General features: G+C 44.0%; 48 protein-coding genes and 1 riboswitch (2 of these 49 only partly in view). Of the genes, 13 read left to right on the forward strand and 35 right to left on the reverse strand.

Features of this window, described 5'->3' with window-relative positions; genetic code table 11:
- Window positions 1-262, forward strand: the 3' portion of a protein-coding gene (locus ACFWMP_RS09750) for a GrpB family protein (protein ID WP_339248433.1). Its footprint begins 134 nt before the window's first position; only the last 262 of its 396 coding nucleotides appear in the window; its start codon lies beyond the left edge, outside the window; it ends in the stop codon at window positions 260-262.
- Between the two features lie 96 nt (window positions 263-358).
- On the opposite strand, the gene ACFWMP_RS09755 is transcribed toward ACFWMP_RS09750, so the two are convergent.
- Complete coding sequence (locus ACFWMP_RS09755; protein WP_379423297.1) at window positions 359-5,155, reverse strand: glycosyl hydrolase; 4,797 nt, start codon at window positions 5,153-5,155, stop codon at window positions 359-361.
- A gap of 318 nt (window positions 5,156-5,473) precedes the next feature.
- Window positions 5,474-6,883, reverse strand: coding sequence for a deoxyguanosinetriphosphate triphosphohydrolase family protein (locus ACFWMP_RS09760; protein ID WP_379423299.1), 1,410 nt, complete (start codon window positions 6,881-6,883; stop codon window positions 5,474-5,476).
- A gap of 188 nt (window positions 6,884-7,071) precedes the next feature.
- On the opposite strand from ACFWMP_RS09760, the gene ACFWMP_RS09765 reads away from it, so the two are divergent.
- The 4 genes from ACFWMP_RS09765 to ACFWMP_RS09780 all read left to right on the forward strand — a co-directional run bounded on the left by ACFWMP_RS09765 (window position 7,072) and on the right by ACFWMP_RS09780 (window position 9,883).
- Window positions 7,072-7,377, forward strand: coding sequence for a hypothetical protein (locus ACFWMP_RS09765; RefSeq protein WP_052404166.1), 306 nt, complete (start codon window positions 7,072-7,074; stop codon window positions 7,375-7,377).
- Window positions 7,378-7,419: 42 nt separating this feature from the next.
- Entirely contained in the window at window positions 7,420-8,043 is a 624-nt protein-coding gene (locus ACFWMP_RS09770) for a class F sortase (protein ID WP_379423301.1), read from the forward strand.
- 166 nt (window positions 8,044-8,209) lie between these two features.
- Window positions 8,210-8,845, forward strand: a complete 636-nt coding sequence (locus tag ACFWMP_RS09775; RefSeq protein ID WP_231573388.1) for a polysaccharide deacetylase family protein — start codon at window positions 8,210-8,212, stop codon at window positions 8,843-8,845.
- A 66-nt stretch (window positions 8,846-8,911) separates the two neighbouring features.
- Window positions 8,912-9,883, forward strand: a complete 972-nt coding sequence (locus tag ACFWMP_RS09780) for a substrate-binding domain-containing protein (RefSeq protein WP_379423304.1) — start codon at window positions 8,912-8,914, stop codon at window positions 9,881-9,883.
- Window positions 9,884-10,057: 174 nt separating this feature from the next.
- Here the strand turns inward: ACFWMP_RS09780 and modB are convergent, their stop codons facing one another.
- The 5 genes from modB to ACFWMP_RS09805 all read right to left on the reverse strand — a co-directional run bounded on the left by modB (window position 10,058) and on the right by ACFWMP_RS09805 (window position 14,511).
- Window positions 10,058-10,720 (reverse strand): molybdate ABC transporter permease subunit, encoded by a 663-nt coding sequence (gene modB / locus ACFWMP_RS09785; protein WP_042185211.1) that lies wholly within the window; start codon window positions 10,718-10,720, stop codon window positions 10,058-10,060.
- Between the two features lie 35 nt (window positions 10,721-10,755).
- Window positions 10,756-11,544, reverse strand: coding sequence for a molybdate ABC transporter substrate-binding protein (gene modA / locus ACFWMP_RS09790; protein ID WP_339245165.1), 789 nt, complete (start codon window positions 11,542-11,544; stop codon window positions 10,756-10,758).
- A 237-nt stretch (window positions 11,545-11,781) separates the two neighbouring features.
- On the reverse strand, window positions 11,782-12,747 hold the full coding sequence (locus ACFWMP_RS09795) for a helix-turn-helix transcriptional regulator (RefSeq protein ID WP_042185208.1): 966 nt from the start codon (window positions 12,745-12,747) through the stop codon (window positions 11,782-11,784).
- 199 nt (window positions 12,748-12,946) lie between these two features.
- Window positions 12,947-13,633: a hypothetical protein gene (locus ACFWMP_RS09800; protein WP_379423307.1), complete on the reverse strand. Its 687-nt coding sequence runs from the start codon at window positions 13,631-13,633 to the stop codon at window positions 12,947-12,949.
- A gap of 191 nt (window positions 13,634-13,824) precedes the next feature.
- Window positions 13,825-14,511, reverse strand: a complete 687-nt coding sequence (locus ACFWMP_RS09805; RefSeq protein WP_076283905.1) for a M50 family metallopeptidase — start codon at window positions 14,509-14,511, stop codon at window positions 13,825-13,827.
- A gap of 226 nt (window positions 14,512-14,737) precedes the next feature.
- Between ACFWMP_RS09805 and ACFWMP_RS09810 the strand changes: the two genes are divergently transcribed.
- Window positions 14,738-15,205 (forward strand): DUF3450 domain-containing protein, encoded by a 468-nt coding sequence (locus tag ACFWMP_RS09810; protein WP_042185202.1) that lies wholly within the window; start codon window positions 14,738-14,740, stop codon window positions 15,203-15,205.
- Between the two features lie 49 nt (window positions 15,206-15,254).
- Entirely contained in the window at window positions 15,255-15,959 is a 705-nt protein-coding gene (locus ACFWMP_RS09815; RefSeq protein ID WP_042185200.1) for an AIM24 family protein, read from the forward strand.
- Between the two features lie 80 nt (window positions 15,960-16,039).
- Here the strand turns inward: ACFWMP_RS09815 and ACFWMP_RS09820 are convergent, their stop codons facing one another.
- Window positions 16,040-16,495: a Dps family protein gene (locus ACFWMP_RS09820; RefSeq protein WP_042185198.1), complete on the reverse strand. Its 456-nt coding sequence runs from the start codon at window positions 16,493-16,495 to the stop codon at window positions 16,040-16,042.
- 185 nt (window positions 16,496-16,680) lie between these two features.
- Window positions 16,681-18,159 carry a potassium/proton antiporter gene (locus ACFWMP_RS09825; protein WP_379423311.1) on the reverse strand — a complete coding sequence of 493 codons (1,479 nt, stop codon included), beginning with the start codon at window positions 18,157-18,159 and terminating at the stop codon, window positions 16,681-16,683.
- A gap of 194 nt (window positions 18,160-18,353) precedes the next feature.
- On the opposite strand from ACFWMP_RS09825, the gene ACFWMP_RS09830 reads away from it, so the two are divergent.
- Window positions 18,354-19,400: a GNAT family N-acetyltransferase gene (locus ACFWMP_RS09830; RefSeq protein WP_379423313.1), complete on the forward strand. Its 1,047-nt coding sequence runs from the start codon at window positions 18,354-18,356 to the stop codon at window positions 19,398-19,400.
- A 434-nt stretch (window positions 19,401-19,834) separates the two neighbouring features.
- Here the strand turns inward: ACFWMP_RS09830 and ACFWMP_RS09835 are convergent, their stop codons facing one another.
- From ACFWMP_RS09835 to ACFWMP_RS09935, 21 genes are all read right to left on the reverse strand, one after another.
- Complete coding sequence (locus ACFWMP_RS09835) at window positions 19,835-22,540, reverse strand: discoidin domain-containing protein (RefSeq protein WP_081951040.1); 2,706 nt, start codon at window positions 22,538-22,540, stop codon at window positions 19,835-19,837.
- A 51-nt stretch (window positions 22,541-22,591) separates the two neighbouring features.
- Window positions 22,592-24,112 carry a glycosyl hydrolase gene (locus tag ACFWMP_RS09840; protein ID WP_379423316.1) on the reverse strand — a complete coding sequence of 507 codons (1,521 nt, stop codon included), beginning with the start codon at window positions 24,110-24,112 and terminating at the stop codon, window positions 22,592-22,594.
- Between the two features lie 153 nt (window positions 24,113-24,265).
- Window positions 24,266-25,816 carry a glycosyl hydrolase gene (locus ACFWMP_RS09845; RefSeq protein ID WP_379423318.1) on the reverse strand — a complete coding sequence of 517 codons (1,551 nt, stop codon included), beginning with the start codon at window positions 25,814-25,816 and terminating at the stop codon, window positions 24,266-24,268.
- A gap of 12 nt (window positions 25,817-25,828) precedes the next feature.
- Window positions 25,829-25,908, reverse strand: a riboswitch (cyclic di-GMP riboswitch).
- A 136-nt stretch (window positions 25,909-26,044) separates the two neighbouring features.
- Window positions 26,045-27,418 (reverse strand): sugar phosphate nucleotidyltransferase, encoded by a 1,374-nt coding sequence (locus ACFWMP_RS09850; RefSeq protein ID WP_036676586.1) that lies wholly within the window; start codon window positions 27,416-27,418, stop codon window positions 26,045-26,047.
- Window positions 27,419-28,125: 707 nt separating this feature from the next.
- Window positions 28,126-29,466 carry a UDP-glucose dehydrogenase family protein gene (locus ACFWMP_RS09855; protein ID WP_339245147.1) on the reverse strand — a complete coding sequence of 447 codons (1,341 nt, stop codon included), beginning with the start codon at window positions 29,464-29,466 and terminating at the stop codon, window positions 28,126-28,128.
- 4 nt (window positions 29,467-29,470) lie between these two features.
- On the reverse strand, window positions 29,471-30,571 hold the full coding sequence (locus tag ACFWMP_RS09860) for a glycosyltransferase (protein WP_036676592.1): 1,101 nt from the start codon (window positions 30,569-30,571) through the stop codon (window positions 29,471-29,473).
- A gap of 61 nt (window positions 30,572-30,632) precedes the next feature.
- The gene (locus tag ACFWMP_RS09865; protein ID WP_339245145.1) at window positions 30,633-31,772 is read right to left on the reverse strand and encodes a glycosyltransferase family 4 protein; all 1,140 of its coding nucleotides are present in this window, start codon (window positions 31,770-31,772) and stop codon (window positions 30,633-30,635) included.
- Window positions 31,772-32,959 (reverse strand): glycosyltransferase family 4 protein, encoded by a 1,188-nt coding sequence (locus ACFWMP_RS09870; RefSeq protein WP_379423321.1) that lies wholly within the window; start codon window positions 32,957-32,959, stop codon window positions 31,772-31,774. The genes ACFWMP_RS09865 and ACFWMP_RS09870 overlap by 1 nt, the downstream gene beginning before the upstream one ends.
- Window positions 32,946-33,803 carry a glycosyltransferase family 2 protein gene (locus ACFWMP_RS09875; RefSeq protein ID WP_339245139.1) on the reverse strand — a complete coding sequence of 286 codons (858 nt, stop codon included), beginning with the start codon at window positions 33,801-33,803 and terminating at the stop codon, window positions 32,946-32,948. The genes ACFWMP_RS09870 and ACFWMP_RS09875 overlap by 14 nt, the downstream gene beginning before the upstream one ends.
- 26 nt (window positions 33,804-33,829) lie before the next feature.
- Complete coding sequence (locus ACFWMP_RS09880) at window positions 33,830-35,215, reverse strand: oligosaccharide flippase family protein (RefSeq protein ID WP_379423324.1); 1,386 nt, start codon at window positions 35,213-35,215, stop codon at window positions 33,830-33,832.
- Window positions 35,181-36,659, reverse strand: coding sequence for an O-antigen ligase family protein (locus ACFWMP_RS09885; protein WP_379423326.1), 1,479 nt, complete (start codon window positions 36,657-36,659; stop codon window positions 35,181-35,183). Before ACFWMP_RS09885 ends, ACFWMP_RS09880 begins: the two co-directional genes overlap by 35 nt.
- Window positions 36,656-37,429 carry a WecB/TagA/CpsF family glycosyltransferase gene (locus ACFWMP_RS09890; RefSeq protein ID WP_036676606.1) on the reverse strand — a complete coding sequence of 258 codons (774 nt, stop codon included), beginning with the start codon at window positions 37,427-37,429 and terminating at the stop codon, window positions 36,656-36,658. The genes ACFWMP_RS09885 and ACFWMP_RS09890 overlap by 4 nt, the downstream gene beginning before the upstream one ends.
- A complete protein-coding gene (locus ACFWMP_RS09895; protein ID WP_036676609.1) occupies window positions 37,426-38,772 on the reverse strand; it encodes an O-antigen ligase family protein in 1,347 nt (448 codons plus the stop codon). Before ACFWMP_RS09895 ends, ACFWMP_RS09890 begins: the two co-directional genes overlap by 4 nt.
- Before the next feature lie 9 nt (window positions 38,773-38,781).
- Window positions 38,782-39,717: a glycosyltransferase gene (locus ACFWMP_RS09900; protein WP_036676610.1), complete on the reverse strand. Its 936-nt coding sequence runs from the start codon at window positions 39,715-39,717 to the stop codon at window positions 38,782-38,784.
- A 25-nt stretch (window positions 39,718-39,742) separates the two neighbouring features.
- Entirely contained in the window at window positions 39,743-40,435 is a 693-nt protein-coding gene (locus tag ACFWMP_RS09905; protein ID WP_042124430.1) for a sugar transferase, read from the reverse strand.
- 30 nt (window positions 40,436-40,465) lie between these two features.
- Entirely contained in the window at window positions 40,466-41,356 is an 891-nt protein-coding gene (gene galU / locus ACFWMP_RS09910; RefSeq protein ID WP_042185171.1) for a UTP--glucose-1-phosphate uridylyltransferase GalU, read from the reverse strand.
- Window positions 41,357-41,505: 149 nt separating this feature from the next.
- Complete coding sequence (locus ACFWMP_RS09915; protein ID WP_379423330.1) at window positions 41,506-42,147, reverse strand: CpsD/CapB family tyrosine-protein kinase; 642 nt, start codon at window positions 42,145-42,147, stop codon at window positions 41,506-41,508.
- The gene (locus ACFWMP_RS09920) at window positions 42,131-42,871 is read right to left on the reverse strand and encodes a YveK family protein (RefSeq protein WP_076283895.1); all 741 of its coding nucleotides are present in this window, start codon (window positions 42,869-42,871) and stop codon (window positions 42,131-42,133) included. The genes ACFWMP_RS09915 and ACFWMP_RS09920 overlap by 17 nt, the downstream gene beginning before the upstream one ends.
- A gap of 265 nt (window positions 42,872-43,136) precedes the next feature.
- Window positions 43,137-43,772: a response regulator gene (locus ACFWMP_RS09925; protein WP_042185164.1), complete on the reverse strand. Its 636-nt coding sequence runs from the start codon at window positions 43,770-43,772 to the stop codon at window positions 43,137-43,139.
- A gap of 25 nt (window positions 43,773-43,797) precedes the next feature.
- The gene (locus ACFWMP_RS09930) at window positions 43,798-45,222 is read right to left on the reverse strand and encodes a sensor histidine kinase (protein ID WP_262495660.1); all 1,425 of its coding nucleotides are present in this window, start codon (window positions 45,220-45,222) and stop codon (window positions 43,798-43,800) included.
- A 538-nt stretch (window positions 45,223-45,760) separates the two neighbouring features.
- Window positions 45,761-46,615: an AraC family transcriptional regulator gene (locus ACFWMP_RS09935; RefSeq protein WP_379423333.1), complete on the reverse strand. Its 855-nt coding sequence runs from the start codon at window positions 46,613-46,615 to the stop codon at window positions 45,761-45,763.
- Window positions 46,616-46,699: 84 nt separating this feature from the next.
- Between ACFWMP_RS09935 and ACFWMP_RS09940 the strand changes: the two genes are divergently transcribed.
- Window positions 46,700-48,610, forward strand: a complete 1,911-nt coding sequence (locus ACFWMP_RS09940) for a family 20 glycosylhydrolase (RefSeq protein WP_339245123.1) — start codon at window positions 46,700-46,702, stop codon at window positions 48,608-48,610.
- A 41-nt stretch (window positions 48,611-48,651) separates the two neighbouring features.
- Here ACFWMP_RS09940 and ACFWMP_RS09945 read toward each other — a convergent pair whose 3' ends face one another.
- Complete coding sequence (locus ACFWMP_RS09945; protein ID WP_379423335.1) at window positions 48,652-48,945, reverse strand: hypothetical protein; 294 nt, start codon at window positions 48,943-48,945, stop codon at window positions 48,652-48,654.
- A 103-nt stretch (window positions 48,946-49,048) separates the two neighbouring features.
- Here ACFWMP_RS09945 and ACFWMP_RS09950 point away from each other — a divergent pair, with 103 nt between their 5' ends.
- Window positions 49,049-49,984: a hypothetical protein gene (locus ACFWMP_RS09950; protein WP_379423337.1), complete on the forward strand. Its 936-nt coding sequence runs from the start codon at window positions 49,049-49,051 to the stop codon at window positions 49,982-49,984.
- Between the two features lie 94 nt (window positions 49,985-50,078).
- Window positions 50,079-50,318, forward strand: a complete 240-nt coding sequence (locus ACFWMP_RS09955; RefSeq protein ID WP_170880314.1) for an NHLP leader peptide family RiPP precursor — start codon at window positions 50,079-50,081, stop codon at window positions 50,316-50,318.
- A gap of 16 nt (window positions 50,319-50,334) precedes the next feature.
- Here the strand turns inward: ACFWMP_RS09955 and ACFWMP_RS09960 are convergent, their stop codons facing one another.
- Window positions 50,335-52,245, reverse strand: coding sequence for an ATP-binding protein (locus ACFWMP_RS09960; protein WP_379423587.1), 1,911 nt, complete (start codon window positions 52,243-52,245; stop codon window positions 50,335-50,337).
- A 114-nt stretch (window positions 52,246-52,359) separates the two neighbouring features.
- On the reverse strand, window positions 52,360-54,258 hold the full coding sequence (locus ACFWMP_RS09965) for an ATP-binding protein (protein WP_379423340.1): 1,899 nt from the start codon (window positions 54,256-54,258) through the stop codon (window positions 52,360-52,362).
- Between the two features lie 223 nt (window positions 54,259-54,481).
- On the opposite strand from ACFWMP_RS09965, the gene ACFWMP_RS09970 reads away from it, so the two are divergent.
- Window positions 54,482-54,880, forward strand: coding sequence for a hypothetical protein (locus tag ACFWMP_RS09970; protein WP_076283888.1), 399 nt, complete (start codon window positions 54,482-54,484; stop codon window positions 54,878-54,880).
- Window positions 54,881-54,972: 92 nt separating this feature from the next.
- Here ACFWMP_RS09970 and ACFWMP_RS09975 read toward each other — a convergent pair whose 3' ends face one another.
- Window positions 54,973-56,178, reverse strand: a complete 1,206-nt coding sequence (locus tag ACFWMP_RS09975; RefSeq protein ID WP_379423342.1) for an MFS transporter — start codon at window positions 56,176-56,178, stop codon at window positions 54,973-54,975.
- Between the two features lie 204 nt (window positions 56,179-56,382).
- Here ACFWMP_RS09975 and ACFWMP_RS09980 point away from each other — a divergent pair, with 204 nt between their 5' ends.
- Window positions 56,383-57,066, forward strand: coding sequence for a peptidylprolyl isomerase (locus ACFWMP_RS09980; protein ID WP_042193340.1), 684 nt, complete (start codon window positions 56,383-56,385; stop codon window positions 57,064-57,066).
- An 82-nt stretch (window positions 57,067-57,148) separates the two neighbouring features.
- Here ACFWMP_RS09980 and ACFWMP_RS09985 read toward each other — a convergent pair whose 3' ends face one another.
- Window positions 57,149-57,671, reverse strand: partial view of a Glu/Leu/Phe/Val family dehydrogenase gene (locus tag ACFWMP_RS09985; protein ID WP_042185141.1) — the end only. It continues 584 nt past the right edge of the window; only the last 523 of its 1,107 coding nucleotides appear in the window; its start codon lies off the right edge, out of view; its stop codon occupies window positions 57,149-57,151.

Below are 57,671 nucleotides of genomic sequence, written 5' to 3' on the forward strand. Positions count from 1 at the left end.
AAAAGCTAAACCAATCATTGATATGATGCCTGTTGTACGAAATATCGAAGTCATTGATGACTTCAACGCGCAAATGACAGAGCTCGGTTACGAATGTATGGGCGAGTTCGGTATGAGTGACGAGGCAGCAGAACAATACGGTAATCTAAAAGAGGATCTTGCGAATCAATTTCCGAAGGACATTGAAGCTTATATGGATGGGAAAGAAGCATTTGTCACCGAACTAGAAAGAACAGCGCTTGAATACTATTCAAATCTTTAACTATAAACTGATCATACAAAATAGTCCCTGCATATCTATTAGGCAATCCTAATGGACATGCAGGGACCCTTATTTCAAACCTGGATCGCAGCGCGCTTAATTAGAAGCTATGATCTCGTCAATATAAGCTGTAGCGGTTCCAGCCGTAGAAGGTGTAACAAACTGAATGCCAATGGCATCTACTTTCTTCAAATTCTCAGGCGATAGAATGGAATTGTTGCTGAGATCAATCGTGAACTCCGTGAATCCATCCTGAGCAGCTATCTTCGCACCCGAATCTACCCATACTGCATAGCCACCTAATTGAAGAAACAGCTTCGCTTGAACATCAGGCTGGTCAGAGACGATTCTAACTTTAGCAGTAAGCTTGGAGAATGAGCTCAGATCAAGTGCAGCTACTTTTGATGCTGCTATAAAAGGATCTTTATCCTCTCCATTCCATGCGAAATCAAGCTTCAAAGATTGATTACCTTCAGCATATACATCAGAAGATACTGTGGCTGTACCAGAATTGATAGCCCAACCGTCATTCCCCGTCTCGAAGCCATAGTGAACATCCGGGACAGCTTTCTCCAGAGATACTTCCTTCAAATAAAGCTTCGCAGTTCCTCCATCATTGGAAACATCCTCAATTTTAATCCCAATCGTCTTTACAGCAGCCAAATCTACGCCCACCCCTGCTGCTGCAGTAGGCAGGGAAATAGATAAGGTCGTATAACCGTTAGAATCTACAGGCACAGGATCACCGCTGTCGCTCCATTTCCAGTCCGCACCTGTCTTGATGAATAGACGTGCTTTAGCTGCACCACTCGAGAGCTTAACCTTAGCGCTGATCGTATCCAGCCCTGTAATATTCAGCTTCTCAGGATTAATAGCAAGTTCGAAGGATTCTTTGGAGCTGCCATTTGTATCATTGCCAGTATTAATCAAATCAAATTGCACACTTGCCGCTTCTTCATTGGCATCAAATACTGGAGGTTGAGCGTTGGCAGACGAACCGTTGGTTGTAGCCCATCCTGCAATATCAGCTTCTGTAGCGAAGGCGTACAACACGCCAGGCTCATGTCCCTGGGAACCTCCATTTCCTTCTTCCGACATATCCGGAAGTGTCCCGTCATAGACCGCTTGAATATCGTCAAAGTAGAGCGAACCTTCGTGGCTCTGTCCGTCCATCGCATTCACATACAAATTAAAGCTCTGAACTTGCTTCAATCTTTCCTGTGTAAGCTCTCCGGCTTTTCCCCAGCTCATCTCCGTCAAATTCTTCAAACTTAATACTATTTTACCGTTCTTGTCTGGATTAATGACCGGATAGGCTTCGAAATATCCTCCATCAATGACAAGCTGCACCACTAGCTTAAGTGGCTCACCTTTCTCAGCATAAGCGTTGTCTCCATCGGAAGCTACCCACATACTGAGTGCATTATAGTCGGACCAGTCCAGCGAAACCAGACTTTTACCTACTCCGGTATAACCTGCATTATTAATCGTATAGTGCAGTTTCATTCCGTAATCCCCGGATGCCTTATGCTCGGAGCTTAAAGATACGCTCACATCATCTCCGCCAGCCTTAGGATATTTGGCTACCAGTGCTTCATCGCTTGAGCCATAAGATTCAAAATTATCTACCAGTGCTTTGTCAGCAACAGGTGCAGTATACGTATTATAAAGACCGATATTATCTAAATAGATTGGCAATTCACCTTTCACTTCCAAACCACTGCCAACCAGAGATATCGCTAGACCATTGGCTTCGGCTGATTTAGCAGCATTATCCAGATCAATCGAAACATCAAATTTATAATATTGTGATCCACCCACGTTAACTTTCTCAAGATCGGACAAAGATTTATAGGATGAGTCCATGCCATACTTTGTATCCCAATCTGGTGGCAACTGAATGACACTGCGTACCGCAGCATTGTTAGCCTCATTCTGAGCAGCCTCCGGAATTAACACGGAGAACTTCACACGTGTAACTTGAGACAGATCCACTCCATCCAATGCAAGATCATTCAATTGCAGCTTCAATTCCTGCCAAGTATCCTCAGCAGACAGCCCTTCAGTAATGTTAATAACAAGCTTACCGTTAGCATCTAGTGACGCATGCTGCAAGACCGTCTTGATCGTCTCTGCGTTATTGGCGAGCCCTGACCAAGTACCATTGTTTTGGATTTGCTCCAAATCCTTGTCAGTATCAAAAGTAAGTACCTTTATTGGCGCTTCATTGATTTTTAAGAATACAGAATTAGTCTGTGCAAGTGTAGCATCTCCAGTTCCATATGCCCTCACTGTAATCTCTGCTGAACTGCCATTCAGACTAGCGTCTGGCTGCCATGAAGCGCTATAGTAGCCGTCTGTACCGAGCGTCATTTCCACTTCTACTCCAGAATCACCCACAGTATAGGTCACTTTGCTAGGCACTGCATTGAGTACCTTGGCCCGAATGATGGTCACGGCATCTGTTACTGTACTGATATTATTCGGAGTTACAATGTGGAGGAAAGGTTTCTTTCCTGCCACTTCAACCTCGAGATTGTACTTATTATCTTCTTTCACATCACTCGCAAAAGCCGTGAAATCATCTTTATAAAAATTCACAAAATCAGGAAGCAACTCATGATCTGCTTTATTAGGAACATTCTTATAAGGAACATACAAATTATTACCTTCACCAAAGTTCGCCCAAGTCAGCATATAAGATATTTTTGCTGCATCAGGGTCAGCCTTGATCGCATTCAATACTTTAGTGAACCATTCCAGCTCATTATTGCCTGTTGTTTTCATACCAGCAGCACTATAACCATACTCAGATAGGGTAACAATCTTACCTTTGTCTTGAGCAAGCTGAGAAATCATCTTAAGGTCTTTAACAAGACCACCCAGGAAAGCCTCCGAACCCGCATTCTCCTTGTTGTCATACTGATCCATTCCAAGAATATCAACAAATTGATCACCTGGATAAGTCGTTAAATATTCACTTTCATTTCCATTAAAAGATCCGTTTGGTGAGAATACATAAAGGAAGTTATGAACGCCTTTAACATCACGTAGGTATTCAACTGTATATCTGTACAGTTCCGCGTATTCACTCTTTGTCGTTGTAGCCGCACCCCACCAGAACCAACCTCCATTTTGTTCGTGGAAAGGACGGAACAGAACTGGAATCAGGTTGCCATCGTCATCCTTAAGATTGTTCGCAAAATCAGAGATGCGATCTAGATATTTATTAAACTCTCCATTCTTATCTCCGCCCGGCAAAATACGTGATACTACCGAGCGCGTTGCTCCTTTGGAATTCCCTGTATCGTTAAAGCTTCCACCCGTAACAAAATTGTACGGATGTGTACTTAGCGTTACAATACCACCCAAATCATGAGCCTGCTTCATGGCAGCGGATAATCCTAATCTACTCGCTTCATAATCTCCGCTAACTCCAGGAGGATTCTCATATCCATCTAAACTAAGGGTGTCCCAACCAAAAACCCCAGGATAATCACCAGTGGAGCTGTATACGTCAGAAATAACATTTCCGTTCTTATCCTTTCCGGCAAAAGAGACGGTAGTATCATGCTGATGACCGAACATAACTTGTTTGCCGCTCATGCTATCCAGATAAGCAAATAACGATTTGGTAGCAGCCGATGCATCTACGTCAACGATATGAACCCCAGCTTCTGGTGTTGCCGTTGGAGCAGCCGTTGCTGTAGGTTCCGGAGTAGCCGTCGGTACTGGCGTTGCTGTAGGCTCTACACTAGTACCACCTGAGCCCCCAGGCGCCGGTGCACTTGTTCCCTGTCCTACAAGAACTCCATCCTTCACAGTGTATGTTCCTTCTACTATAGTCACTCCATTTAAGACTACAGAGGAAGCACTTACTACAAGCTTGCTAATGGTACCCTTTGTTGTAATCAACGTTCCCGTTGCACCGTTACCAATCACAAGCTGATCGATTGTAGAACCTGAGCCTACTTCTATAATAGAAGCACTATCAATAGTCAGTTGAGTGATGACCGTACGATCCTCTATAACGACCCGAACTTTTCCTTCAGGACGATTCACTTTTACAACAGCGAATTTAGAATTTTTTAAATGAATCGAATGCTCGCCGCCACCAGATATAAGCACATTACCTTGTACTGTTGCATTCTCCAAGACACCCTCACCATCACCAATACCGGAGGTAAAATAAAGGTTGCCTGATGCAGCTACATTCTTTAGTTCAACCCCACTTTGGTTAATGACAATATTCCCATGGATATCTCCCCCAGTGAATGTACCGACTGTGTTGTAGTAGCCGCTAATCAATCTGTCAACGATAGTGACTACCTCCGCCCTTGTAATTGGGTCGTTCGGACGAAATGTACCATCTGGATAACCGGATAGAATTCCACTCAATGCTAGGGTAGCCTCTTTAGCGTAAGCGCTGATGGATGCTTGGTCTGTAAAGGCACTCGCTTTAGTGCCTGGCTCCAATGAAAAAACAGAAGCAATTAATGTTGCAGCATCTTGACGAGTTACTTCAGTATCCGCTTTCGCTTTATTATCAGGAAAACCTTTGTAATAGCCAGCTTGCTTCGCTATAGATAAAGCGCTTGCATACCAAGCTTTAGCAGGTACATCCGAGAATGACATTTCCGAAAGAGTGCTAAATCCAAATAGCTTATTAATAATACTTACAAGCTCAGCACGCGTTACTTTATGATCCGGCTTAAAAGAGCCGTCCGGATAACCTTGAATAACACCATTACCCTGCCACTTCTCTACACTTTCTCCAGCCCAGTGCGCCTTGAGGTTTTCATTTGTTTTTCCGTTAGCTAGCGCAGGCACAGCCATTGTAACAAGCATTACTGCTGTAAGAAATAGAGCAAAGCTTTTTTTGAACTTCTTCATTCGTTTTACCCTCCCGTTTTGTAAAGGTTTTCATTATTACTCAAGCAGAAGATTCGACTTCTTTATCAACCTCCCCATTTATTCCCAATAACAATTTAGTTATTATATTAGCATCAAAATAGCATACAAACAATAACTTATTTTTATAAATAGCTATTTTGTTATAAAAAACACTGAATATCAGGGTCAACAAGCATAAATTTAGTCAGATTAATAATAACAAAATACTAACAAAATATTCCCCGTTCTATAAAAAACAAACAAAAGGCCAGTCTCCAATGGATTGGAGGCTGGCCTTAACTTAATCTTCTGTTTTATCTAATCCAAGTCATAAATCGATCCGACTTTCAACCCGTATAGCTCATTGTATATTTTCTCAGCAAAGGCATCCGTCATCCCTGCGATATAATCAATCACCATATGTTCCCACGTCCAAATAGGATTCGCTTGTTTCTGATCCTTCTCAAAGCGTTGCAGCCAGTCCGATGGAATAATGGCTTTGGATGTCTGCGGATCAAGAAAAGCTCCCCATAGACGGCGCAGAATCCATTCACTACGTTTCTGAAGCCGCTGTACTCGTAAATCACGAATCATCGTAACCCAAGCGAAGCTCTTCAGCACACTTACGGTCCGTAGCATATCCTCATCTTCTTTTCCTTCTTTTATAAAGGTGACCTTCTTCCAGTCTCCATCAGGAATCACCCCAAGACTTGCGACAAAGGTGCTAACCCAATAAGCCTTAACTTCACGCCGAGTTCTGGAATAGTCGTTCTCGCAGGTTGGCATCTTTTCCATCCATACTCGAAGAAATGAACTAAGCACCTCTTCGACCTTAGCACGGATACCTTCCTCCTCCCAACCCTTCCAGAAGAAATCCTCTAACGTTGAAATTTTCTCTACGATCAGCCGCTGAATATAGGAATCATGCATAAAGTGTTCATGCACTTCAATCTTTCCAGCCTTAATTCCATCCTCCAAATCATGTGCAGAATAAGCGATATCGTCGCAAAGGTCCATCAGCTGAGCTTCCAACGTTTTCTTACCCGCAGGAATTCCCCACTCTTTGCGAATCTCCGAAATATATGCCCATTCGTGAAGGTACATCCCCTTCTTCAGTGAGGTGCCAGGAAACGGATATTTATTAATTCCGAGAAGCACTGCATCCGACAGATTTAATCCATCAATGTTCTCCCGCTTCTCCAGAAACATAATCAGCCGATAATTATGAGCATTGCCTTCAAAGTGCTCATAGCGCTGCTTCATCTGCTCATGAATGAGCAGCCTATCTGCACCCGTTGCTCCAGATAGCAGGGCAGCCTCATTCGTCTTCTTTTCAATAAGCTGGTCCAGAATGTTATCTAGTACCTCTTCCCCTTTATGCCCGAAAGGAGGATGACCAAAATCATGAGCAATGGCCGCGCATTCTACAACCTCTGGATCTATTACAAGTCCTGGGTTCTCCGCTTTACTTGTCTCCACCTCTGGATAAGATCTAAGCAGACTTTTCGCTGCCTCACGAGCAATCTGAGCGACTTCAAGTGAATGAGTTAGACGCGTCCGGTAATAATCACCCGTGCCAGCCCCGAACACTTGAGATTTGCCTTGCAGCCTACGAAAAGTAGGCGAATGAATCAAGCGTGAATAATCACGCTCATAAGCAGCTCTCGACGTTTCTAGGCGGGTAATTTCCGGATATTGCCGGTGTTCTCTTTTTTCAATAAGTGTCATATTCCCACCCCTAACCAAATGTCTATATATTGAACTTCATTATAAGGCATTTTCATAACAATTTTCACATCAAAATACAACGTTATCCCAATCCCAAACTGCATTGGAAGCAATCCACCAATCTAAAAGCAATTGAAATGGAGATATTAATCTTCGTAGGCAAAAAACATCTAGGAGGAATCCACTAAATGATTATGAAGAAATTGTCCGTAGCTCTTTTATCCACTTGCTTGATGCTATCCGTTGCTTCTGCGGCTTCTGCTTCTGCTGCACCAACCGAAACGAAACATGAGAAAAAAGTACATGCTGAAAAAATGAAGAAAGAAAAAGAACATAAAATGCATGAAAAGAAAATGCATATGAAGAGCCACTCCACTAAAGGAATTCATGCAAAGAGCATGAAGGCTAAAAGCATTAACACTAAGAGCATTCACATGAAAGCAACAAAAATGCCAAAAACAGGCCATGGCGGTGCTAGCGAACAAACTGAATAGGGAGGATGAAAGAGGGGGAATCCCCTCTTTCTTTTCTTACACATGAAAAAATGGATATCTTCATTTATATTAACCTTCATCACTTTAACCACTGCCAGTTGTACTGACTCACATTCGCAGGAAAGCAGACCAGACACGAAGTCACTACAAACACAGCAGCAAGAAACGATAACTCCTACTAAAGCTATTCAAAAGATCGATATTAAACCATCATTACCCAAACCTATCCTGCCTACTCAGCTTAGCATTCCAGCTATTAAAGTAAGCGCCAAAATAGAGACCGTTACATTGCTTCCAGATGGACAAATGGACGTCCCTAAGGATAGCAATATTGCAGGAATTCTGTACCCAGGAATATTACCAGGTGCTAAGGGAAATGTAATTTTAGACGGGCATGTGGATAGTTATATTGGTCCAGCTATTTTTTTCAACCTCAAAAAGCTTAAGCACGGTGATGAAATAACGGTATCCAATGCGGACGGGCGAAAACTAACTTATATTGTAGAGTCTGTAGAAATCTTCACCACTGCTGAAGCACCCTTGGAACGAATTTTTGGAAAGTCTGCTGAAGCCAGAATGAATCTTATTACTTGTACAGGGAGATATAGCAGAAAGAAGAAAGAACATGAAAAAAGGCTGATTGTCTTTACAAAACTGAAACTATGAATATTTTGACCCTCCAAAGGAGCATTCTAAAATAAAAAAAACAGGTGAATTCATGAAAACTAGCAGCAAAATTATGATGACTACCCTCTCTCTCTTGTTATGCTTCACGAACTCCGCTCTAGGTAGCCCGAGCAAGAACCGCGACTACTACGAAAAAAGAGGAGACATGATTTGGGAAGTACATACTAACCAAAAAGTGATTGCATTAACGTTTGATGACGGTCCTGACCCTTCTGAAACCGATCAAATATTAAAGGTATTGAGTCAATATCATGCGAAATGCACCTTCTTTGCCATAGGAAAAAGAATTGCAGCGTATCCAGATGTGGCGAAACGAGTCATTTCCGAAGGACATGAATTAGCTAACCATACCTACAATCACGTCTATTTTAGAAAACCTATTAATAAAGCCCAGTTTGAGCGGGAGCTTAATTTAACCGAAGAAGAAATCATAAAGGTTTCTGGAAAGCATAGTGCTTTGTTCAGACCCCCGGGTGGCATGTATGACGAGACACTAGTTGATACTTCAAACAACATGGGCCTAAAGCCTATTTTATGGTCCTGGCATCAAGATACACGTGACTGGAATCGCCCTGGCGTGCAGAGTATCGCGAACAAGGTTATTCGAAACGCACATAATGGTGATATCGTCCTATTTCATGATCATGTGCATGGACAATCTCAAACCAGAGAAGCGCTCAAAATTATTTTGCCGGAATTAGAAAAGCAAGGTTTCCGATTTGTCACCGTTTCAGAATTAATCAAATTATCCAATACACAGCAGGCAGGTAAAGCACAATAGCCTAATTGCACAGGACTTCAAAATAAGGTAGTCTTGTCCTATTATGAAGTTCTGGAGGCTTTTGTCATGTCTGATAACACATCCTATACGACTGAGGAAATTGCCCGTTTACTGAAGATCTCGAAATTAAAAGTATATGATCTGATTAAAAAAGGGGAGCTTCCCTCCTACCGTGTAGGAAAACAGATGCGTGTGGATCAATCCGATTTAGAAGCCTACAAACAGAATGCTCGAAGTGGCATGACCCTATCGATATCGCCGCTGACTTTTGCTGGAGCAAATCTAACACAAGTTGCCACACATTCTGGCCAATTTAATAGTAAAGCTACAGGGCACAGCCTCGTGATTACGGGTCAGGATATGTCACTCGATATTCTAGCCACCTATTTGGAGCGTTGCCTGCCCACTGAGCGCCCTCTTCGTTCTTACGCTGGCAGTCTAGATAGTCTCATTGCCATGTATCAGGGCGAGTCGGACATCGTCAGTACGCATCTGCTCGACGGGGATACTGGAGAATATAACCTTCCCTATATTCGTAAAATCCTTGTAGGCTTCTCTTATGTTGTAGTTCGTCTGTTGACCCGAAGTGCAGGATTGTATGTTCAAAAGGGAAATCCTAAAGGTCTTCATGAATGGTCTCATCTGCAACAGGATGGACTTACACTGATTAATAGAGAACGAGGCGCTGGTGCACGTGTGTTATTGGATGAGCAACTCCGATTGCACGGCATTCCTGCCGCAAGCCTATCTGGATATGCGCAGGAGGAGAATAGTCATTTGGCAGTCGCTGGTAAAGTGTCACGAGGAGAAGCCGATGTGGCCATCGGTACCGAGAAGGCTGCTCAGATTGTCGACGGCGTTGATTTCATTCCCTTGATTCAGGAGTGTTATGATCTAGTGATGCTCAAGAAACCGGGAAATGAGCACTGGATCACCACCGTGATTGATATTTTACGCTCGCCAGCCTTTCAAAGTGAGCTTGGGTCCATTCACGGATATGATCTCACGGAAACCGGGACGATTATTTACGAAACCTGATAGTCACAAGCTTGCTTCTTATTAAAGAGGTTTTGTTTTAACGGTGCGTTTCTAAAGAAAAAAAACCTAGTCCATCCCAGGTTACTCCTGGATGGGCTAGGTTTTTTTAAATTTATCAAGATTTCCAATCGACATTCCCACTGAGGTCAGCGGAGCGATCTCTGTCGAGCATAATTAAGTACGCCGGTTCACAAACATCAACATCACAGCAGACATAACAATAATGGAGCACACCCACATCCAAGCAAGGGTCATGTTGCCGCCATCCACCGCGACATAGATCGCTGTAGGTACAGTCTGCGTGCGGCCAGGAATATTTCCAGCTACCATGATCGTTGCGCCAAATTCTCCTAAACCGCGGGCAAAACCTAGAACATACCCAGCAGCGAGTGACCGACCTGCAAGGGGCAATGTGACATAACGCAGTACCTGCAGTTCGCTCGCTCCCTGCGCACGCGCCGCATCTTCAAGATCCGCTTCCACGCCTTCAAAGCCCGCCTTCACCGTACGGTAAACGAGAGGAAAAGCTACGACAACCGCAGCGATAACCGCAGCCCCCCATGTAAAAAGGATCGTATGCTCCGTCATTTGTTCATACCATCTGCCAATCCAGCTGCGACGACCTAAGACGACCAACAACACAAATCCGACAACTGTCGGCGGCAACACAAGTGGAAGCAGCATTACCGTCTCGACCAAGCTATAACCAGGGAACTTGCGACCTGCCATAGCCTTAGCCGCGGCCGTTGCAAGAATAAATACAATGATGCTGGTAATTACTGAAATTTTAACGGAAAGCCATACCGGGGCGAAGAAATCAGTCCAATTTATTTCCATCCTTATTCACCCCGCTTCTACTCATGATTTCTTATTTAAGGAAGCAAGAAGCCATAGCTTGCAAAAATATCACTAGCCTCTTTGCTTTGAAGATAATTGTAAAATTCTTTAGTTTCCTTTTGATTCTTTGAATCCTTCACGATACCCGCCGGATAATTAATAGCTTTGTGAACATGCGGGCCTACAGTAAGGGCGATCTTCGTCTTTTTTGAAGTCAATGCATCTGTCTTATATACAAAGCCTGCATCGACATTCCCCGTTTCGACGTAAGACAGAACCTGACGTACATCCTTCGCAAATACAAGTTTGTTTTGCAGCGTATCCCATACCTTCTTCGCAGTTAACGATTGCTGAGCATATTGGCCAGCGGGCACAGATTCAGGCTGCCCTACCGCTACCTTCTTAAAGGATTTATCCGTAAGTTGAGTGATTGTATTTAATGAAGCTTTTGAATTCGAAGGTACGACTAGAACCAACTGATTCTTAAGCAGAACCTTATGGTCAGAGATCAGTCCAGCATCCACTAACGCATTCATCTGTTTATCCCCTGCAGAGAAGAACAGATCCGCCGGAGCACCCTGCTCAATCTGCTTCTGTAATGTGCCAGATGCAGCATAATTAAAGACCAAATCAATATCGGGATGCTTCTTCTCATAGAGAAGCGCCATTTTATCTAAGCTATCCTGCAAGCTGGCTGCGGCGGATACTATAATCTCTGTCTTCTTGGCGGCTGCCTCTACCTCCAACCCTGCGCCCGCAGAAAAATTCACAACCAAAAAAATTGCTAATACACCAAAGATTCTGACTGACCATTTCTTAAACATTTCCATTCCTCCCATTTTCACATGTATATATGTAGATGCTATTCTAGCATACGTTTTTTCGATTTTCTATAGATTGAGTTGTGTTTGGATATGTTTAGTTATATATTGTTATAATTAGATAGTTAGAAATGAGTATCTTGGACTTACTCGCAAAAAAAGGATGCCACCGGCAACCATTTAAATGGTTGCTCAAGCACCCCATCTTTCGAATTGAACGAAGGTCAAATGAGCGTATCACTATTTATAGTGCGAACTCCATTTTTCCAACTGCTGCCTGATTACTTCACGGTAATAGTACGGTTCAATGATTTCTGCTTCCTCTTCGAATCTCTTAATCCAGCGGACAAATCCTATATCTTGTTCCACGGCAACCTTAAAGTGAAAACATCTAGATTGACGATCCACTTTACTTGGCTTAAAAGGCAATTCGTCCTTCTTAATTCCTTCCATTACCCGTTCCGAGAATTTCACTTTGAATTCTACCTGTAAACTATCCCTATCGAGTGACCATTTCTGCTTCATAAAGGCTTGCACATCAAACGCTTCCTTCGAAAAAAAACGATTTAATGGCTTCACATTAGAAAAATCGTTGATATGATATGTACGAATAACACCCTGACGATGACAAAATCCAATGAGATGAAAACGACTTTCCAGCGGGACCAGACAATAAGGATCAATGGTGATCCCTTTCTCTTCTAATGCATTCTCACTATAATTCGCTTGAATACTCTTTTGCTTTAATAAAGCCTCCAGGATCGGAGTAAGAAATGAGTGTTGTTCCATATGCGAACTGCTTCTTTCTGCCCACCCCACCCCTACTTCTCTTCTTGCACGTTCTATTGTCTCTTCTCTCTCCGCCTTACGTTTATATTCAGCTGCGACTACTTTTTCATACGCGCTTTCAAAATCTATGGGTAATGCTGGTTTTATATCTTCCATAATATAGCGTAATTGCGAAAATGCGTTTGCTTCTTCTTCCGACCAATCCAAGGGATAGAGTGCAAAATTCCCAATAAAAGCATAACCTTTTCCATGCCCCAGGTGGGTTATGGGAATATGCATGGCGCTAAGCGCGTCCATATCCCGGTAAATCGTTCTCTCGCTGTTGCCGCAGCGTTCCGCCAATTCGCGGGCTAATATCCCTGGCTTGGCTTGAACAAGTGTAATAATGCGCATCAGTCGGATTAATCGGTCTGTCATATTCAGTTCCCCTTGATTTATGGTTAAATAGACCCATTATTTTATGAAAAAAAGTAAAATTGTGATAGAACTTTTTTACTATGTTACCACATTTTATATTACAATTCTTCTTATAATTTTCCGCCGAATCCGCTGAAAAATCCAATTTATGTATAGGTCTTTTTTCGCTTATGTGCATCCTCGTGCAGTGAGTCCTATATTAAATTCCACCAACGGCTTTACTTCGTTGCTGATGCTCGAACCCGATCTGTTTATACAACATTTCAGCCTCTTTAAGCAGCAAAGGATCTCCAGAGCGTACTGCGAGTAGCAACATCTTATCCGCATGTCGATTGAGCATTTCGTGAGCTTCACTATACTGGCCTTTACTTCGTAGTGCCTCTGCTGCTTCAACCGTTTCAGCCGTCTTCAACAATTCCAGATGCTTCTCAACATAAAAGCAGCAAGTATCGCTCAGAATGCGCGTATGATGCGCGTACTCCAGCTCAAGTACCTTCACGGGAAGTTCACGAACACGCTCTACAGTTGGTTTTTTATACTTCCACTGTAGGGATAATGCTTCATATTTACCTGCTACAGAACTAGAAGTAGTGAACTCCAATCCTATGAATTTGCGTTGTCCTGTTTTTATTTTTCCAAGCTTAAGCAAGAGTGAATTCCCTTCTCCAGCCTCCATTTCACATCCATAACAGCGCTTAAAAGTTACATGTGGCTCAAGCCAAACTCGTAGTTCAATATCACGTGCAACCACTTTGTGGCTGCTTGGTCGGCTATTTTCTGAAGGCAAATTTCCTTTCCATTCGACAAGTAAAACAACATCCCGATTTCCACCTGCAAAAATACGATCTTGACCCCACGTAAATATAGGAGTAATACTTTCCATCATATTTTCCACCTCTTTCTTTTTTTGGGTCTTCTATTAATGTACCAATAATGGCGGACAACTCCATGTCATGGAATGTATGTTCGGTTCTATATTATCGACAAAAAAAGAGCCATTCTACATACTAAGTAGACTGACTCTCGCAAAAACAGCCCCTTTTGTCTGTTTATGACGAAAATTTTATGTTTTTAACTTTAACGACTCTGAAGTTTAGGCTGCACTCGCTCCCGCTTAAAAAATAGTCCCAGCGCCCATTTGGCGCAAAGCAGAGAAAATATAAAAAATAGGACTGCCCAAAATATGGCCGGCACCGATGTCATCCTTGCCAGGTTACTGGCATCTCCCGCACGAGATGGGGATACAACGGCCGCATATACGAGAAATAAACTTCCCATTACAGACTCTTCCAAGGTCAAAAAAGCTAATAACAAATAATAATATTTGCTGGCCTTTTTCCACACCACCAGCATTAAAACATTCAGCGCAATAAACCCGCCTAACCACATCATTCCGAAGCTTCCCCGCACGTACATTACCAGCATAATCAATGCTACTGTAGTAGCTAAAATAAGTCCCCAATCATGCCGTCCTTTACTGTAGAGATAGAAGAGTAGCAATGCGAATAAGGAAGCCAGCACATACCCGGATAGCGACACCAGTATCGCTCTGCCTCCATCTTGAATGGCTGAATAGGTGACCCCACTATGATTCGCGTATAGTTCAATCCGCAGCACACTGCCAGACAGCAGTAAAGTCACCAGCGCATGACCAAATTCATGAATCATCGTGTCCAAATTCCGAAACAAAGATGAGAATGGAATCAACCTCGTCAAAAAAGCAGATCCGACCAAAAATAACATTGTCTTAAGCCATTTATTCATTCCGCAGCAGCCCCTTTCCGTCCAAAGTATACGATAAATAGTCCCTCTTCTCAATCATGTTGAGCACAGCCAAATCGTTCTTTACAAGGAAGTGTAACCTCACTTCAAACAGGCAAATAATACTGACCCAAGAAGCCCTATTCACGTTTAGCCTACGCTGTCAGAAGCTGTCAAGCTGTGTTAAAATAAAAGAAATACAAGCCTAAATTGGGTGGTGATTATATAGATGAAACAACGTAAATACCGTAAATATCTACAGCTGTTATGTTCGCTCCTGCTTCTGCTGACCCTTTCCATATCTCTTCCGGCCCCAGTAGCACAAGCCAATATATTCAGTGATATCTATAATGGATTCAAAAGCTTCTCTGAGCTTCCAAATGAAGTCAATGAATTGAAAGAAGGATTTCAGCAGACAGCTGAAGAGCTACAACAGGCGAAGGATAAGCTTACGAATACCATGCAGGAAATGGAGGCCTACCGGACACAGAACGAAGCCCTTCAGGAGCAGAATCGCCAACTAACGCAGATGGTTGATGAGTTGCAAAATGACCGGACGGCACGCGAAGAATATTATCATAAAATCAAAGTGACTATTTTTACGGGGATTGGTCTAATTCTGGGGTATTTTATACTCATCCGTATTGTTCGTTTCAGCATGCTTCACCGTTCTAGAAAAGGAGACCGCCTGCGCTAATCTTGAACATTCAGTAAAGATCACGTCTACAGCATGAGGGAGATGAAATATGAACATCGATGTCCAAGATGAAAGCGACAGCGGGAGCGGACAAGCCGTAGCCTTCACCCTTGGGGAGAAGGAAGAGGTTCATGTGCTGCACCCACAACAAATTATCGCTTATCAAGGGCCTGCCACTGGACGGGCAGACAGATTTATGGATGTAAAGGGCATCTATCGCAAGCGAAAACTGATTCGTTCGGATATGTCTGGCCCTTGCCATTTTGTCGCCGCCCTTCCACCAGGTTATCGGGTAAAGATTCTGCAGCTTGATGGAAAGAGCGATTTATTGTACGACTTTAAACATCTCTTCTTCTACAGCAAGGGAGTTACGATGGATACACGAGTGCTAAGTATGAAGAATGTGCTCGTTACACGAGATATTGTGAAAGTGAAATTTACGGGTAACGGCATCATTGGTATATTGACTGAAGGTACGGTATGTGAAGCTGAGCTTCATCCTTACAATCCGCTCTATGTGGATGCAGGCAGCATTATTGCCTATCCTGAGAATGCGAAGCTGGAGCTTACCGTTTACGGCAACCATTTAGCTAGCCAGCATATGAGTTATCATTGGAAGATGACGGGCCACGGCCCTGTGTTGTTTCAAGCCGGACGCCAGAATCGCCGATTTGAAAGAGATAATAACGATGATGGAATTATTAAACGATTTCTGCGCGAAGCCGTGCCATTTGGTGGAGTATTTATTAAATAGAATGCTTCAAAAAAAAGAGCGCCATGCGTTAACCATACGCAGGCGCTCTTTGTGCATTCTATCCCTATAAGGATGTTGTCTTAGCCGATAAAGGCATTCAGCATCCAAGCATGTTTCTCAATGCTGCTTCTGATGCCAATCAGCAGATCCGCAGTTGGTTGATCGCTCAATTCTTCAGCAGTAGCAATTGCATCTTGCAGTTCTTTAGCAACAGTCTTAAAGTCTCTCACGAGCTCAAGTACCATACCTTTAGCATCTTCGCCGCCGCGAGCTTCTTGTAAGTCGGACAATTCAAGATATTGCTTCATTGTGGAGGCTGGTTGTCCACCAATAGAAAGCAAACGCTCAGCCAAATCATCTGCATAACCCGCAGCTTCATTGTATAGCTCTTCAAACTTCTCATGCAGTGTGAAGAATTGAGATCCGCTAACATACCAGTGATAATGATGAAGCTTTACCCCGAGCAGGAACCAGTTCGCAGTTTGGCGGTTCAAAGCAGCTTGCAGTTCAGTATGGTTCTTTAATTGTGTTGTCATTAATAAAACCTCCTATGGTTCATTTATTATAATTGTATTTAGACTCGTTCTAAATCTATATACAATTTAACACACTCTTTCGTGTTTTGCAACTATTCTGGAGATTATATGTTGTGCCGATTCTAGCACAGCTTATGTTATGAAGCCTATTATGTGTGTCACACTTTGGTAAAAGAGTCTCTTCTCTAGATTAAAGAAACATCCTCCTCCGCGGTCTTTCCTTTCCTGCTGCGGAAGAAAGCCCTCATCTCATCACGCTTACTCTTCGGACTTAGGACATACACAGTATCCCCAGGCTCAATAACAGTACTTCCATGCGGAGTGACAATCTTTTTATTGCGGATAATTGCCGTAAATAAGATATCATCTGGCAGACCTATTTCTGAAATCATCTGTCCAGCAATGGGCATATAAGGGTTAATTCCAATATGGTTAAACTCCGAGTCTGTCTTGCCAAGAGCAACCAGCTCCATCAGGGAAGGCTGATCTGAATCTTCTTGCCCCACAAGCTTCAATCGGGATGCTAGCGGGGAAATACTAGTTCCCTGAATCACCGCCGAGGTCAGTACGACAAAGAACACAACATTAAAGAATAGTCGTCCGTGAGACAGATCAGCCAGCAGCGGATAAGTCGCTAACACAATCGGAACGGCTCCACGAAGTCCGGCCCAAGAAATCAAAGTCTTCTCGCGGATCGTAAATTTGGAAAAGTGCAGGCTTATAAATACACCGATTGGTCTAGCTACAACCATCAGAATGACGGATAACAAGATACCTTGCCATGCCACTTCCGCCAGCTCCTGTGGAAATACTAACAAACCAAGCAGTATGAACATAAATATTTGCATCATCCAAGCAAAACCATGACTAAAATTCATAATGGTACGGTGATACATTAGCTCGGAATTCCCAAGCGTAAGGCCCATAACATAAACAGCCAGCAGCCCGCTGCTATGTACCCATGCTGATAAACCATAGGTCAGAACAGCAAAGCCAATCGCCATTACTGGATAAAGACCTGTGGAATCCAGGTTAATTCGATTGATACAGAAAACTGCGATCTTCCCCAGCACAAAACCAAGTACTAAGCCAATGCCCATCTCCCATATAAAAGATAACAGCAGCCCCCATATCGCCATATCCGGATGCTGTATCCATTCGATTAGCGAGACTGTCAAGAACACCGCCATTGGATCGTTACTTCCTGATTCTGCTTCTAACGTCGAGGTCAGACGTTTATCAATGTTCTTACCGCCGAGTACCGAGAAAACTGCAGCCGCATCTGTCGATCCAACGATCGCTCCAAACAGAAAGCTTTCTGGCCATGTCACATCAAGGATCAGCTTAGCGAATACCCCTACAATGGCTGTCGTCATGATTACGCCTACCGTTGATAAGGATAATGCCGGCCGAATAACAGGTTTAATATCCTTAATATTCGTCTGCATGCCACCTTCGAATAATATGACAACCAATGCGAAGATCCCGGCCATTTGCGTTAAGGAAGCATTGTTAAAAAAAACAAATTGGCTTAGCACCATCCCCGCAGCAAGAAACAGCACTAAAGCTGGCATTCCAAATTTAGTGGAGAACTTGGTGGAAAATACGCCTACAAGTAGGAGTGCTGCCAGTAATAATATAATATTATCTGCAAGTTGGGACACCGATTATTCACTTCCCTTTCTCTTCTAGCTTTAAAATATAAGAAGCTTCCTTATTTATGTACTTTATTACCCTTTTCGATATCCTTTTGAGACATTGAATAATATAAACAAGATTGGAGATTTCATTCCCCGGGCCTTATACTTTATGTAAATGCTTTCTCCCCATCGTGTGTACATATAGGAGGTTGAATGTTATGCAATTGAGATTAATTAAACCTGCGGAGCTAGACCAAGCATCTCTGCTCGCAGATTCTGTCTTTCGTGAACCGGGTGCCACTTCAATGAAAGAACTGTTTCCACTTATTTTCCGCCCTGGACTCAGTCATTCCTACGCGGCTATTGCCGATGACGGAACGGTTGCTGCTTTCATGGGGCTCGTACCCTCCACGATCAAGACTGGAGATGCTTTCCTGAATGTATTCTCCATAGGTGCTGTCTGCACCGATCCCGCTTTTCGGGGCCAAGGACTGGCGGGCCAACTTCTACAGCTATGCCAGAGTCATGCTGCCGAGGCCGAGGCATCGCTGATTTTTGTCTCGGGTGATCGTTCGTTATACACCCGAGCTGGGTGCGTACCGTTCGGAGGTACGCAATTTGCCGAGCTGAACGCAAGCTCAGCTCAGGCTCTTGCAGCCGCAGCAGGAGAAGAATGGACGCTGCGGCCAATGCAGCCGGGCGACTTCTTCGGAGTCTACCGGCTGCTCAATGAACGCGAAGCCGGACATGTATATAGTCCGGGTGAGCTGGCGCTGCTGCTGGGGACCGAGGCTTACGCGGGTGTGATGGGCTTAGCCCAGCGCACACTCGTAGCCGTTCGGGACGGCAGCATCGAGGGGTTCGCCGCGGTGGCTGTGCCCGCGGCGGCGGACGTGCCAGCGCCGAACGCGGCGACGGCGGTGGAATGGGCCGGCCAGCCGAGCGCGGTAGCGGCATTGCTGGCCAAGGCGGCCTTGTGCGGCGGCGTTGGCACGCTGCAAATGCCTGTGCCGTGGCAGGAGCGCGGCTTGCTCGCGCTTCTGCGGGACGCCGGCGCCAGCTTAAGCGGCGGCGCGAACAGCGGAACGGTCTGCATCGCAGACCGGGAAGCGCTATTGCGGCAGACCGAAGGCTGCCGCAAGGGCCTCGACTTGTCGTCCGTGCAGGACGACAAGGAGCTGATCTCGCTGCTCTTTGATCCAGCGAGATCAGAGGATTCCGATGCCATTCCTTTGCCGTATATGTCTGGACTTCGTTTCATTTAATGGATTTAAACAAGAATAAACGGAAGCCGTCCTTTTAAGGACGGCTTCCGTTTATTCGAGAAAGAGAAAGATAATATATGCCGTGGAACATATACATTCTGATCTATGAGGATATCCCAAACTCCCCCACCTTCTGCACTCAGTCTAAGAAATTGTGATGGGGCGTTGGGGAAGGAGTTTTATGGGGAAAAACTCCCTCTATTTAGGATGATTTCCTCACAATTGCCCAGTTATGCGGAATTTCTCCCTATAATACGGAGGATTTTCTAAAAAACGGCGATATCCGCTGGAATACAGGGAGAAATTCCCTATATTCCACCTATTCAACCCTAAAACACAAAATTTATAGGGAAGAATTCCCTATTCCATTGTAGATCTATCTCACAGTAATTTAGTATGCGCTATAAATGATTATATAAATTCAAATGATACCCTTATTCTCTGGAATACACCTGCAGCTCTTGAATGGACCAATAATTCCCGCCGGATCCGGTCTGTACAATTTTGATATACCTCGTCTTTACTTTAGAAAAGGATATCTTAGTAAGCTCTTTCGTACCTTTTCCAGACGTGAGTTTGTTCCAGTTTTGAGCATCGTCAGAAATATAAACTACATAGTCTCTTGGATAATCAAAAGGTGAAAGCGTGCTGTCCAAATCTATTCTTTCAATTTCATGTGCTTCACCCAGATCAATCTGAAAATACTCTCCGGAGGCCTGATGTTTCCCCGTATCCCAGCGCGTGCGCCGATCCCCATCGATAGCCAGACTAGGAGCTGATGCTGCCGTATTCACATTTGAGGATACCTTCCATTTAGTACGATCCAGAGGAACCAATCCGGTGGCTGTAATCTGAACTTTATCGGACAGTAAATTAGAGCCGGATACCCTTACCGCGTAGGTATATAACGTCCCTTCACGTAAATTATGATCCGTATATTCTGTAAGCTTCACATCGGTGGCTACCACCTTCATTTCCCCGCCGCTACCTTCAGCGCGAAGCAGCTCATAGCTTGCTCCCGGTGCCTCCAACCAATTTAATTTTACAGCTAAACCTTTTGTTGCTGCGGCTTTGAATCCTTTAGGTGCCGACGGCTTTACTTCAGTGGAAGGCTGCAAAATATACTGCACAGCCTCTCCCGGAGCAAGTGTCTCCGTAAAGGTTAACGTGGGAGTAGCCTTTTTACCTGTTACATAACTTCTTGCTTTTTCATACGTATCCCCGTTTCCAAAACGCTCCCCTTCATACACCCCGTTTTTCGGCATAGTCACATTTACACTCACGGTCTGTGGAGTAGACTCAAAGTTAACGAAATTAACCAGTACCTTATTTGAAGTCGCCCCGCTTCCAGCAAGAGGCTTCAATGTAGAAGTATCCACGGCCCGAACATATACCAGCTTGTCGGCTAACACATCTTTGTTGGCAATTTGATAAGTTAGCGGGGCTCCATGTGTAGCATAGGCAAGACTGAGCCTTCTCATGATGCTGACACGTGAATCCTCATTTTCTTTTGTATAATAAATTTCTGTGGTCGCCGGATCATGCTCTTCTAAATTAAACCCGTATTTGAATAAACTGAAATCCTTAAAAAAAGCAGCATGCTGCACAAACATATCCGCATAACCAATATGCGCACGCATGATCCGGTCGAATACAGCCGCTGTCCGCTCCGTTGCCCCGTATTGATAGGCATCCACATGACTGTCCGAGGTACCAAATTCAGTGGTCAGCATTTTTTTGCCAAGTCCATTGTCTGCGCCAGTGAAGGTCTTCAAATTCTCAGTAAAGCTTCCTCCATTACTAAAAATATAAGAGTCACCGTAGGAGTGTCCATTGGTCAAATCCGTAACCTTCTCCAGCTCCATACGTTGCTCTGGATCACGTTCCCAGCCATCCGGATCTCCACATTCCTTCCCGGTTCCCTTCTGATTACCACAGGAATCTTCACTGTAGCTCGGCCAATACGCCCAGCCCGGAGCAACAGTTTGTAAATGGGGCGCGATTTGCTTCCCCTTTTTATTCAACCAGTCCGCAATCGCCAGGTTCACTGCCTTAGAACGATTAAATAACCCTGGCTCATTATCTACCTCATAATATTGAAAATAAGGGCTATATTGTTCAAAATAATCTGTCAGCTTTTTCTCCGCATCAGCAGGCAACGATCCATCTGCCTTAAGCTTAATATCACCAGTATGCAAATACAGAGCAACCGCCTGCATGTTGTAATCCTTCAATACCTTGTAATATTCCAGCATATCTGAGCAGGATCTCCCGACATCACTGGCACAACTGGTACGCATCACATTGCCGCTATAAGCCATCCCTAGCCATTTGATAACATAAGGCAAGTGCGTAACCGCACCTTCATCAAAGTAAAACTGCTTATTATTCACTACTGTTCCGGTCAGTGTATAGCTGCCATGAATAGGCTCGGAAATTGGAGCGTTAAGAGATTCTAAACGGAGATTATCCCAAGTCCACCAGGAATATTCGTCTTCTTTGTCACTGCAATATAAACAGCGAACCGTTTGCAGCTTCAATTCGTTCGTTCCCAGCTTCAATTGCTCCTTGGGAATGTATAATTCATAGGATTTTTGAAAGCTATATTCACTTTCTGTGCCCGATACGCCCGCAATTTGAATGATCCCTGACAATTGACGATTGGAAAACACACTCATTTGCGGCACGGATTTATAAGCATCCAGAATTCCTACGCTAAATAAGACCCCATTCTCCGGGATCTTATTTAGCTGATAGGTGATCGTTAATTCCGGCTGGGTCTTTCCATTCAAGCCTGCAGGCAAGCTCTGAAGAGCCGATGATTTGAGCGCTGAAGAAGGAACATTAAATATCTTCTTACTGCCAGAAGTGCCACTCGCAGCGAACTCAGCTGCTGAGCCATCATGTTGTCCCAGATTCCAGATCACAGTACCATCCGGTATTTCTGCTGCAACATCACTTCCTGTAGCTAATCTTGGTATATTGGCACCTACCTTATAATCGTTCGTCTTATTCGTTCCGAAAACAGAGACAGACAACAGAAACAAGACGGTTAATGCGGTGAATTTCAGTAATAACAGTAATGGTTTGTTTGCAGTTATCCTATTTTTTCTATTAGATATTCTCCTCGTTATTCCCATCCATAGGTCCTCTCTTTCTTCCGGAATGTCTAACCCTATCATTTCATTAGATTAAGGAAGGAACAATGCCCCTTGTGGAATCACCTGCTGCTTCTGGCTGGAACTCTCCCACAGCAAGCGAAGATTAGCATCTCCTTCATTCTCATAATATTCAATTTGGATATCATAAAGTGTTCCGGCTGTGAGCGGGATACTTCCTTTATGAAGGGTTGCACTTTGATTTTTCCAATTATCGATGATCAGCTTTCCGTCAATCCAGACACGGACTCCATCATCAGAGGATGCCGAAATCGTATATTTTTCACTGAATTTGGGTTTGAGCTTCCCTTTCCAGCGAACAGAAAAATGATCTTCATCTATCTCCTGTGCAGGTGACCCGCCATGCCAATTAAAATCAATCTTACGATCATCGCGGATAAGTACCGCTTCTCCCTCTAAATCAGTATTGTTATAGTATTCTCCAGTCAAACCCGTTGGAGTTACCGGGATTACCGGTGCTATCGAAGGGCCTCCTGTTGTGAGAACGTAATCCTCTCTCGATACTATAAACGAGTCATTCATAAAGCTTTTAATTGACTGTAGCGTATTATTTTCTGTCAGTAATTTTCCCCAGGTCATCATATAGACCCATTTATTTTGTTTCTCGGTTAATACTTCCGGGTTCGGCAGCTGTCCACTCTCCCCGATTCCGATAGGTTTACCATCAGCAAGTGCGAGCAGATCCTCATAGTAGGACTGCTTATAATCGTTATTGTAGATATCCGCAGCCAGAACATCGAGTTTATCCGCACCGGGATAATATGCAGCATAAGGATCTGCCCATTCATTCGGCGCATTCGGATTCCACACCCACAGTAGATTATTCAGTTGATGTGTATTTACAAAACGATCATAGACAATATTCCAAAGCGCTGAAAAATTGTCCTTTTTCCCCCACCAAAACCAACCGCCGTTCATTTCATGGTAAGGTCGCCATAAGACTGGAACTCCGGCATCACGCAGCTGTCCCAAATAGCCAGCGATCTCGTCTAGATCAGAGATTAGACTCTTATACTGAGCCGTCCCAGGCGTAACATAAGTATTAAACTTCTCTTGACTGAGACTTCTGTTTACATTGGACCATTCCGGAGAAGTCCCCGGCAAACTCTGATGGAATGTCATGGCTACAATGCCACCCTCTTGATGCCACTCCATTGCACTGTCTATAACAGCTTGTCGCTGTTCTGCGATCGTCCCTTCGGGTTGATTATTAATTGCCCCCAATTCATAACCATGTAGAACGGCATTTTGTCCCGATGTATTCTTCAGCTTATGAACCAGTTCATCTGGACTTTCTAGATAATCATGCTGGCCAGACAGGATTCCTTTGCCACTTAGATTCACCAAATTACTCAGCAGTTGCTTGGCTTCTTCAGAAGCTGATGGATTGCTTGGTATAGCCGGAGGAAGAGCGGAAGAAACACTCATAGCCTTCGGAAGACCCTTAACCTCTCCCCAAGGCAGCAAGGAAAAAATAATAAACACCGGTAATATAGTAAACAACAATCTGTTTTGCTTATAATATTTACGCAAATAAATCCTCCTTTCGGTAGCTGTACTGCCTCCACAGGTGCTAAATAAACATACCTGTTATCGGACAATCGTCTTCTGACCTAATGAGGACTATAGCTTAGTAGCTCTGCAATAACGCAGAGCCACTAAGGATCGACCTTTAATTTTCATCAATCAGGAGACATCCGGAAGATAAAGTGCACTTGCTGGAACTGTCTCTTTAGCTTGACTAGCACTTTCCCACATCAAGCGGACTCTCGCATCGCCTTCATTTTCGTAATACTCCACCTTGATATCGTATAGCTGGCCAGCCTTCAGCGTTATATTACCCTTACGCTCAGTACCACTTTGCTTAGTCCAACTATCAATCACGGATTGCCCATTCACCCACACACGGATGCCATCATCTGAGGTAGTGTAAAATGTATATTGCTCATCATATAATGGCTTAATTTTACCTCTCCAACGTATGGAGAAACGATCAATCCCGAGGGCGGCATCCGGCGAGCCTTGCCGCCAATTGAAATCGATAATTGCATCAGTTCTAGTAAGAGCTGCTGTTCCCGATAGCTGTATGTTGTTGTAATATTCTCCTGCAAGCCCCTTCACAAGAGGAATTGCTGCCTCACCCTCTTCTTCGGGAGGTGCCGGCGCTGGTGCAGCGCTAGGTGTCGGTACCAGACTAGTATTTAATTTATCTCTAGTTAAGGTATAGTTGCTATTCATAAATGTTTTAATTGTATCTGCACTGTTATTCTCGTAAAGCATTTTTCCCCAGCTCATCATATACGTCCATTTACTTTGTGATTGCTGAAGCTTCTCCAGATTAGGCATTTCACCATTCTCCCCGATCGCAATCGGTTTGCCTGCGGCTAGACTCAACAAGCTGTCATAGTATTTTTGCTGGTAATCATTTTCGTATATATCTGCTGCCAGAATATCTACTTTATCAGCACCTGGATAAGTTAGCGCATAAGGATCTGACCAAACATTGGGAGCATTCGGACTCCATACCCATAACAAATTATTTAATTTATGAACGTTAACAAAACGGTCATACATAATATTCCAAAGTTTAGAAAAGTTATTTTTCTTCCCCCACCAGAACCAGTTCCCGTTCATTTCATGATAGGGTCTCCAAAGCACCGGAACATTGGCATCGCGCAAGCTTTTTAGGGAGACTGCCACCTTATCAAGTTCAGCGATCAGATTGTTATATTGCTTGGTACCCGGTGTAACGTAACTATCGAATTCATTCTGACTAAGTGTTTTTTTTACATTATCCCAGTCATAAGAGGTGCCCGGCAGGTTAGCATGAAAAGTCATAGCTACGATCCCGCCCGCTTTATTCCAGTTGATGGCGCTGTTCACCACATTTTGACGCTGCCAGGCCATCGTTCCTTCTGACTGACCGCTGATCGCGCCCAGTTCATAACCGTGAAGAGCGGCATATTGTCCGCTGGTTCCCTTCAGCATATTGTTAATTTCATCTGGACTTTCTAAATAGTCATGTTGACCAGCAATAATACCTTTTCCTGAGATCGAGTAAAAATAGTTAAGCAGCTTTACGGCTTCAGGTGAGGCTCCTGGGGTAACTGGCGTTCCAGAATTTGAAGCAGCTATGACAACAGACGGCGAAATTCCAACAGTAAGCGGAAGTGCAGTCAGAAACAAGACGAGTGACAGAAATGCGCCAAATAATCGATACGTACGGTAAGCTTTCAAAATAATCTCCCTTTCGGTAGCCAGGCTGCCACTCTTTCGAAGGCCCTATAGCTTTGCGTCCCTACCTTTCGATAGGTTTGCCTTTTCAATTTAAGAGAAATAATCTCTCTTACCGTAAGTATCGACGACAATTAATGATATATTTAGTGTTTTTATGACTTTTTTTGATAATTGAGTCAATTTACCTGTTTCAAGAAATTTTGGATTGGTTAAATAGATAGGTTAGACCTATGAAATGAATTGTTGTAGTTCTATATCATTCCAGTCTAAAGTAATACGAATGTTATCTTCTTCTACTAATTCAGAACCCGTCTGCACCTCTATAAACTCGACATCCGTCAAAGCAAGGATCGCGTGCTTCGTTCCTTCCGGTATACGTACCACGTCCCCAGCCTTCACATTATGTTTTTTCTCATTCAGCACAATACTTGCTTCGCCGCTGACGATTGTCCAAATTTCACTACGCTTGCGATGTAATTGATAGCTGATATTATTCCCCTCGGATATAAAAATCCGTTTGGTCAGCACTTCATTGCCTTCATCATATTTCACATAATCAATAACTTTGTAATGGCCCCAGCGGCGTTCCTCGTACATCGGTCTTTGTTCAAAGGTCTTCAGCACTTCTTTAATCCGTGGGCTCTCAGCTTTATGGGTAACTAGAATCCCATCCGGGCTAGCCGCAATGATCAGATCCTTCGCACCAATTACCGTAATCGGAATATCCAGCTCATTAATCAAGCAAGTCCCCTCAGAATCCGCCGTTACAAAACCTTTTCCTACATGCTTGCTGCTCATTTCCTCTGTCAGCGTATTCCACGTTCCAAGGTCCTTCCAGAATCCATCATACGGCTGCACCACAATATGTTCTTCTTTCTCCACCACTTCATAATCAAAGCTGATGGAAGACAATAGCTTATACTGCTTCTGCAATTCTTCATATCCTAAAGGCAACCCTTTACGCTGCAAAATATCTAACAAGTACCCTAAGCGGAAGGCAAACACTCCACAATTCCACAATGCATTTTGCTCGATGAGCTGTTCTGCTTGTATACGGTCTGGTTTCTCTTGAAAGTGACTCACCTTCATAAAACCATTTCCCCCCGCCTCTTCGGTGGTAGGAATAATATATCCGTATTTCTCTGAGGCATGTTCAGGAACAACACCCATTAGTGCCAGATTTGCTCCACTTTCCAGCATGGTCCCCTCAAGCATAGCTATGGTATCGAAAAAGGATGCTTCTACATAAGGGTCAACAGGCAATATTGCTACCGTCTCCGCTGGAGAAACACCTGCCACTGAATAAAGATAGGTAGCTGTTAAGGCGATAGCCGGAAAAGTATCCCGACGCTCCGGTTCAACGATAATCGGCACATGACTTCCCAGTTGGCTTTGTATCATTTCTACTTGGCCGCGGCCGGTGGCCAGATAAGATGATTCTGCCATCCCCGCTTCCTCCAGCTGTCTCCAGACACGTTGTACCATGGATTCTGGTTCACCTTGAGGGCTTTCAAGTACCTTTAGAAATTGCTTTGAACGTGAGTCGTTGGACAACGGCCATAACCGTTTACCTGAACCGCCTGATAGAAGTACCATTTTCATAGAATGAACCCTCCTTGAATTATGGAAATCGAGCATATTTGAATTGTTATCAAAACGTCTGGCTTCCGTTTGGTGGTAGCTAGAATGGATTGTATTAAAAGCTATATCTTTGTTAGGTAGAAACCACTCCAAGGGATTTTGGACTTCCGATCGCTGTTATCCTCAGATTTCCTGATTGAACCGCTTCTCGCGGTAGAAATCCGAGGATAAAGGCGAACACTCCGTTTCTACAGTTCCAAATTCCCTTTCCGTTCTTAACCTAACCAACTTCTTCTTAATACTTGATCCGTGCGTACCGGGCTGTACCAGCCGGAAGCAAGCACGTTTTTCTAAAGATTTGCTTCTGCTCTGGGGGAGGCAGCAGCAACTGCAAGAACAACTGCAACTACAAGAGCAAGACTAGTTGCCACCACAGAGACAGAGACAATGACAACTACAAATGCTACTGCTACTGCTACTGCGGTATATAATCAGAGTACCTAACTTTATAAATTGCTTAGAACCTTAAAATAAGGGAACGGAGTGGCGGAAGAGAATTTTGGAACTGGAGGAGCGATAGCGTCCGCCTTTGTCTGCGGATTTCTACCGCTATTAGCGGTTAAAATCAGGAAATCTGCAGACAACAGCGGCCGGAAGTCCAAACATTCTCTGGAGTCACGGCTCATCCCTAAATAGAAAAATCACAAGTTCAATCAATATAACTTAGATTAAACCGCTCCAGCCACACTAGCAGAATAACCGCTCAATCCACCCATCTGCGGACGGCCGACAGAATGATAAACGAGGCCGGTACCCTCGATTTGCTCCTTGGAATACACGTTGCGTCCATCGATCAGCACCCCATTGCGCATGCTTTTCGCCAGCTGATGCAGATCAATCTCCTTGAGCAGGCTCCAATCGGTCAGCAGGCATACTGCGTCGCTGCCCTCAGCAGCTTCCTCTGGCAGATTGCACCAGCGAAGCTGCGGATGATCATATTGCTGCCTGAAATTTGTAGCTGCGATTGGATCATATAGTTTGACTGTTGCCCCCTCAGCCACCAGTGCCTCAACAATCTCTCTGGCGGGAGCTTCGCGGACATCATCAGTATTAGGCTTGAAAGCAAGCCCCCATATCCCAATCGTCGAACCGCGCAGGCTGCCAAGTGATTCATGCAGCTTGGAGATGATCATAAACCGTTGTCCCTTGTTCACTTCGACTACAGATTTCAATAATTTGAATTCGTAATCGACGTTGCCCGCAATTTGAATGAGTGCATTAGTGTCTTTCGGGAAACAGGAGCCTCCATAACCGATGCCAGCCTGCAGGAAGGATGACCCGATTCTTTGGTCCATACCCATTCCTTGTGCTACCTCGGTTACATCAGCTCCCACTTTTTCACAAATATTGGCGATCTCGTTAATAAAGGAGATCTTCGTGGCCAAAAATGCATTTGAAGCATATTTGATCATTTCAGCACTGCGTATATCTGTTACAAATACATTTTCAGTGAAACCCTTATGAAGCTCGCGCATGGTTGGTTCCAGCTCTGGATTATCAAGACCAATGACAATTCTGTCGGGATGGAGGGTATCGCGAATCGCTGACCCTTCACGTAAAAACTCGGGAGCAGACACGATATCAAAAGAATGATGGGTAAACTTAGAGAGCATTTTGGAGATTTTCTCATTTGTCCCTACGGGAACTGTAGATTTAGTCATTATAATTTTGTGCCCTTCCATCGCTTTAGCGATTTCAGCAGCTGCACCCTCAATGTAGGTTAAGTCAGCTTCACCATTAGGCAGCGATGGCGTACCTACAGCAAGAATGATAATATCTGAATGCCGCACCGAATCCTGAAGATCTGCAGAAAAAGATAACCGTTCCTCACGAAGATTCAGTTCAATCAGTTCCTCGATTCCCGGCTCATAGATGGGCGATTCCATCTGTTTCAGCTTCTTAATCTTTTCCTCGTCCTTATCCACACAGATGACATGATGTCCGCCCAGTGCAAAGCACACGCCAGATACAAGACCCACATACCCAGTACCGATTACTGTCAGCTTCATACAATCATCCTCCTTTTAGAAAATTGACGTAGGCCTGCTCAACATACTGCTTGAACTTAACCATAAACGCCTGCTCATCGAATTTACGTGCATGCTCCATGATTTGATCGATATCCCAAGCGTAGGACTCTACCTCATAAATAGCCTTAAGCAGATCCTCCACTTCTTGATGCTGAAAGAACACACCATTTACATAAGGAATAATAGTATCCAGTGCCCCACCTGCTTGATAAGCAATTACCGGTCTTCCTGCAGCGTTCGCTTCCAGCGGTGTAATTCCAAAGTCCTCTTCTCCTGGAAAAATGAACGCTCTACACTGTGCCATCATTCCAGTCACTTGCTCATCTTCTAGCCGGCCCAGAAACGATACATTATCCTTAGCCATGCCTTCGAGACGCTTGCGATCTGGTCCATCCCCTACGATATAAAGCTTAAGTCCGTTACGGTTAAAAGCCTCTACTGCCAGATCAATCCGCTTGTAGGAAACAAGCCGAGATACAATTAAATAATAGTCACCAATGGTTGAAGAGCTTGTAAACCGGGCTGTATTAATCGGTGGAAATATGACATCTGCATCCCGGTGATAATAATTCTGAATCCTCGTCTTCACTACTGATGAATTGGCTACGAACTGATTCACATTTTTGGAAGTCCGTTGGTCCCACGTTTTGAGCTGCTGCATGTATACCTTAAGCATTTTTTTGAACAGCCCGGAATTCGACTGACGTTCCATGTAGGTGTCATAATCCCATGCGAAGCGCATAGGCGTATGGCAGTAACAAAGATGAAACGTATGTTTAGGAACTTGAATACTTTTCATAAAAGCACTGCTGGAACTCAGGACGATATCGAAACCGCGAAAGTCCAAATCACGGATGGCCATTGGATAAAGTGGCAGCACCCCTTTAAAATTGGTCTTTACCCCCGGAATCTTTTGCAGCCAGGAGGCACGGATATCCGCATCTTTGAGATTGTCAGTAAGGCGGCTTCCGTTAAAAACCGTTGTGTAGATTGGAGCCTCGGGATACATGTGATGAAAGACTTCCACCACTCTTTCCGCGCCGCCCATTTGGATTAAGTAATCGTGCGCTATCGCAATTTTCATGTGAATCATCCTCAAAGTTTTATGGAGCATCATCTTCAGAATTACCGCGTCATAGCATCTGTCAGGTGCCCGCCAACAAACCTTTATAGTAGTCAACGATGTCCTTGACCGTATTCTCGATAACAAAATGCTCTTTCACTCGTTTCATCCCATTGTCCGCCATCCGCCGTCTTTCCTCTGAGTGATCCAGCATCCATTTAATGGAATCTGCCAGTATCGCCGCGTCACCAGGCTCTATCAGTAGCCCTGTCTCACCTTGAACTACAATTTCTACCGGCCCGCCTTCATTGGAGGCGATCACCGGCAATCCCGCTGCCATTCCTTCAACGATAACTTGGCCAAAAGGCTCAGGAGTTACCGAAGTGTGAATCAGTAAATCAGCAGTATTCATAAGACCTTGAATATCATCCACATGCCCTAGCATGCTTACATTAGTAAGCTCGTCGTTTTTTATCTTTTGCAGCAATTCCTGCTTATAAGCCTCTTCTCCAAACAGAGCGTCTCCAGCCAGCCAGAATTTCACACGAGGTTCGTTCTTAAAGCTTTTTGCGGCTTCCAGCACAATATGTTGACCTTTCCAATGCGCCAATCGACCAACTAGCAGTACGTTAAAATCCTTCTGGTCCCGCATACCGATCCCATTACCAATCGCTTTAGCGAAAGCGGAGTATACGACCAACGTTTTTTTCGAACGCGGCAGCTCCAAAGCATTCAGCGTAGAATGTGAATTTGCGATGACTCCATTGGGGAGCAGTCGCGACAGCAAACGAATTCCTTTGGCAACGATTGGCTTTAAATAAGGAGCCCCAATATGATCCCGGATGTGCCAGATCAATGGAACGCCCGCTATTTTTGCAGCGATGGCTCCGTATAATGCAGATTTTAGGGAATTGGTGTGCACGCAATCTACCTTCTCCGCTTTTAAGAGCGGCGCAAGCTTGCGGCCATAAGCCAACAGCTTGAAGGCTGCAGCAGGTGCTCCCAAGTTGACAGCATTTCTCCCCCGACTTCTGATGCTCTCATCCAGCGGAATAATACGGACATCCATCCCTTTTTCACGTAGCCGTTCAGCCAGCGCACCATCCTCAGCCAGAATTACCAGTGGATCGATCTGTTCTCCAATATGGGTAAGGATGTTAAACAGGGCAACTTCTCCACCACTCCATTTAGCAGTGTGATCTATATAGGCTACTCTAAGCATTACGTGGTCACCTCCTCTCCTAAGGCTTGTAGGAACACGGATTCTACTTGATCCGTAACATGCTCCCAGGTATATCTCTCCAGTACATGCTCTCTACATTCATCCCGGCTCGGAAGCAGCTTTCGATTGCTAAGCATATGGATCATACCTTCAGCCATGTGGTCACTACTTGAACTCTTAAATAGTAATTCCGGCCGGAAGCCTTGCAAAATTTCCTTATTGCCGCCAATCGGTGTAGCCATCACTGGCAATCCTGAAGATAAAGCTTCAACGGTAATCAAACCAAAGCCCTCCAATGCCTGTGAGGGAACCACGAACATATCCGCTGCCTGATAATAAGAGGCTAGTTCATGATCGGGAATGTAGCCTAGCAGTCTTACCTTATTGCTTAAGCCATAGTCGGCGATCTTTTCTTTCAGTTCTCCCCGCAACGGCCCTTTACCACCAATCAGCAGAATTGCATTCGGGAAACGCTCCGCAACTTGCTTCCAGGCTTCAAGCAGCTGTAGCAGTCCCATCCGATTGACCAACCGCCGAACAGTCAGCACGGTTGTTGCTCCCTCAGGTAAATTTAAGCTTCGTCGAATCGCCAATCGATTCGTAGCGGGAATAAAACGTTCCACATTAGCTGCTCCTGGAATCACTATAATTTTGTGTAGAGGCACTCCGTGCAGCTTATGGAGAATGTCCCGGAACGTCTCACTAAGCACAATGAACTTATCCGCTAGTTTATAGGCTCTATGTTCAATGGATTTGGCGATGGTTGTTTTGACCCGGTGCTTAATGCCTTGGCCTTCGATTTTCATTTCTTCATTCCATGGGCCATGAAAAGTCATCACTACAGGAATCCCGCGTTTCTTTGCTTCCAAGGCTGGACCAATACCATAAGGAGCAAAGTGAGTGTATAAAATATCTATACGGCCACTGCCCTCTCCCATCAGATCGGCCGCCTTACGCTGGAAAGCATCCTTACGTTTCCAGATCCCATCTTTTGGATCTCCGGCATTGTGAATAATCAATTCCTCAGGGGTATCAGGCGTTTCTTGACTGCAAATCAGCGCATGCACCCGATTACGTGAGGAGAGTTGCTCGCAAACGGATTTGAAATACGTGTTAAGCCCACCCGGCTGTAGCGACGGCCAGCTAAGGCCAGTCGTCATAATGTTCAATCCGTCACTGTACGGCATAGCTTCTCTCTCCTTTATTCTCCTTCTCGGTCTGACTCGTCTTCGCATTGTGCTGAGTCAGCTTTCCCGATCTAATTAATTCGTAATGCTTGAAGCCGACCATGAATTCATACATGACCCAGAATACGGATACACCGAAACCTGACATTCCCTTCTTGAACAAACCGTGTAAGAAATACTTTTGCAGGAAACGGGCTGGCGGTCTTAACAGCAGATGACTGACCCGAAATCGTTTGCCCTTGGCATACGCACTTTCAGCTTCCAAGTCAGTATACTTATTGAATCGTGCCACATGATCGTTAATACTGCGGTAACCATAATGCCAGAGGGTTCCTGTCAAACGTATGGTTCGTTCTTCAGAAACCTCGGGCATCTCGTGCACCAAGCTGTTTCGAATTCCATACGCTTTGCGGTTGTAAAGGCGCACTAGATATTCGCCACGATCCAGCCATCTGCCCATAAAATCACCGATCCGGTAGATAGAATAGGCAACCGATTGATCCTTAAGCCCCGGTTTCAGTTCAAGAATACTTGCGGCCAACTCGTCGCTGACCACTTCGTCAGTATCAATAAGGAAGACCCAATCATGAACCGCGCGTTCTACTCCGAACTCCCTCTGTTTCGCATATCCGGGCCATGGGTTGACGTATACACGACAATTCAAGCTTTCGGAAAGCTGAACTGTCCCGTCTTTGCTGCCTCCGTCAATCACAATCACCTCATCGGCGAATAACCTGCAGGATTGTATGGCCTTAGATATTCGAACTTCGTCATCCTGAGCGATGATGACAGCCGATATTTGATAATTGCCTTGGCCGCCTACCACGCTTTTTACTGAATCCATGAAGGTTTCCTCCTTTGTCTTTCGCATTATCCATTCATATCCATCGGTTTCTTGCGAATGTAAGAATTCATCGTCGTCTTCATCCACTGGATGTCCTCCCGGGTAATGAGCAGCCGGGGTAGTTTAACTTTTAAGGTGTACTTTATATTGAGAACAATGAAGAAGAATCGCAGGATTGCTGATGACAGCATCGCTATCCCTGCTCCGAGTAAGCCAAACTTAGGGATGAGCAGGAACAACATTGGGATAACCAAGAGTAAGCCAAAACCTTGAAGCATCGAAACAATTTTCGGCTTGCCTAGCGCCATAAAGGCCTGCGCCAGAATGATCGTCCCCCCGCTAATAGTCACTTCAAGGAGCAATAAGCGAAACACGGTTAATGCCGCATTGAAGTCTTTGCCATACATCAACGGAATTACTAAAGGGGCTAAGAGCATCAGGACTACTCCGCCAAGCATGGTGAAAGTCGTACTTATGCGAAAGGCTTTGAATGTTAACTCAACTGCCTGTTCTTTGGACAGCTCAGAAGCCTTAGGAAACAAGACGATCGTAATCGAGCTTGAGAAAAAATTAACCATTCGCGATAAACTCACAGCCACTACATACAGCCCCAGATCAGCAGGTCTTAACAAACCGGCAATTACGATCTGATCGATATAATAAGAGAAATTGCCAAGCAAGTCATTGCCGTAGGAACCAAGCCCGTAAGTAAACAATCTTTTTAAACTCTGAAAGGCTCCTCTCATCTTCACCTTATAGGTGCGCAGCAAGGAAATCGTCATTCCGATAAACAGCGGCGCTCCAGGAAGGAGATAGGCAACTGCAGTTGTAAAAGGATTCATCTGATCCAGCGCGATCAATATCCCAATCATCGTCAGTGTAAGCAACGGCACTAGATAGCGAATCCAATTAAACCTCTTGTATTCACCTCTGAATTGAAAAGCTGCATTGTTAATTTGAGAGATCACTATAATCGGACACAGAATCATTGACCACTGGGCAAAGGTCACAACCTCCGGACTGAAGGATTTCAGCCAATAGGGTAAGACCACTATGCCTATAATCATTGCGATGACCCCAAAAATGATGCCGAGCAGCAATGCCATTCGATAAAGCACTCCGGCATCCTCCGGGTTTTTCTTAGCGTTATAAATCAGAGCTGATGGAATCCCAAAGCTCATGCTAAAGGCCAGAAACTGTGACCAGTTAATCATTGCCGTTTGTTCCCCACGTCCTGTCGGTCCAAGATAACGGGCGGTCAGTACACCCGTTAACATGTTAATCAGTAGGATCATGACACTGACAAACATTGTCTTCACGGCTGCCGAGCTGTTATCCTTACTCTTCGCGAACAATCTAAAAGATGACCAGATTGTTCTAGCGGGGAGAGATTTTGCATTCAATTGCTGCATACGGTGTTCCCTTCCTTCTACTTTGTGTAATCTCCCTTGCGCTGAGGCCAAGACCGATCAGCATCCAGATTAAGTATCCCTTGAGTCCGGGAAACCCATTATCTGATACCAAACTGACTATCGCACCGGTCCAAGTAGCAAGAGCAAGTCGGGCGTATGGCTGCAATTGGTCCCTGCTGATTACTCTAGCGAATATTTGTTTGACAACTGCGCCTAAAGCTCCGAAGAAGAAAACAGCACCCAGAATACCAAAGGTAAGCAGTAAGGCGATAACTCCGTTATCCATAATTCCGTACTCTCCAAGCTCGCCGTCATTACCAAGCTTAGTCCCTTGACCTACACTACCGATTCCCTGACCTACTGGATTGGCGGCGACCATAGGCAGCATGTTTTGCCATAAGCTTAGCCGTTCATTATAAGAGTGATCTTCCTGAACAGAAGAAAGTGTCTCTACCCGAGCAACCAGTCCTTCGGCGCCAGGCAATTTTGGCACAACCCAGAACAACGCAGCAGCCACAAAAACTAATTGGATCAAGGTTTTCCACTTTCCCTTAGAAGGAGAGGTTCCAATGTACATGAGCAGCATCACCAGAAGAATCAGCCATGCCGCGCGTACTAAAGTAGTCAGCAGGCAGATTACAACCAGCAGCACGCCGATCCAGCGCAATGTTCCCCGCCATTTTTTCTCCAGTATCATCGGAACTAAAGCAAACGCTAAGAAGGTTGCAGCCGGTCCCGGTGAATTCAGCGTAGAGAACACTCGGATTTCCAATGGATATGGATTTCCGATGGACATCATATCCGCATGTTTCATCCAGAACACATCCCAAGGTGGCACCGTCAAATACTGAACAATCCCGTAAATGGCAACTAGGACAGCAATATTAGCAAAAGCCGTAAGCAATCGATCGATATCCTTCGGCTTGAACTTCGTGACGGCAAAGTACGGCAATAACAGCAGTGGCACAATATAATTCGCTAAGTCATAAACTGAACCCATGCCATTCTTAGCCAAACCGATTAAAGCACCATAACCCAGCGCAACTGCGAACATTAACATGATCCGCGTGGAGGCCTTTTGAATATTATGAATCTCCTTCAGCAGCGGAATGATCAAGGTTACACCGGTTAACAAGGGAGCTAAGCTCAGCAAGGATACAGAGTGATACACTCCTTCTGACCAGTCAGCAATGCGGCGCAGCTCTGGAGCTACGGCCCAGATTAGCAAGGTATAAGTAACCAGCATTTTCGGTCTAAGTATGGCTAGCAAGAAAGCCGGGAATAGGATGGCTGAGAGAATGGCTCCCTGCAGACTGTTCGATGAACTCAGCATCGCACTGGAGAAGCCGATGATCAGCGGAAGAGAGACACCTGCAGCTGCAGTCCCCCCTATTAATCCAGCTGTCTTGATGAACCTAAGTGATGGGGGCGTAAATACACTCATTCCAAGCCTCCTTCCTTCACCTTATCCCGCTTACGCAGTTCCTTAAGTAATAAAAGTAGAAATTGTGCATCATCCACAAGATATCTTTTCCAGAGCCGGCCCGGCTCCTGGCTTAGCCGCCAGAACCATTCGAACCCTGTTTTTTGCATAAAGCTAGGCGCTCGTTTCACTGAGCCTGACAGAAAATCAAAGGTCGCTCCCACTCCGATCGATATCGGAGCTTGATAAGAGGTATAGTGGCGGTAAATCCACTTTTCCTGCTTAGGCGCTCCTACACCAACAAACACGATATCTGGCTGGCACTCTGTCAGCATTTCTATAATGCGTTCATTCTCCTCCTCATTGTGCTCGAATCCATAGGATGGAGAATAACAGCCAACCACATTTATCCCGGGATGCGCTGTTTTCAAATTCATCGCTGCCCGTTCCGCCACGCCTTCAGCTGAGCCTAAGAAGAACAGCCGGTACTTCCTTTGCTCAAAGGCGTTGCCCAATCGATTAAATAGATCCGCGCCGGATACCTTCTGCTTAAGCGGCTTGCCTAGCATTTTGGATGCCCAGATCAGTGGCATTCCGTCAGCAACAACTGCGCCTGCCTTCGAATATACCGTTTGAAATTCTTTATCCTTACGAAGCTTGATCACATGATCTACATTGCAAGTGAGGATATAAGACTGATTCCTCTCCTGAATGGTTTTATCAATGTAATCAAGCAAATCCATGAAATCATAGTTATCAAAATTGACATCGAACATGTTCACTTGACTCATCGTATCACTTCTTTTTGTGGGGAATCGGTTGGCTGTGAAGATCGATACAGGCAGTTCAGGTACCAACAGAACGGAATAATAAATTGGACCGTCGACAGCGTGTTATCGGAGAATGAGTAGATTAAAAACGCTGCAATAAATAACAGATAATAAGGTTTGATCGGCGGAGCCAATGCTCTGTACACCAGAATAAATACAGCCAATAAAGAGAACATCAACAGAATAGCGCCAATATATCCCCCATCGAAGTAAAAGCGGATATACTCGTTGTGCGGAACTACAAAACCCTTATACAATGTTCCATCATTTGCTACCGTCACTGCTCCAAGCCCTCTACCAGACCAAGGAGAGTCCGCAGCCTTGTTTAAGAAATACTCCCATGCCTCTGACCTTCCTGATAAATCAACAGCCGTATCTGTCTGTCTCTCAAAGGAACGTTTCTCAAAATTATCGAGCTGCCAGAAAACGGCGACCATAATCAGGAAAAATGCACCCATCAACGGAATTAGCAGATAGGTTCTGCCCTTCAAATATTGGCGGAGAATATCATAGAAGTAATAGAGAACGGTAAGTCCAAGTGCCAATATAGGCCCTCTTGTTCCTGTTCCAATCAAGATAAAGAAATTTAGAACTAACATGATATAGAAAAAGCGTGCTTGCTGCGGATTCCGCTTCACCTCAATAAATGGAATCGCTACTCCCATAAAGGCCAGCATTGCTAGATGCGCAGGAATATTAGCCCCCTGAATCCGTACAGCGCCTGTATACTCGATGTTGAGAAAATTATGAACATGCGCAAGCTGCAGCAACAAACCAACCACTACACTAACAAGGGGAAGCATACAGATAATTTTGATTTGCAGCTCGGCTACATTCTTTTTCCAGTTGATTAATAAAAATACGAATGGAATGGATAGACCGATAAAAGCTTTAACTGCAATGGATGAGGTCATTTCCGGCAGCCAGATCGAAGATCCAAAGGTAATCACCAGCAGCGCTACCATTGCCCACAAGGGGTGACTCAGACGAAACCGCAAGCCATTGACCAGAATACAAGGAACAAGCAGCATCACGATAACCAATTTATAAAGGGACAGTATCTCCATTCCGAACATGCTGCCATCATATAAAAAGTTAATCGATATTGCCGTCGTGATTAGAACGAAATAACTGATCAGTTCAGGCCGTGAAATTGAGATTCCCAGCAAAATAATCAGAAGCACGGCAGCTATCGCAATCATCGGCTGGTAGATGACCGCCGTTCCAAAGAACAGGGCCGACATGAGATAGAGCATCCCGTATGGCAAAACATTTAATTTGGAGCCCCACTCAAAATTTGTCATATTAATCCCTCACCCCGCTGCGGAATGCCTCTCCCGATTGAGAATCATATGAAGCGTTCCACGAATACTCTCCAGCCTGCATTTGTTCAAAAGCCTTCTTCCTTTACTTCTTGAGAGGATAGAATCAGCCAGGATATACACAAGCTTAGCCGCTGTCTTTCCCACTAGAAGCAGCTTGCCTTTTAGTCCTTCGCTTTTCATAGCGTTAGAGATGCCTTGGCTATAATAGCGCCTCATAATCCAATCTTCCGTTAAACGGGCCGCCGGAACGAAATGGTCAACCGCCATTTCCGGATGGTAGAGGATGGAATGCCCTTCTTTTTGAATCTGTCCGAATAACCAGGTCTCTTCACCGGAGAGCAGAGAATCACCCTTTCTTCCGAGATCTAGGGGAAAAAGACTGATGTCGAATACGAGCTTCCGCATCGCCATATTGGCCCCACAAGGATGAAGTTGCTTGGGATATTCCTTAATCCGGCTACCTAAATCAACAATCGTGTACGGAAGCTCAAAGGGTTTAATCAACCAGTCCGGACGTTTACTTTCAAATATCGGAGCGATTTTGCCTCCCATAGCCATGACCTCCGGTTTACTCTCGAAAGTACTGACAATCGTTGTTATCCATCGCTGGCAAGGTATCGCATCATCATCGAGAAAGGCAATCAGCGGCGATTTGGAAGCCAGAATTCCTGTATTTCTAGCCGCTGAAAGCCCCTGCATCGGCTCCATCATGTAGCGGATATCCACATCAGCTCCATGCTTTCCTATAAACTTTTTGACGCAAGCTTCAGTATCATCCTTGGAACAGTTATCCACAACAATGATCTCCGCCTGCTCTAAGTGATCTAGCTTTAAAAGTGACTGAAGCGTCTTGATCAATAAAGGTGCTCTGTTGTAGGTACAGATGATAATGGAAAGCTTAGGAACGTCTCCGTATTCACGCATCGGCATTCACCTAATTTCCACATTATTAATAAGCATCTTTTGAACCGAGTAACATCAGTCCGGTTTTAGCAATGATTTTTAGATCCAGCATGGTGCTCCGAATATGGATGTAGGTTAAGTCCAGCTGTACCATTTCGTCGAAGCCGACACTATTTCGGGCATTTACTTGCCAATATCCGGTACAGCCTGGTGTAACCGTCAAACGCTGTTTGTCATATTCCGTATACTGAGCCACCTCTTCAGGCAGCGGAGGACGAGGACCGACCAGACTCATTTGACCTATCAGCACATTCCACAGCTGAGGTAGCTCATCGATGCTCGTCTTGCGCAGGAATCTCCCTATCTGTGTGATCCGCGGATCGTTCTTAATCTTGAACATGGCACCGCTCACTTCGTTATAGGCCATCAGGTTTTCTTTTAACTCCTCAGCGTTACTAACCATGGATCTGAACTTATACATCGGGAACTGCTTTTCATTCTTCCCAACCCGGTTTTGCCGAAAGAACACCTTTCCTTTCGGATCCTCCAGCTTGATCAGAATCGCCACGACAACAAATAATGGCATTAACACGAGAAGACCAAGAGCGGAAAAAAAGATATCGATCATCCGTTTCATTATCAAATAGGACTCTGCTTCTTTCCTTCTCTCATCGGTATGCAGCATGTAAAGTTTCGGCAGGACCGCCTCGTAGTCTTCCGGCAGTTTTTGCATGCTCATCCTCCTCATCTAAAATTTTGCGAACTCAACTTAACTACTCAAGCTGGTTTGTCCCATTTTATTCAGCCATTCCGCCATTGCATCCATCACCGGATAGCGCAAATCTTCACTTTGCAGTGCAAATTCAAGTGTTGTCAAAATATATCCAAGCCGCTCGCCGACATCATATCTTGTTCCGTCAAAATTATAGGCATATACCCGTTCGCTCTGATTCAGCTTCTGAATGGCATCTGTCAACTGGATCTCTCCGCCAGCGCCTTCTTCCATCAAATCGAGATACTTAAAGATCTTCGGCGTAAACACATAACGGCCCATGATCGCAAGATTAGAAGGTGCCGTACCTAGTGGCGGCTTCTCTACAAAATTGTTAACCCGATACAATTTACCGTCCTGCAAATCCGGTTCAATAATACCGTAACGATTCGTGAATTCATCAGGAATCTCTTGAACTCCGATAACCGAGTTTTGTGTTTCTTCATATTGATCGATCAGCTGCTTAAGGCAAGGTACGGCTCCTGTGACGATATCATCGCCTAACATGACACCGAATGGCTCATCTCCGATAAACCGTCTTGCACACCATACGGCATGCCCCAGACCCTTCGGTTCTTTCTGGCGGATATAGTGAATTTCTACCTTGGCTGAACGTTGAACCTCTTTAAGCAGATCCAGCTTTCCATCTTCCAGAAGCCTAGACTCCAGCTCAAACGCATTGTCAAAATGATCTTCAATGGCTCTTTTACCTTTACCAGTAACAATGATGATATCTTCAATACCGGAAGCAATAGCTTCCTCCACAATGTATTGAATGGTTGGTTTATTGATAATCGGAAGCATTTCTTTAGGCATGGCTTTCGTTGCAGGAAGAAAGCGCGTACCTAGTCCTGCCGCGGGTATGATTACTTTTTTTACCTTTTTCATCGCACTTTACCTCCTAAAAGTTTTGTGAGCATTAGCTTCAATGATTTGACTTCGTACAAAACTCACTTCGAAAGCATAAACTTAAGTTTTGTGAGCATTAGCTTCAATGATTTGACTTCGAGCAAAGCTTACTTCGAAAGCATAAACATTTACTTCGCCTGGTTCATGGCAATTCCGATTAGATTAGAGCCGGTCTGTTCAAGCAGCGTCTTCGCTTTGCGGATCGATTCCCGTTTGGACTTTCCGTATCTGGCCACCAGGATCACGCCGTCCGCTTGAGGTGCCAATATACGAGCATCACTGAAATCGACTGCCGAAGGAGAATCCAGCAGGATCAGATCGTAGTTTTCTTTTAGTTCCTCAAGCAAAGCGGTCATTTTGGGGTTGCCCAGCAAATCCGGCGGACTAACATGCGTTTTACCCGCCGGGATGACCGAAAGATTGGCCAAATTTCCGAGGACAGCGATGTTATCTGCTTCCTCTTGCCCACTTAAATAAGCCGCAAGCCCGTCACTACCCTCTACTTCAAACACTGTATGAAGACCGGGATGTCGCAGATTGCAGTCCACCACCGCTACCTTCTTGCCATCCTGGACGAAAGACACCGCTAGATTTGACAAAATCGTCGTCTTGCCTGCTCCAGCTTCTGCTGACGTAAAGAGTAGCACTTTTCCTCCGCTACCCTGCGCTATTCCAAGCTGGCGTATATATGTGCGTAGCGATCGGAACAATTCCGAGATATGCGAGGATGGATTAACATCCGTAACCAGACTCTTATTTAGCCGCAACATAAGCACCCTCCTTCACTCTTGTGTTGCCGCCTGCTGCCTTACCCAAATCGCGTTTACGAATGGTTGCGATCGAAGCAATTACCGGAAGACCAAGGTCATATTCCGCTTCCTTTTCAGACCTTAATGTGCCGTTAAGAGTTTCCATCAGCAAAATAATTCCTAGGGCTGCCATAAGCGATACAACAAAGCTGATGATGAGATTCATCGCAAACCCGCCGTTCGAGGGCCCTGGAACATCAGTCGGATCGGCCGGTGTCAGCAAGGTCACATTGTCTACCCTCATCAGCGATGGCAATTCACGAATGAATGTCTGCGAAACCGCATTTACGATCCCGGCAGCTTTGGTGTAGTTTTCATCCTGAACATTGAGGTTGATCACCTGGCTCTTCTCTGAAGTTTTAATCTCAAGCTTCTGACTTAGTTCATCAGCCGTCAGACCAAACTCCGGGTGATTTTCTATTACGCTTTTCATGATGGTCGGTGATTTCATAATTTCCTTGTAACTCTCAATTAAATTCAGGCTAAAGCTCAAATCGTTAAGATTGTTGCTCTCGGGAGCCTTGGCAATATTGTTGACAAGCAGCTGTCCGGAAGCGGAATAGACGGGTTCAACGAAGTTTTTACTAACGTAGTAAGTCGTAGCACAGGAGATCAAAACGAACACCATGATGAGCCAAAACCTTTTTTTAATCAGGTTAATGTAATCCAGAATCGTCTTTTCCACAGTAACCCTCCTTCCGCTAAAATTACATTCTGAAAGCATTCATGAAAGTTTCAGTTGTTGCTTTAATTCTATCAATCCACACCATTCGCCACATGGCTCATATCATCACTTTCCTCTTCACTTTGGAGTAAGACGTTGTACTCCTTAAGAGGGGGGTGAGGTATACTTTAGCGCCATATTTAGGGCTAATTTAAGTTTTGACGCACAAAAAAACACGGACATCGAGTCCGTGTTTATGTACAATGCTTATAAATTAGTTCAACTTTCACTCATAAGACATTTCATATTTGGTCAATCCGACAGCATTTGCGTAAAGCGCTGCCTGTGTACGATCTGCCACCTGTAATTTCGCTAAAATCTGACTGACATGCTTTTTCACTGTAAATTCACTAATAAAAAGACGTGAGGCAATTTCTCTGTTGCAAGCGCCCTGTCCTAGTTCGATTAAGACTTCCTTCTCTTTCGGGGTCAATTCATCTGTCGGACTGCTTTCACTCATTCGCATCTTATCTTCCATCAGACCAGGATCATAATACTTTCTTCCTTTATGGACCAACTGGATAGCAAATAGTAACTCTTCTGGCAATGCCTCTTTCAGTACATATCCGTCTACCAGCACTTCCTCAGCTTTCAGAAAATCCTCTCTGCTTGCAGATGATGTCAGCAGAATAAACTTACTAACGATTCCACGAGCACGCGCTTTCTTGATGACATCAAGTCCTGATTCATCCGCTAGCTTAAGATCAATGAGTACAAGGTCAGGCTGCGTCTCCTCAATCACAAGAAGCGCTTCTTGGCCGTTCGTCGCCTCTCCAGCAAACTTCACATTCGGTTGCATCGAAATAACGGATGCCAGCCCTCTTCTAACTAGAGGATGATCATCTACAATGACGATTTTCATTAGAAACGACCTCCCGCCCTAAAGTTTATGCATTCTTTAATTCAGCTACACCCACAGGAATGGAAATCAAGATTCTCGTTCCCATATTTTCATTACTGGACAGCTGGAAGTCGCCACCTAGCGACTGTGTCAAATATTGCATATTCTTCATGCCAAGCCCACTCGCACTATCTTCGGATTCAATCCATAACAAATCAGTATCAAAACCAACACCATTATCACAAATCAATAATCGAATCCAAGTCGGCTTCAGAGACAGTTCTACATCCACTCGACTGGCAGCACCATGCCTGATGGCATTACCAGTGGCTTCGGAGATAATCCGAAAAAGCGCTTTGTGGTAAGGATAAGGGAGACTGAAATCATCTCCCGTTATTTTTAATTCAATATCAACATCATTTAATCTAGATAAGCTCTTTAAATGTGATCTTACCATACCGAGCCATGTAGGCCCGCCACTCTTCTTGGAGCTAAGACTGTAGATCGTGATCCGCAGTTCTTTAGCAACCTTTGTAGCAGAGTCATGAATAAGCTCAATTTGTTCTTCTAGCTCATGATCTGACATTCTCTTCCACGATTCCTTCAGCGAATGCGTCGCATACACAATACCAAAAAGGCTCTGGGATACACTGTCGTGCATTTCATCCGCAATCCGGTTCTGTTCGTTCGTGATGATCAACCGGTTCTCAATCACACCAAGCTCATGCCTTTCAAGAATATTCGCACTTAGCTCAGATAAGAATATCAATTGTTGAATATACCATCTGCGGCCTTCCAGCCCCTCTGTAGACTCCAGCTTGAGTCCAATCATCCCTACAAATCGGGTGCTCATCCGTACAGGCATCAGCAGGAAATCTCCTAATCCCGGAAGATTTCTAAAAATAGGCTCTCGCTGCAATCTCCATTCATGTTCATGTTTGCCCAGTTCTGAGAATAAGAACTGTTCCTCTTCCTGCTGCCAGCCGGTCTGCCTGCTCTGCGGTGCTGGTTCTCCACTTTTCTTGGCGAACCAAAACAAAGCCTTATCTAGCTTCGTTAGCTTAACAACATAATCGGTGATCACTTGACCGATATTCATGAAATCATGTTGGCTTGAGGTTTCCACGATATGGTACAGCGATTTGATATGCTCCATCGTCTCTTTCGTGCGAGCATTCGATTCTTCACGTTGCCGCTTCATCCGATTAACGATCTGCATTATTATAACCGTAAGTACCAGTGTTAGAAACAGATTCCCATTTACAAATACAATTTCCAAAAAAGTTTTGTTCGCAGAATTGATAAAAAAATAACAGAGCACCGCAAAAATACTGATGTAACTTAAAAGCAGCGACCATCCAAAATAAATGGACAATGAGCCTGCAGCAATCAATACAGGGTTTAGCACATAGAGCCTAAAGGAACTCTCGTACCCACCGGTAAACAAAGTCAATGCAATAATTCCCACCATCTCTATACTAACAGCCAGGACGAGAGTCTTTGGCCTGCTTCGTAACCTCCGATAAAAAAATGAGAACGTTTGTGCAAACAGAAAGAGTATGGCAATAACAAGGGATTTATAAATTACGGAAGGTCCCGTTTTATCTAGAAGATACATGAGCGATGTGAGGGACAAAGAGAAGTACCTGTAATACTCAATCAGTTTGTCTTCTGCAGTTGGTTTGATTTTCATCCCACCACCCTATTCTCCAGTTTTTTGGAAAATGCGAGATTGTACTGTGCTCGATAAAAGCATCATACATGAGAAAAATCACAATAACAAGCTGACATTTCCCATGTTTGCGCTTCCATTTGAAAAATAGTTACAAAAAATTTATTATTTTTTTAGAAGGTTTTATACCTAAAATTTGTCATTTTATCCACTATAGTTATAAAGAACTAACGTATTTATGTAATATTAATCCATAATTTTCAACATATCTTATAAAACGACAACAATTATATAATTATAACAATTCACATTGGGACTCTAGTAGTATGATGTCGATTTAAATGTTACTACGACAAAGCTGTGGCGCAATCCCCATATATTTTTTAAATAAACGTGAAAAATAGAATGGATCATTATAATGAAGCATGCCCGATATTTCTTTTACTTGTAATGAGGTATTTAGAAGCAGCTTTTTGGCCTCAGCCATTTTAAGACGGTGAATATATTCATGAAGCGGATACCCGCTACTACGCCGAACAAGACGACGAAGGGTAGACATCGAGATATGATGTTTTGCCGCAATTTGCTCTAGGTCCATTTCACCATAAATGCATAAATTCAGGTCCTCTCGAATCTGACGCATATAATCTGCCTGAGCATTCCAACTTTTTTCTTCTATTATAAAAGAACACTCCAATAGCATCCTTTCAACGAGTAGTGCGGCCCGATCCGCATCTGCAGGTTCTCCACTCTCCATTCGTTGTAGTACCTCTTCAAATAAGGTCGAAAGACCCATGATCGAATTCGCTTGGAACACATTCCCGCCAGCGATTAGACCCGACTCTAGCCATTCCGATACACGTGTCCCATTAAAATTAATATAATACTCATCCCAGCTCCCTCCAGGTGGTGGGCCGAAATTGTAACTGTATCCTGGGCGAAAAAAGAATAAGCTGCCATCATGCACCTGCTGTTCTTTCCCCGAAGTCTCCATATAGGTGCCACCACCAGATACTATGTAAACAATAGCCCAGTGTTCAAAAACTACGCCTGAACGGAATAACGTTCTTCCAGGCAAATGGCCGGCTTGTCCTACTCTAATATTTTTAAGCTTCAGCTTAGAGGACTCCACCTTCGGATCAATAATTCGTATTGGATATGGACTGATCATATAATCCATGCGCTTGGACATTATAGACATTCCCCCCTCTATTTAGTAGTGATAAGGTTATTGTGAAGTTGATCATATTCTACATGAATAAGAGGTGTCCACGCTATGCTTAATCATTCTACACTACTGCTTCTGCCTAATCCGCGTGAATTCACATTGTCACAGGGCTCATACCGTTTCCCAATAAGCGGAAGCATTGTACTTCCTAGTACGGGAGAGCAAAGTTCAATGCCTGCTGCACAAAAGCTGCAAGCTGTGATTAAACAAGCCTTAAATCTTCATTTGACCTTATCTATTGGCACTCGTCCAACGGTTGTATCCGCTTGTATCTTTAGCTATGTGCCGTCATTATCTGAGCAGGCATACGAAATAGTTGTTGATCAGAGCGGTATCGTTGTCTCCTATAGCTCACCTGTCGGTGCCTTCTACGCAGCAGCCACTCTGAAACAAATCATTGAACAAAGCGGCAGATCTATTCCTCATCTGCATATTCGCGATGAACCTGATTTTGGAGCTAGAGGGATAACCGTTGATATCAGCCGCAATAAAATTCCAAAGCAAGAAACCTTGTACCGAATCATTGACCTTATGGCCGATCTGAAGATGAACCAGCTTCAGCTATATATAGAAGGTACGCCATTCGCGTACGAATCTTTCCCTCAAGTGTGGGAGCTTGAGACTCCAATCACAGGAGAGGAAATCCTGCTTCTAGATGCCTACTGTAAGGCGCGTTATATTGAGCTTGTTCCAAACCAGAACAGCTTTGGACATATGGAAGGCTGGCTTTCCCGTCCTGAATTCAATGCTTTAGCTGAAATTCCAGAGGGATTTATGCTTCCCAAGGAATTGTACATGGGAGATGTATATCCAGAAGGACTATTTATGCATCCCGGTACGTTTGATACCGAAGATCCTGCCGTGCTCCCTCTGCTAGAAAAAATGTTCGACGATCTGCTTCCATACTTCTCCTCTAATCAATTTAATGTAGGCTGTGATGAGACGTATGAGCTTGGTCTTGGCAAAAGCAAGGCGCTGGCTGAATCACAAGGTAAAGGTCAGATCTATTTATCTTTTCTTCAGAAGATTTATGAGCTTGTTACGAAACGCGGCAAGACGATGCAATTCTGGGGTGATATTATTATCCAACATCCCGAACTGATCCCTCACCTGCCTAAAGATATTATTGCTATGGAATGGGGTTACAGTGCGGAACATCCTTTTGAGTCCGATACCCTCAAATTCCGTGAAGCAGGCATTCCTTTCTATGTCTGCCCAGGTACCAGCTCATGGAACTCCATTACAGGGCGTAGCGACAATATGTTTGCCAATCTGCGTAGTGCAGCTATTCATGGCAAAAATAATGGTTCTATCGGCTATCTCATTACCGATTGGGGTGATCATGGGCATTGGCAGCATCTCCCAATCAGCTACACTGGATATGTTTATGGTGCTGCGCTTTCCTGGAATGTAGAGAACAATCTAGATGTAGACACTGCAAAATATTTAAATACATTCATCTTCGCGGATCGTTCCGAGGGTATTGGTCAACTACTCCTTGATCTCGGCAATTACTATCAGCTTGAATCCGAGATTATTCGTTCAAATGATACGGAAATGTCTCTGCTTCTTCGTACTAATCTCGACAATTTGTTAATTGTAGAGAAACTTACCGAAGAGCATTTCAACAATCTTGAAGAATACATGCTCTCTATCGAGGCACGTCTCTCGGGGCTTGATCTTCAATGTGATGATGCTGATCTTGTTCTTAAGGAACTGAGTAACGGAATCCATTTTGTGAAGCACGCTGTGCAGCTTGGAAGAATTAAACTGCAGCTGGCATCCGCGCCAGATTCGATTGACCCTAATCTGATTACGGAGCAAATCAATGATTTGAATGTTCTACTTCATCAATATCGTCTATTGTGGACCGAGCGCAACCGACTCGGTGGCTTAGATCAAAGTATTTGGAGACTTCTACGTCTTAGAGGTCAATACGAAGCATTGAAATCGAAGTAATTTCCTCATCCTAGCTGCAATTGGCGAGTCGAACGTTGAATTTAATATTTCCGGCTCGCTATGCGCAGCTCTTCATATTGATTTTCAAGCATTTCCCGTTCCCGCTTTTCATGCTTTTCTCTGCCGATTCCCTCTTTCATGCTTTCCTCATCCTCATAGATTTGCCACAGATCAGAGAACAAATAATCTTTGATTTCTACTGTTTTTCCATTCAATATCCCATTGGTCCAAATAAGTCCCGCAGAGGTACGCATCACAATGCGGCCGTCTGGCGTTTCAGCCTTTTGCCCCATTCGAATAGTCATAAGCATTTGTCCAAAAGTATAACACTCCATTCGTCCTTAAACCTCCTAAATTTTAGTTGTAATGGAATAAAGAGAAGGATATAATCAGGGCGAAAGAACCAGTTTTTTGCAATTTTATTGTAGGAGGGATGCAATGGATTGGCTAAATGATTACGAAAAAGAACTCCGCTTAGTATTTCAAGAAAGTAGAAAGATTATCTCCGAATTTCCTGAGCCTCTAAATTCACAAGGCATGTCCTATCTTGAACATTTTAACGTATTCAATGCGGAAAGCCACAAAAATTACATATGTTATCTATTGCCCTTTTGGCTTCAGAAAAGCTGTGGGCTCTCAGCAGAAATTACCCGTCAAATGTCGATGGGCAATGTCTTCTTCATGCTATATTTTTTCATACAGGATGACCTGATGGACAGCAAAGAATCCTCTACATACGAAAGATTACCTTTAGCGAACCTACTCTATGTTGAATTTTTGAATATCTACAGACTTTTATTTCCGAATGACTCCTCTTTCTGGACATCGTTCAATCGTTATATCGCTCAATGGGCAGACAGTGTTAGTAATGAAACCACCAGTGATTATTTTCTTAATGATCGGATCAAGATCCCATATAAAGCCAGTCCGCTCAAACTATCCAGTACCGCTGCCCTTCTGCTATCTGGTAAGGATTCTCTTGTACCGCAGTCTGAGGAAATGATCGACTCTGTTCTACTTACACTTCAAATGCTTGACGACTATGAAGACTGGAACGAAGATTTATCAGAAGGCAGCTATAATTGTCTCCTCTCACTCACACGAAGCTATCTATCCACTGATAAAGCAACCACACTCACATCAAAAGAGGTCGAATTCTTCCTGTTTACAGCAAACGGACTACGTACCTATGCTGAGCTAGCGCAGGATACGCATCGCAAAGTAATGACTTCCAGCTTAGATATACCTCATCTCCTAGCATTCCACTCCATGTTGGTGACGAACTTACAACAGATCTCAGATTCTATCGAAGCAGAAAAACAGCTTTTACAAGGTGGAGGCTTGTTTTACTATTTGTCAAAAAATATACAATAAATCTATTATTTTGTAATAAAAAGAATAGATTTAGCACAATTGCTATGTTATATTATTAAAGGTAAATATATACATTTTGGAAAGGGTGATTATTATGTCAGAAGCAGTTCTTAGAAATCAAGTCATTCAAAAGGCATGGGAAGATCCAAGTTTTAAGCAAAGACTACTCGCAGATCCAAAAGCAGCTCTCCAAGAAGCGCTAGGCGTAATCATTCCCGACAGCGTTACCTTGAAAGCCGTTGAAGAAGGTTCAAATGAATTCTATCTTGTAATCCCACCAAGTCCATCATCAGATGTATTGAAAGCAACCGCAGCACCACGCGGTTCTTGGTAAGACAGCAGGATTAACCTCATAGGGAGTAGGAATCATCCGGAGCTTCTGCCAATGGCAGTATGGTAATGGATTCGGTTCCTACTCCTTTTTTGCTTGTAAATCTTACTTCACCTTGCATAGTTTCAATGATGCGGAAGGTGACCATCAATCCTAAACCTGTTCCTTTATTTTTCTTGGTGAAATATGGTTCTCCAAGTCGGTGCAGAACATCAGGGTCCATTCCTTCCCCGTTATCTTTGATGTGAATAATCACTTTATTATCTTCACCGTACACCGACATATAAATGAACCCTTCTTCACTGAATGATTCAATGCTGTTCTTGATAATGTTAATGAACGCCTGCTTAAATTTCGAGGAATTTCCTTTTACCCATAATTGGCCGGATACATCCAGAATCATTTTCCCTCCATTGATGTGACACAGGGGCTGCATAATACTCTCAATATGCTTGAATTCATCATATAAATTCAGACTAGAGATCGTCTCAAATTCTGGTTTAGCAAAGGTTAAGAAATCTGTAATAATATTGGATGCACGATCTAGTTCACTTAGGGCCATTGACATATAAATTTGCTCTTCGTTAACGGATTTCTCGCTAAGCAGCTGAAGAAAGCCCCGAGTGACTTGTAGTGGGTTTCTTACTTCATGAGCTACCGATGCAGCAAGCTCGCTAATGATCTCCATTTTTTCCGAACGCTCCAATTCATTGTTGAAACGCTCTAGTTCTCTAGAGTAATTAACAACCTGTTGATGGTTATAGGCTAATCTTCGTTCCAGAATTACGATCAAGGAAATAATGAAAGCAACCAGCCCCCACTTCCACAAGAACAAATCATAATTCCCTTTTTGGATGTAATACCATAATAGCTCTGCAACTACAGTAAACGCAGCGGTTCCAAATCCAATGGCAAACACAATAGCATCTTTATTTCCTTTAAGAGAGAACATAACCACACATGCGATCAGCAGGATGAATTGGAGGATAAGGATAACCCCTATAATGGTGGTAGAAATAAAATAATAGAACTCAATATAGCGATTATTTGATAGGAGATTGATTAAAAGACATAACAAACAAAAAGAAGAGTAAAGCACTTGAAATTGACGAAATTTTCGAATGATACTGAATTTACCACTACCGAATAATTTCTCAAATAAAAAGGTAAGCGCTGGGAGAAGTGAAAAAAGGGCTAAGTCTAGGCAAACGTTACTAATTGGCCCCAATTTATTGTAAAAGGTATAGATGAAGGGGGAGTAGGTTATAGAAAGGATTCCGGTAGCCGCTATAACCACTGCTAGTGAAGCAACACTGGAGAAATAATCTCTGTTTATGTATAGAGCACTTATAAATAGAACGATAGCCACCAGAAAAAAAGCGCAGCCCAAAATCACATCACTTAGTCCATTCTCAATATATTCATTAATTAATTGACTATGTTCACCGATCATTACACTTTTTTTAATTCCAATTCTGTCTTGCATGGTTTCTGTCCAGATATATAGTGTTTTCCCGTTATCTTCTTTACTTAAAGGCAACAGCAAAGAATAGTTATCCTTGATATATTTACGATTTTCCTCGAAGATCAAACGATCCTCCACATACACTCTCACATGAAGAGCATATAAAGTATCGATATACACCGAAGGAGACACATAACTTAAATCGGGTAAGGAAATACGGGTCCAAGAAGAGGATACTCCTGAAGGTAACTCTGGGAGTTCCTTCTTAGAATCTACGTTCATCCAGCTTTGCTGGCCTTCACTCCACGGAATCTCTTGTCCTGTATTTCCTGTTTCATCCCCCCATTTCATTTGCCACTTTGTAATTTCTTGGGATGGATTTGGGTTCGCTGCCGATACAATAATAGAGCCACAACCTATCAGGAGGAGTGAAAGGGTGATTGTAATGTGGAGTATTCTAACCATCAAGCGCATATAGGCACCTCAGAAGGAAGTTTCAGAAACAATATTCTGTGTGTTACTACTTCGCTCACTATGCTACCCTTTCCTTCTAAAAAACGGAATAATCATTAAATTCTCCTAATTTTTTCTAGCCGTTGGCAATTTAATGATAATCTCCGTTCCTTCCCCCTTCTCACTATGAAACTCCGTTGTCCCTTCCATCGCCTCAATTATTCGGAAGGTTACCATAAGTCCAAGTCCTGTTCCTTTTGTTTTATTAGAGTAATAGGGCTCACCCAATCGGGCCAGTTCACTACCATTCATCCCTTCTCCATTATCACGTACACTAATCATTACATGGGCTTCGGATTTCCAGGCCGTAACTCTAATAAGTCCATTATCCTGCAAAGCTTCGATGCTATTTTTTATAATATTAATAAACGCTTGTTTAAATTTGGCAGATGATCCAATTACGCAGAGTTCCGACTGCAGGTTGAGTTCAATGACTCCCCCTTGCAAATTCGCAAGCGGAGCGAGAATACCCGATACATGCCGTAACTCCTCGGATACATCAAGCCTCTCAATGGTCTCTAGCCCTGGCTTAGCAAAGGTAAGGAAGTCTGAGATAATAACCGTAGCTCTATCCAGTTCTGCGATAGCCATCTGCATATATTCCCTCTCCTTATAATCTGAGCGTTCTCCTAGGATCTGAAGGAAACCACGGGTTACCTGTAAAGGATTCCGTACCTCATGCGCTACAGAAGCTGCCAATTCACTTATAATCTCCATTTTCTCGGAACGCTGTAAATCATTATTAAACGTCTCAAGCTTACGAGAATATTCAACGAGTTGTTCATGGTTTCTCGTAAACCTTCTCCCCAGAATGACGATTAAGGATAATACGAAAACCATCATCCCCCACTTCCACCAATATAATTGATAGGATTCTCTGGATATGTAGTATACGATCAATTCGACAAGAGATATAAATGCAAAGATTGTAAATCCTGTAGTAAAAACAATAGCATCCCCATTGCCGCGATAAGTATGAATAAACGCTAAGCTTACCAATAATATAAATTGCACAATCATAATGATGCCTAGAATATCAGCAGTCATGAATCTATAAAAGTCTTCCAGCTGATACGACAGAAGGATATTAATAACCATTAGTGAAAGACAGAATATAGAATAAACCAATTGAAACTTACGGAATCGGGTGACGATTTGTTTTTTCCCTGAACCGAATATTTTCTCAAAATAAAAGGTTACGGATGGCAACAAGGTGTACAATGCTAAATCAAAGAATACAAGCACGATTTTCCCATAATCCCCGAGGATGATCGGCAAAAACGAAGAATACGTAACCACTATGACTCCAATGGATAAGAGAATTAACACCAACAAAAATCCGGCCGTAAAAAATCCTTTTCTCAAGAATAATGAACAAATAAACAGGACAATAGCTATAAAGATAAACGTCATCCCAATGATGATATCCATTAAGCCCTGCTTCACATAAATGGACAACAGCTCACTGTAGCGATCTACTCTTATTTCGCCTTCTATTCCTAAATCTTTGCTTCCTCCGTGTGTCCATATGTATAGTTCCTTCCCTCCATCTTCTGTGGATAAAGGAATTAGAATTTTGCTGCCGTTGAAATTGTATTTATTCTCAGAATCATATACTAACGCGTTATTCACATAAGCTTTGACGCTATTTCCATATACCTTATTAATGAACAACGCGGATTTCTCGCTCATTTGCGGCAAAGAAAACCGGAGCCACGCTGAGGATGTACCTTTTGGCGTCTCTGGTTTGTAATTATGAGGCGTTACGCGAATCCATTCATCATCTGAAGCTGCTACAGCTTCTTCGACAGTCTCTGCTTCTGTATTTCCAAATCTAATCTCCCAACTTGGCAGCGCAGAGTCTGATGATCCAGCACTCACTATCGCCGAACCGTAAGGCACTATTGCTGTTAGCAATAGAAATAATAGCAAAGTAGCCGCTATCTTTGGTTTTGGCAACTTCATCGTAGCACCTCAGTAATTCATTAGTTGTTTAAATGATCATATATGATTCTTAATTTCGACAACCTTCGCACTATTCCTGCCTATTCTTGTAAATTTTCTCGAAAAAAGACGTTATTTATAGGCGTTATTCCCTGATTATTTATAAAACGATTCGATCATAGGCAATCGGGTAAAGATACATATGAGAAGTCCAAATCTTAACCTACCAAGGGAGTGAACGGCTATGGAAGATACACCTAATAAAACTGAAGCCGATTTTGCATATGAGCGTTATATTCAAGCTGATATTGATGTAGAGGATGTTGTCAATGAAGATGCCGACCCCGTGTTGGTTGGCGATAAATATTTGGCGGCTGATATTGGTTTAAACCAACCTGAGGAAACACTCGAAAGAAATGACTTGCTGGAATCCGATGCATTCCTGGCTGCTGAAACGGCAGGACTAACAAGCAGCGATAATGCTGAGGACGAGGAGCTGCTAGAGATGGAAGAGGAGGATCCTCCATTGGAAGATATTCCTGATGCAGATGAGGTGTATCCAGGATCCATCATCGACCCTGCTTCACCACCAGTTGATGGCATGCCTGGAACGGACGTCTTAAACGGATCACAGGGAGATTAGACTATATAAAGCCGCCGGGCTAGGATCCGGCGGCTTTATTTGTTTTTCAATATGAGCACTTTCCTCAGTAAGGGTTACTCTTGAGCTGCCGGTTATTCTACTGAACGCGCTGCTGCAATTTGGGAATCCAGCTTACGGGTCTTAACCAATACCGCTGCTACAAGCAGCATCACCCCATTGATCACAAACACCCAGCGGATCTGGATAAAAGCCCCAAGTAAGCCGCCTATAATAGGCCCGGCCATTGTCGCGAGTTGAGATGCCGCTTGGTTGAGACCAAAAGCACGTCCGCGAAACCCGGGCTCAATCACTTGTACAATCATTGCATTTACAGATGGAAGCACACCTGCATAGAACAAGCCGTAGGCAAAACGAAGAACGGCGAATTCCACATACCCTGTAACGAAGAATTGCAGAATATTACCGATACCTCCACCGATTAATCCAATGAACAAGATCATCCCGAAGCCCTTCCGGCTTCCGATTCTCCCCCACTGCGGAGCCATTAGCACAGTAGCAATACCCACAGCGGAGAATACAATTCCTGAGCTTAGCGAGGCGCTGCTTTTGGCGATTCCCATGTCTAGCAGATGTATCGGAATAAGCGGCTCCAGAATCATAACAGAAAAGGTGCTTATCCCCGCCAGCGATAGCAAAGTCACAAATGCGCGATTGCTTCGCGCTTCCTTGATATCATCACTTACATGAGACCTCGGAGCAGATCGGTCAAAATTCTCTTCTTTAGCAAAAAAAGTAGCAATAAGTGCCGAAACGAGTACAATACCTGCTGAGAATAAAAAAGCAACCCGATTGCTTGTGTAAAAGCTCACTACACCGCCGATCAATGGACCAATGATACTGCCCGTTGCTCCGGCTGTAGACATAATACTCAGCGCATAACCAGTCTTATCCTCAGGTGTGTTCGTAGCCACCATGGCTATCGCAGCCGGAACAAATCCAGCAAGCAATCCTTGTAGTACGCGCACGATCAGAAAGACGTAAGGATCATGCACGAAATAATTAATCAGATATAAGGCTGCCAAACTGAAGCCCGAGCGAATAAGCATCGGCTTCCGACCATATTTGTCGGCGAGGGAACCCCAGTAGGGAGAAATTAAAGCGCTGGCTAGAAAGGTTATGCCAAAGCTAACCCCAGACCAAATTTCCAAATGATTCGTAACCCCAAGCTCGTCACTCAAAAAAATAGAGAGGAACGGAATAGAGATCGAATACGCCGTACTACAAAAAAAGACACCCACCCAAAGCACGATCAAGTTCCGTTTCCATGAAAAGCGCATGATCTACACATCCTTTCTTGATGTTCTCGCGGAAACATTCCTATTATTGTAAACCTCTTTTGATAATGTGCCAATCCCATATGTCACAACTGACCTTTGCATGTAAAGGGACAAAGAGGTTATTATGAGAAGTACCTACGAGATTATTCAAGAAAAAGGAGAGATTGATTAGTGAAGTCTACACGAGCAAGATCTGCTATCCTAATGGTCATGTTATGCCTGGTGATGGTTATTGCAGCAGGTTGCGGTAATAAGCCTACCAATAACAATGCCAGCAGTAATAATGGAAGCAGCAGTGGGGCAGCAGGAAATAACGCAAGCAGCGAGACAAATGCTGGCGCTAACGAAGGACTCCCTTCAGCTACAGCAAGCCACCCCATTGTGACTATTGAGATGGATAACGGAGGCATCATCAAAGCCGAGCTTTATCCTGAAGTTGCCCCTAACACTGTGAACAACTTCATCTCACTGATTCAAAAAGGATTTTATGACGGCACCATATTCCATAGAGTGATGCCTGACTTCATGATTCAGGGCGGCGACCCTGATGGTACCGGTATGGGTGGTCCAGGATATAGCATCGCTGGAGAATTCTCCGGAAACGGGTTTACTAATAACCTGTTGCATACGGAAGGTGTTCTGTCCATGGCAAGATCGCAGGCTCCAGATTCTGCCGGTTCCCAGTTCTTTATTATGGATGCAGCTTATCCTAGTCTAGATGGAAGCTATGCCGCTTTTGGTAAAGTTACCGAAGGCATGGACGTGGTTAAATCCATTGTTGGCTTGAAAACAGACAGTTCAGATCGTCCAGAAGAGCCACCAGTGATGAAGAAAGTAACCGTCGACACACTGGGTGTCACTTACCCAGAACCACAAAAGGTACAATAACAAGCAAAAACGCCGTTGACGTCCTTTAAGGACACCAACGGCGTTTTTGCTTGTGAAAGACTAATTTAAGTACCTATGCACCTTATCCCCGTAGTGATCTTCTGCTAAGAGCATGTTGACCGTTACGCAAGAAAGTACTACGAGTATTTCTTAATAAGGAAATCCGCTCCTCTGCAAGCTGATTTGCCGCAACAGAAGTAGGAATTCCATTTAGACGTGAGATTTCCAGCACGCGGGTGATGTTATCGTAAATTTTTGAAACCTGCTTAAATGCACGTTCCTTATTATAACCATTCAGTTCATCCGCAATATTAATAACGCCACCAGCATTAATCACATAATCAGGAGCATACACAATGCCCATTTCGTGCAGAGTATCGCCATGATAGGCCTCTTTTAACTGATTGTTGGCTGCGCCTGCGATCACCTTCGCCTTAATTACCCGGAGGGACTCATCATTGATCGTTGCTCCGAGTGCGCATGGAGCATAGATATCACAGTCTGTACTGATAATATCTGCGGGATCGACTGCTTTGGCGCCGTAAGCCTCTACTGCACGCCCCACAGCTTCTTTATGAATATCGGTTACGATAAGCTGAGCGCCC

The organism is Paenibacillus sp. NPDC058367, assembly GCF_042723305.1.
Taxonomy (GTDB): domain Bacteria; phylum Bacillota; class Bacilli; order Paenibacillales; family Paenibacillaceae; genus Paenibacillus_AQ.

What these genes read in the sequence shown, in the direction of transcription:
- ACFWMP_RS09885 (WP_379423326.1), bottom strand. Translation starts at nt 36,659, where the DNA reads ATGAGTGTATTTACGCCCCCATCACTTAGGTTCATCAAGACAGCTGGA.
- ACFWMP_RS09775 (WP_231573388.1), top strand. Translation starts at nt 8,210, where the DNA reads ATGATTTGGGAAGTACATACTAACCAAAAAGTGATTGCATTAACGTTT.
- modA (WP_339245165.1), bottom strand. Translation starts at nt 11,544, where the DNA reads ATGTTTAAGAAATGGTCAGTCAGAATCTTTGGTGTATTAGCAATTTTT.
- ACFWMP_RS09850 (WP_036676586.1), bottom strand. Translation starts at nt 27,418, where the DNA reads ATGAAAATGGTACTTCTATCAGGCGGTTCAGGTAAACGGTTATGGCCG.
- ACFWMP_RS09970 (WP_076283888.1), top strand. Translation starts at nt 54,482, where the DNA reads ATGGAAGATACACCTAATAAAACTGAAGCCGATTTTGCATATGAGCGT.
- ACFWMP_RS09765 (WP_052404166.1), top strand. Translation starts at nt 7,072, where the DNA reads ATGATTATGAAGAAATTGTCCGTAGCTCTTTTATCCACTTGCTTGATG.
- ACFWMP_RS09860 (WP_036676592.1), bottom strand. Translation starts at nt 30,571, where the DNA reads ATGAAAATTGCGATAGCGCACGATTACTTAATCCAAATGGGCGGCGCG.
- ACFWMP_RS09820 (WP_042185198.1), bottom strand. Translation starts at nt 16,495, where the DNA reads ATGACAACACAATTAAAGAACCATACTGAACTGCAAGCTGCTTTGAAC.
- ACFWMP_RS09760 (WP_379423299.1), bottom strand. Translation starts at nt 6,883, where the DNA reads ATGACACTTATTGAAAAAAGAGAACACCGGCAATATCCGGAAATTACC.
- ACFWMP_RS09865 (WP_339245145.1), bottom strand. Translation starts at nt 31,772, where the DNA reads ATGCTTAGAGTAGCCTATATAGATCACACTGCTAAATGGAGTGGTGGA.
- ACFWMP_RS09925 (WP_042185164.1), bottom strand. Translation starts at nt 43,772, where the DNA reads ATGAAAATCGTCATTGTAGATGATCATCCTCTAGTTAGAAGAGGGCTG.
- ACFWMP_RS09855 (WP_339245147.1), bottom strand. Translation starts at nt 29,466, where the DNA reads ATGAAGCTGACAGTAATCGGTACTGGGTATGTGGGTCTTGTATCTGGC.
- ACFWMP_RS09815 (WP_042185200.1), top strand. Translation starts at nt 15,255, where the DNA reads ATGAACATCGATGTCCAAGATGAAAGCGACAGCGGGAGCGGACAAGCC.
- ACFWMP_RS09830 (WP_379423313.1), top strand. Translation starts at nt 18,354, where the DNA reads ATGCAATTGAGATTAATTAAACCTGCGGAGCTAGACCAAGCATCTCTG.
- ACFWMP_RS09980 (WP_042193340.1), top strand. Translation starts at nt 56,383, where the DNA reads ATGGTCATGTTATGCCTGGTGATGGTTATTGCAGCAGGTTGCGGTAAT.
- ACFWMP_RS09870 (WP_379423321.1), bottom strand. Translation starts at nt 32,959, where the DNA reads ATGCCGTACAGTGACGGATTGAACATTATGACGACTGGCCTTAGCTGG.
- modB (WP_042185211.1), bottom strand. Translation starts at nt 10,720, where the DNA reads ATGGAAATAAATTGGACTGATTTCTTCGCCCCGGTATGGCTTTCCGTT.
- ACFWMP_RS09905 (WP_042124430.1), bottom strand. Translation starts at nt 40,435, where the DNA reads ATGAGCATGCAAAAACTGCCGGAAGACTACGAGGCGGTCCTGCCGAAA.
- ACFWMP_RS09805 (WP_076283905.1), bottom strand. Translation starts at nt 14,511, where the DNA reads ATGAATAAATGGCTTAAGACAATGTTATTTTTGGTCGGATCTGCTTTT.
- ACFWMP_RS09955 (WP_170880314.1), top strand. Translation starts at nt 50,079, where the DNA reads ATGTCAGAAGCAGTTCTTAGAAATCAAGTCATTCAAAAGGCATGGGAA.
- ACFWMP_RS09900 (WP_036676610.1), bottom strand. Translation starts at nt 39,717, where the DNA reads ATGCGTGAATACGGAGACGTTCCTAAGCTTTCCATTATCATCTGTACC.
- ACFWMP_RS09835 (WP_081951040.1), bottom strand. Translation starts at nt 22,540, where the DNA reads ATGGGAATAACGAGGAGAATATCTAATAGAAAAAATAGGATAACTGCA.
- ACFWMP_RS09915 (WP_379423330.1), bottom strand. Translation starts at nt 42,147, where the DNA reads ATGTTGCGGCTAAATAAGAGTCTGGTTACGGATGTTAATCCATCCTCG.
- ACFWMP_RS09945 (WP_379423335.1), bottom strand. Translation starts at nt 48,945, where the DNA reads ATGGAGTGTTATACTTTTGGACAAATGCTTATGACTATTCGAATGGGG.
- ACFWMP_RS09770 (WP_379423301.1), top strand. Translation starts at nt 7,420, where the DNA reads ATGAAAAAATGGATATCTTCATTTATATTAACCTTCATCACTTTAACC.
- ACFWMP_RS09880 (WP_379423324.1), bottom strand. Translation starts at nt 35,215, where the DNA reads ATGCAGCAATTGAATGCAAAATCTCTCCCCGCTAGAACAATCTGGTCA.
- ACFWMP_RS09935 (WP_379423333.1), bottom strand. Translation starts at nt 46,615, where the DNA reads ATGTCCAAGCGCATGGATTATATGATCAGTCCATATCCAATACGAATT.
- ACFWMP_RS09960 (WP_379423587.1), bottom strand. Translation starts at nt 52,245, where the DNA reads ATGGTTAGAATACTCCACATTACAATCACCCTTTCACTCCTCCTGATA.
- ACFWMP_RS09950 (WP_379423337.1), top strand. Translation starts at nt 49,049, where the DNA reads ATGGATTGGCTAAATGATTACGAAAAAGAACTCCGCTTAGTATTTCAA.
- ACFWMP_RS09890 (WP_036676606.1), bottom strand. Translation starts at nt 37,429, where the DNA reads ATGAGTCAAGTGAACATGTTCGATGTCAATTTTGATAACTATGATTTC.
- ACFWMP_RS09940 (WP_339245123.1), top strand. Translation starts at nt 46,700, where the DNA reads ATGCTTAATCATTCTACACTACTGCTTCTGCCTAATCCGCGTGAATTC.
- ACFWMP_RS09810 (WP_042185202.1), top strand. Translation starts at nt 14,738, where the DNA reads ATGAAACAACGTAAATACCGTAAATATCTACAGCTGTTATGTTCGCTC.
- ACFWMP_RS09755 (WP_379423297.1), bottom strand. Translation starts at nt 5,155, where the DNA reads ATGAAGAAGTTCAAAAAAAGCTTTGCTCTATTTCTTACAGCAGTAATG.
- ACFWMP_RS09795 (WP_042185208.1), bottom strand. Translation starts at nt 12,747, where the DNA reads ATGACAGACCGATTAATCCGACTGATGCGCATTATTACACTTGTTCAA.
- galU (WP_042185171.1), bottom strand. Translation starts at nt 41,356, where the DNA reads ATGAAAAAGGTAAAAAAAGTAATCATACCCGCGGCAGGACTAGGTACG.
- ACFWMP_RS09930 (WP_262495660.1), bottom strand. Translation starts at nt 45,222, where the DNA reads ATGGTGGGAATTATTGCATTGACTTTGTTTACCGGTGGGTACGAGAGT.
- ACFWMP_RS09875 (WP_339245139.1), bottom strand. Translation starts at nt 33,803, where the DNA reads ATGGATTCAGTAAAAAGCGTGGTAGGCGGCCAAGGCAATTATCAAATA.
- ACFWMP_RS09780 (WP_379423304.1), top strand. Translation starts at nt 8,912, where the DNA reads ATGTCTGATAACACATCCTATACGACTGAGGAAATTGCCCGTTTACTG.
- ACFWMP_RS09975 (WP_379423342.1), bottom strand. Translation starts at nt 56,178, where the DNA reads ATGCGCTTTTCATGGAAACGGAACTTGATCGTGCTTTGGGTGGGTGTC.
- ACFWMP_RS09965 (WP_379423340.1), bottom strand. Translation starts at nt 54,258, where the DNA reads ATGAAGTTGCCAAAACCAAAGATAGCGGCTACTTTGCTATTATTTCTA.
- ACFWMP_RS09800 (WP_379423307.1), bottom strand. Translation starts at nt 13,633, where the DNA reads ATGATGGAAAGTATTACTCCTATATTTACGTGGGGTCAAGATCGTATT.
- ACFWMP_RS09895 (WP_036676609.1), bottom strand. Translation starts at nt 38,772, where the DNA reads ATGACAAATTTTGAGTGGGGCTCCAAATTAAATGTTTTGCCATACGGG.